Raw genomic sequence first — 55,547 nt, 5'->3', positions numbered from 1 at the left:
CTGTACTCCTGCAGGTCGGTGCGCAACTGCTCGGTCTGGCGCAGCACGCCGCGTGCGTGGTGCAAGAAGGCCTCGCCCGCCGGCGTGGGGCGCATGCCGCGCGCTTCGCGGTACAGCAGCGGCATGCCCGCCTGCTGCTCCAGCGCCTTGATGCGCGCACTGGCGGCCGCCAGCGACAGGTGCCGTGCCGCTGCGGCGCGGGACAGGGCGCCCTGCTCGGCCGTGAGCACGAACAGGCGCAGATCGGTCAGGTCGAATTGCATGGCCGCATGTTACTGCCGCGCGTGCGAGGTTTCGATTCTGGCGAAGGCTTGGTTCTGAAATGCGTGATTGTGCGCGGGCGGCGGGGCGGCGAACATCCGTGCTCATCCGAGAACACGCCAAGGAGACAAACCGCATGAAGTTCGCCGCCCCCCGCGCCATCGCGCGCCGCACCGCCCTCGCTGCCCTGCTCGCCGCACCCCTGTGGGCCGCAGCACAGGCCAGCTACCCCAGCCGCCCCATCGTGATGGTGGTGCCCCAGGCAGCAGGCGGCACCAACGACATCGTGGGCCGCCTGGTGAGCCAGAAACTCGGCGAGGTGCTGGGCGGCGCCACCGTGGTGGAGAACCGGCCCGGTGCGGGTGGCAACATCGGCACGCAGTTCGTGGCCAAGGCGCCCAAGGACGGCTACACCCTGCTCATGACCATCAGCAGCAGCCAGGCCATCAACCCGGCCCTCTTCAAGAACCCTGGGTTTGATCCGGTCAAGGACTTCAAGCCCGTGGGCCTGATCGGTTCCGTGCCCAACGTGCTGCTGGTGAACCCCGACTTCCCGGCGCGCAACATGGCCGAGCTGGTGGCTTTGGCCAAGGCCAAGCCGGGCCACTACCAGTACGCATCGGCCGGCAATGGCACGCTCAACCACCTGCTCGGTGAAATGCTCAACAGCATGGCCGGCATCCAGCTGCAGCATGTGCCCTACAAGGGCGTGGCCCCGGCCATCAACGACGTGCTGGGCGGGCAGTTGCCGATGGTGTTCGCGAGCATGCCCTCAGCGCTGTCGCATATCAAGGCCGGCAAGCTGCGCGCGCTGGCCGTGAGCGGCGCCACGCGCTCCCCCGTGTTGCCCGACGTGCCCACCATCGCCGAAACGGTGGCCGGCTACAACGGCACGCTGTGGATCGGACTGTTCGCGCCCGCGGGCCTGCCGGCTGACATCCAGACCAAGCTGCAGGACGGCATGGCCACGGGCATGGCCGCCAAGGACCTGCGCGAGCGCCTGGAGGCGCAGGGCGTGGAGATCGCGCCCAAGACCACGCCGGAGCAATTCGCCGCGCTGTTGCAGGAGGACCTGGCCAAGTGGGCCAAGGTGGTCAAGACCTCCGGCGCGACAGTCGACTGAGCACGGGAGCCAGCCAATGACCCGCCCCCTGGACCACATCACCGTGGTGTCGCTCGAGCATGCGATCGCCGCCCCGTTCTGCACCCGCCAGCTGGCCGATCTGGGCGCCCGTGTGATCAAGGTCGAGCGCCCTGGCGGCGGCGACTTTGCGCGCGATTACGACACAAGGGCAGAGGGCATGGCCTCGCACTTCGTCTGGGTCAACCGCTCCAAGGAAAGCCTCACGCTGGACCTCAAGCAGCCCGAGGCCCTGGCCGTGTTGTGGGAGCTGCTGGCCAGCGCCGATGTGCTGGTGCAGAACCTCGCCCCCGGTGCCACCGCGCGCATGGGCCTGTCGTGGGAGGCCCTGAGCGCCCACAACCCGCGCCTCATCGTCTGCGACATCTCGGGCTATGGAAGCGATGGCCCCTACCGCGACAAGAAGGCGTATGACCTGCTGATCCAGAGCGAGGCGGGCTACCTGTCGGTGACCGGTACGCCCGAGGAGCCCTGCAAGTCGGGCAACTCCATTGCCGACATCGCGGCGGGCATGTATGCCTACACCAGTGTGCTTGCCGCGCTGATGCAGCGCGAGAAGACGGGGCAGGGTTCGCGCATCGATGTTTCCATGCTCGAATCGCTGGCCGAGTGGATGGGTTTTCCGATGTACTACGCCTACGGTGGCGCCACGCCGCCGCCGCGCAATGCCGCATCGCATGCCACCATCTACCCCTACGGCCCCTTTCTGGCCGGCGACGGTGGCACGGTGATGCTGGGCCTGCAGAACGAGCGCGAGTGGAAGCTGTTCTGCGAACATGTGCTGCTGCAGCCGCAGTTGGCCGCCGACCCGCGCTTTGACAGCAATGCCCGGCGCAACGCGCACCGGGCCGAACTCCGGGCCCTGATCCTCGCCGTGTTCGGCACGCTCACGGCCGCGCAGGTCATCGAGCGGCTGGAAGCGGCGCGCATTGCCAACGCGCGCATGAACACCATGGCCGAGGTCTGGGCGCACCCGCAGTTGCAGGCGCGCGGCCGCGTGCAGCAGGTGGACACGCCCGAAGGGCCGCTCGACGCTTTGCTGCCGCCCGGCGCGCACAGCAGCTTCGACTACCGCATGGACCCGATACCCGCCGTGGGTGAGCACACCGAGGCCATCCTGCGCTCGCTGGGGCGTGGGGAGGGGCACCTGGCGGCGCTGCGCGCCAGCAAGGCCATCTGATGGCAGTGCCGTCCACCCACCAGGCAATGGCCCGCGCGACGGCCTTCCTCTTCGTGCCCGCCACCCGGCCCGAGCGCATCGCCAAGGCCCTGGCCAGCGGCGCAGGTGCGGTGGTCGTGGACCTGGAAGACGCGGTGGCGCCCGATGAAAAGGCGGCCGCGCGCATAGCCTTGGTGGCCGCCGTGAAGGCTTTGGAGCCAGCGCAGCGCGCGCGCCTGCTGGTGCGCACCAATGCCGCCGGCACGCCCTGGCACAGCGACGATGTGGCGGCCGTGGCCGCCTGCGTGGCCCTGGGCCTGGCCGGTGCCATGCTGGCCAAGGCCGAGTCGTCAGTGGCGCTGGCCGCCGTGGCCCAGGCGCTGGGCCCGCAAGGACTGCTGGTGCCGCTGGTCGAATCGAATGCGGGGCTAGATGCGCTGGATGCACTGGCGCAGGCACCGCAGGTGGTGCGCCTGGCGTTTGGCCACCTCGACTTGCAGGTGGATCTGGGCATGGAATGCGCTGCCGACGAGGCCGAGCTGCTGCCCGTGCGCCTGGCGCTGGTGCGCGCCTCGCGCCGCGCAGGGCTGGCCGCGCCGGTGGATGGCGTGACCACGGCCACCGACGACCTGGCGCGCCTGGCCGAGGACACGGCGCGCAGCCGGCGCATGGGCTTTGGCGGCAAGCTGTGCATCCACCCCGCGCAGGTGGTGCCGGTGCAGGCCGCCTTTGCGCCCCAGCCGCAGGAACTGGCGTGGGCGAGAAGGGTGCTGGCGGCAGCACCCGCACACGGCGGGGCCGTATTTCGGCTGGAAGGCCGCATGGTCGATGCGCCGGTATTGGCGCTGGCTGCCCGCCTGCTGGCGCGCTCGGTAGATCAGCCTACAGCCGTCTGATTGCGCCCCTGCGCCTTGGCCTGGTACAGCGCGGCATCGGCGCGTGCGAGCATGGCGTCCAGCGTGTCGCCGGGGCCGTTCCATTGGGTCAGGCCGATGCTGACCCGGCAATCGAGCGGGTGGCCCACGGCCAGCGTGGCGTGGATGCGCCGGGCCACGTTGAGCGCTGCGACGGCATCGGTGCCGGGCAGCACCACCATGAACTCTTCGCCGCCATAGCGGCCCATGCGGTCGGGCGTGCGCAGCACGGCCAGGGTGCGTTGCACGAAGTGCACCAGCACCGCATCGCCATGCTGGTGGCCGCAGCTGTCGTTCACGGCCTTGAAATGGTCCAGGTCCAGCATCATCAGCGAGGGGCCGCCGCCGTAGCGGCGCGCGCGCTCCAGTTCCTCTTCGCAGCGCTGCAGCAGCGCGCGCCGGTTGAGGGCCGGGGTCAGCGAGTCGTGCGTGGCCAGGTGTTCAAGCTCGGTGCGCAGCCGGTCGGTGGCCATGAGCAGCGCGCCGATGGAGAGCATGAGCACCGTGAGCGCATAGGCGCCGATGTACAGGTTCTGGTAGACCGATGGCTCCATGAGGTTGTCGCCCGCAAACCCCGCGAAGATGGAGCCAAGCCGCACCAGAAGCACCGTGAGGTGCAGCACCAGCACCACCTCCACCAGTCGCACCGGGAAGTTGCTGCCCCCATGGCGCAGCAGAAAGCGCAACTGGGCGCCGTAGATGCAAGACATCACCAGCGTGAAGAAGCTCAGCCGCACGCTGTAGTTGGGCCAGCCATAGGACAGCCAGGTGAATACGCCCAGGCACACGGTCAGCACCGCGCCCCAGATGCGCCAGGTGTGGGCGTGCCCCAGAAAGGCGCGGGTACCCATGTAGTAGGTCATGGTGCCCAGCACGAGCAGCATGTTGGCGCCTACCAAGCTCATCCAGTCGGGCACCAGGCTGCGCGCGCTGAAGAGTGCGGTGGATGCCAGCCAGAACACCGGTGCCGCTGCCCAGGAGCTGATGCCCCGGATGTGGGCCGGGTAGTAGCGCCGCATGCAAGCCAGCACGATGGCCATCAGGGCGGACATGAATCCCGCCAGGGCGATCATGGAGCGAGGGTCGAGATTCGTCATCCTGCAGTACTGCGGTGGGACGGGGGGCGCCTCGTAAGGAAATGTTTCTGCGACTTGCCAGTATAGCCAGTGACCGGGCTGCACTGGCACCTGTCCGTGTGCGCAGATGGTGCCGAATGGCTTATGTGGTAGTAGCGCGACGTCGTTTTTGGTGCCGCGCGGCCCAAGGCGGGAGCGGTTGCGCACGATATCGGTGCATTTTGTATACAAACTGCGCGAAACATTGTGCGCAAAGGCTGGCACGCAGATTGCGTAGATCATGGCATGCAAGACACCACGCCTGCCCAGCCCCCGACCGCCATCGAGATCGTGGCGCTTACCAAGCGCTACGCCAGCGGCAAGCCCGCCGTGGACGCCATCGACCTGCGCATCGCTAGCGGCAGCTACTGTTGCCTGCTGGGCCCTTCGGGCTGCGGCAAGAGCACCACGCTGCGCATGATCGCCGGGCACGAGTCGGTGACCAGCGGCGACATATTGCTCGAAAACCGCAACATCACCGACCTGCCCGCCGCCGCGCGCGGCACGGCCATGATGTTCCAGAGCTTCGCGCTGTTCCCGCACCTTTCGGCGCTGGACAACGTGGCCTTCAGCCTCAAGATGAAGGGCATGGCCAAGGCCGAGCGGCAGGCCAAGGCGCGTGATCTGCTGGAGCGCGTGGCCATGGGCCACCTGGCCGAGCGCAAGCCGGCCGAGCTCTCGGGTGGGCAGCAGCAGCGCGTGGCGCTGGCGCGTGCGCTGATCACCCAGCCGCGCGTGCTGCTGTTGGACGAACCCCTGTCGGCGCTCGACCCGTTCTTGCGCATCCAGATGCGTGCCGAGCTGCGCCGCTGGCAGAAGGAGCTGGGCCTGACCTTCATCCATGTGACCCACTCGCAGGAAGAGGCCATGGCCCTGGCCGACACCATGGTGGTGATGAACCACGGCGTGATCGAGCAGGTGGGCTCGCCGCACGAGGTCTACAACCGGCCCGCCAGCGAATTCGTGGCGCGCTTCATGGGCGGTCACAACGTGATCGATACACCCGACGGCAAGGTCGGCGTGCGCACCGACCATCTGCAGGTGCTGCCGCAGGGCACGCCGCTGCCCTCCAGGGCCCTGCACATGCAGGCCGTGGTCACCGACGTGGAATACCAGGGCACCTACGTGCTGCTGGGCCTGCAAAAGCAGGGCGTGGCCCTGTCGGCGAACTCCACGGCCGCCTACGCAGTGATGGTCTCCGAAGCCGCCTTTGCTGCGCAGCCCTACACGGTGGGGCAGGCGGTGCAGCTGCATTGGACCCCCGAGCAGGCCCATTCTCTCTCCCCGCAGGCGGTACCTGTGTCCGCGCCCGTGGCGACGGCCACTGCCCAGGCCGTGCCGGCCTGAGTTTTCCTCTTTCTTTCGTTGTCCGCTGTCTGTTTCCACCCCTCCACTTTGCAAACCAAGGAGCTCTCCCATGTCCGACGACTCTCGTGCCGATTCCCCCGCTGTTGCCTCTGACACCACCGGCGTGCAGCGCCGCTCGCTGCTCAAGGGCACGGCGGGCATCCTGGCCGCAGGCGTGTTCCCGGCCGTCCATTCGCAGGAAAAGATCGTGCTGCGCTACCTGGGCACGGCCGTGAACCAGGACAAGGCCATCGCCGAGAAGTTCAAGGCCGACACCGGCATCGAGATCCAGTACGTGGCCGTGACCACCGACGACGTGACCAAGCGCGCCGTGACCGCACCCAACAGCTTCGACCTGATCGACACCGAATACTTCTCGCTGAAAAAGATCGTGCCCACGGGCAACTTGAAGGGCATCGACACCAAGCGCATCAAGAACGCCGACAAGATCACCACGCTGTTCACCAACGGCATGGTGGCCGGCAAGGCCGTGGGCGACCAGGGCACGGCGCCCAAGAAGGTGATCTACCTGGAAGGCGAGAAGTCCAAGAAGTTCGCGACGGCGCCCACGCAGTTCATGTCGCTGATCCCCACCGTGTACAACGCCGACACGCTGGGCATCCGCCCCGATTTGATCAAGCGCCCCATCAACTCCTGGGCCGAGCTGCTCAACCCCGAGTTCAAGGGCAAGACCGCGATCCTGAACATTCCCTCGATCGGCATCATGGACGCCGCCATGGTGGTCGAGGCCATGGGTATCTACAAGTACCCCGACAAGGGCAACATGACGAAGAAGGAGATCGATCTCACGATCAAGACCCTGATCGAGGCCAAGAAGCAGGGCCAGTTCCGCGCGCTGTGGAAGGACTTCAACGAGTCGGTGAACCTGATGGCATCGGGCGAAGTAGTGATCCAGTCGATGTGGAGCCCGGCCGTCACCGCCGTGCGCACCAAGGGCATCGCCTGCAACTTCCAGCCGCTCAAGGAAGGTTACCGCGCCTGGGCCGCCGGCTTCGGCCTGCCGGCCACCCTGTCGGGTCGCAAGCTCGACGGCGCCTACGAGTTCATCAACTGGTTCCTCGATGGCTGGGCCGGTGCCTACCTGAACCGCCAGGGCTACTACAGCGCCGTGCTGGAGACCGCCAAGTCCAAGATGGAAGCCTACGAGTGGGCCTACTGGATGGAAGGCAAGCCCGCCACGCAGGACATCAAGAGCCCGGGCGGCGACGTGCTGGCCAAGACCGGCGCGGTGCGCGACGGCGGCAGCTACGAAGCGCGCATGGGCGGCATTGCCTGCTGGAACGCCTTGATGGACGAAAACAACTACATGGTCCAGAAATGGAATGAATTTGTAGCTGCATAAGAGGGGCCGTCACGCCCGCCAGGGCGTGCCCCGCTGCCCCGAGCGGGGGCGGCATGCCCTGCGCGCGGCGCAGGGCTTTCACAGGTTATTCCAAGACACCATGAGCACCACCACCACACCGTCTCTGCCATCGAGCGCCGCCCCCGGGCGCGGCATTGCCGCCTGGTGGCAGGCCGCGCCGTTCACGCTGGTGTTCGCGCTGTTCTTCCTTATTCCGCTGGCGCTGATCGTGATGGTCAGCTTCTGGGACTTCAACGAGTACGAGCTCTTGCCCGGCTTCACGTTCAAGAACTACATCTCGATCTTTGCGGGCTGTGGCGATGCGTCGGAGGGCCTGTGCGTCACGCTCAAGACGTATTACTCCACACTCAAGTTCAGTTTTCTCGTGTGGCTGATCACGCTGGTGATCGGCTTCACCGTGGCCTATTTCCTGGCCTTCCACGTGCGCTCGTCGGGCATGCAGACGCTGCTGTTCGTGCTGTGCACCATCCCGTTCTGGACCTCCAACGTGATCCGCATGATCTCGTGGGTGCCGCTGCTGGGGCGCAATGGCCTGGTGAACCAGAGCCTGATCAGCATGGGCATGGTCGATCAGCCCATCGAGTGGCTGCTGTTCTCGGACTTCTCGGTGGTGCTGGCCTTCGTGCACCTGTACACCATGTTCATGATCGTGCCCATCTTCAACAGCATGATGCGCATCGACCGCAGCCTCATCGAGGCGGCCAGCGACAGCGGCGCCAGCGGCTGGCAGACGCTGTGGAACGTGATCGTCCCGCTCTCGCGCACCGGCATCATCATCGGCTCGATCTTCGTGATCACCATCATCATGGGCGACTTCGTCACCATCGGCGTGATGGGTGGCCAGCAGATCGCCTCCATCGGCAAGATCATCCAGGTGCAGACCTCGTACCTGCAGTTCCCGCTGGCCGCGGCCAATGCCGTGATTTTGCTGGCGGTGGTGCTGATGATCATCTGGGGGCTCACGCGCCTGGTCGACATCCGCAAAGAGCTTTGAGCACCACCTGCGCCGCCGACAACCTCCACAGGACATCCGCATGAAAGCCCGCATCCGCGAATCCCGCCCCGCCAGCTTCTGGCTGCTGGCCATCGTGTTCAGCCTGTTCGTGCTGTTCATGTACGGGCCCATGTTCGTCATCTTCATCCTGAGCTTCCAGGGCCCCGAGGGCGGGCTCACCTTCCCCATGCGCGGCGTCTCGCTGCACTGGTTCTACAAGCTGGCCGAGGGGCTGGGCGTGGTCGACATCGGCGCGGCGCTGTGGCGCTCGCTCGGCCTGGGCGTGGCGGTGATGCTGTGCACGGTGGTGCTGTCGGTGCTGGCGGGCCTGGCCTTTCGCAAGCGGCTGGCGGGGGGCAACACGCTGTTCTTCATCGTCGTGGCCAGCCTGATCATGCCGTCCATCATCGTCTCGCTGGGCATCGGGCTGGAGTTCCGGCTCATCGACAACGGCATCAAGGCCGCCCTCGAATGGCTGGGCATGGAGAGCACGCTGGAGGGCTACGGCACCTCGCTGGGTCTGTTCACCTCGGCCCTGGGCGCACACCTGACCTGGACCTTGCCGTTTGGCCTGCTCATCATGTTCGCGGTGTTCAACCGCTTCAACCCGGCCTACGAAGAGGCGGCGCGCGACCTGGGTGCCACCCCCTGGCAGGGCTTTGCCCACGTGGTGCTGCCGCTGATAGCGCCCTCGGTCGTGGGCATCGGCATGTTCGGCTTCACCCTGAGCTGGGACGAGATCGCCCGCACCTCGCAGGCCATTGGCGACGTGAACACGCTGCCGCTGGAGCTGCAGGGCCTGACCAGCACGGTGACCACGCCGTCCATCTACGCGCTGGGCACGCTGACCACGGTTGTGTCATTCGTGGTCATGGGCATCACGCTGGCGCTGGTCTGGGCGTTGGGCCAGCGCAAGAAAGGGCGGGCCGGCTGAGCCGCACGCCATGAGACTTCCATGCGCATCCGTGCCGACGATTCCATCATGACCGCCGCCCCGAAGCCCCGGCGCCGTGCTGTTGCGGCCAAATCCTCCGAGCCGGCCGACCTGCCTGCCGACAGTGCTGCAGCCACGGGCGGCCTGTTCAGCGACAACGATATGTACGAGCGCATGGTCTCGGCCATCCTCGACCACCGGCTGCCTCCGGGCACCAAGCTGGTGGAGGACAAGCTGGCGGCGGCCTTCGGAGTGTCGCGCACGCGCGTGCGGCCGGTGCTGGTGCGCCTGGCCAACGAGCAGGTGGTCACGCTCACGCCCAACCGCGGCGCGTCCATCGCCCAGCCCACCCCCGAAGAGGCGCTCGAAGTCTTCGAGGCCCGCCGCCTGCTGGAGCCGCGCCTGGTGGAGCTGTTCATCGCCAACGCCACCGACGAGCACATCGCCGCGCTGCGCGCCTGCATTGACGACGAAGAGGCCGCCCGCGCCAGCGGCGACATGCGCCGCGCCATCCGCCTGTCGGGCGACTTCCACCTGCACATCGCGCAGGCTGCCGGGCACCAGACGCTGGGGCGCATCCTGCGCGAGCTGGTGTCGCGCACCTCGCTGATCCTCATGACCTACAGCCCCAGCCATGCGCGCGAGCGCGAGGAGGCCACCGCCTGCGGTTGCCGCGAACACCGCGCGCTGATCGACGCCATCCGCCTGCGCGACGCCAAGGAGGCCGCGCGCCGCATGCTCGACCACTTGGCGCGCATCGAGTCGCAGCTGGAGTTCACCCCGCCCGCGAGCGAGGCGCCGGATCTCATGAGCCTGCTGGGAATGGCGGGCTGAGCAGCATGCGCCACCTGCTGGTCATCAATCCGAACACTTCGCCCAAGGTCAGCGCGCTGCTGCAGCAGCATGTGCAGGCCGCTGCGGGCTCGCATGTGGTGGTGCGCACGGCCACCGCACGCTTTGGCGCGCCCTACATCGCCTGCGAGGCCAGCTACGCCGTGGCCGCGCATGCCGCGCTCGATGCCTGGGCGCTCGACTTGTCTACCCAGTCCTCGGCACCCAGCGCTGTGCTGATCGGCTGCTTCGGCGACCCCGGCCTCATGGCCTTGCGCGAAAGCAGCCCCGTGCCCGTCACCGGCCTGGCCGAAGCCTCTTTCATCGAGGCCGCGCGCCACGGCCGCTATGCCATCGTCACCGGCGGTGAGCGCTGGGGCCCCATGCTGCAGCGCCTGGCCCAGGCCCTGGGCCATGCCCATTCGCTGGCCGGCATCCACACCGTGGCGCCCACTGGCGCCCAACTGGCGGCCGACCCCGTGGCCGCCCGTGCGCTGCTGGCCCAGGCCTGCCGCGACGTGGTGCGCCAGATGGGCGTGCAGTCCGTCATCCTGGGCGGCGCGGGCCTGGCCGGCATGGCGGCGGCCGTGCAGTCCCAGGTAGGGGTGCCCGTGATCGACAGCGTGGTGGCGGGCGCCCATTGGGCTTTGCGGGCCAATGCCGTGCCGCCGGAGCGCAGTGTGCCGGCGTTCGATGTGGCGTGGGAGGGGGTGTCTGCGGAGATGGCTGCGCTGGGGCTGCGCCAAGCCGGGTGAGCGAATTTGACAGAGGCTGGGCCACGGGATAGTGTGCGGCCATGGCACCTGCAAAATACTATGCACTCTCGCTGGTCGAAGCGGAAGACTCTTTAGCCGCGATCTTTCCTGATGAACTGCTGTCCCATATGCAACTCAGGCTTGGCGACGAGCTGTATGTGACAGAAGGCAAAGACGGTAGCCTGTTCATCAGCGCGAAGAAGCCAGACCCTGCGACACACCATGCGCCCCAGAACCTGGCTGGTTAGTCAAGCCGTCGTAGCCACCCTCTCCATGCGCGTCAGCGGCAATGCCTCGTCGTCGCTGGCGGCCCTGGGCAGCACGAAGTTGAACACCGAACGCGTGAACGGCGCGGTGATACCCAGCGATTCGTAACCTGCTGGCGCCACATTGCGCTCCAGCTCCACGATCAGCCCGTCGCGCGTGGCAAACGCGAAGTCATCGTCGATGTAGCTGTCACCCGGAATGTTCACTTGTGTGGTCAGCGTGCGCATGCCGGGGGCCGCCACCAGGAAGTGGATGTGCGCGGGACGCTGGCCGTGGCGGCCAAGCGCCGCAAACAGGTCTGCGACGGGACCGGTTGGAGGAATCGCATAGCCTGGCGGCAAAAAGCTGCGAAAGCGGTAAAAGCCCTTGGCATCGGTCTCGATGCGCCTGCGCAGCTCGTAGGGCTGCATGCCTGGGAAGAAATGCGAGTAGCCGCCTTTCTCGTTGGCATGCCACACGTCCACCATCGCATGGGGCACGGGCTGGCCATCGAGGTCCAGCACCTGGCCTTCCATGATGAAGATCTCGCCCTTGGGCTCGCCTTCGTCGACCCGCACTTCCACCTGGAAGGTAGGGGCGCCCGCCACGAATAAGGGGCCCTCGATCGCACGGGGCGTTCCGCCCTCGCGTCCAGCCTTCTGGTCGGCCTCGTCGGCGCGGATGTCGAGCAGGCGGTCGAATCCCAGGCCGGCCGTGATCAGGCCCGTCTGGCCCGCGGCACCCAGGCGCGTGAGCCAGGCGGTGGCAGCCCAGAATTCGTCGGGGGTCACGTCGAGCTCGTCGATGGCCTTGAACAGGTCGGTGACGATGCGCTCGGTCAACTGGCGCACGCGCGGGTTGCCAGGGGCGATCTTCTTCGTGTTGACCAGTTCGAGCAACTGGGCCTGGGTGAGTTCTGCCATGTTTTTGTCTCCTCTGTGGGGTGGTTCGTGGGAAGGAATTGCCGGGGTGTTGCTCAATCGAGCTTGATGTTGCGCTCCGTGATCAGCTTGGCCCAGCGCTCGGATTCGCGCGTCAAGTGCCTGGCGAGTTCGGCGGGCGTGGAGCCCACGGGCTCGGCACCGATGGTCTCGAAGCGGGCCACGACGTCGGGCTGCTTCATGGCATCGCGCAGGGCGGCGTTGAGCTTGTTGACGATGGGCGCGGGCGTGCCCGCAGGCATGAACACCGCGAACCAGGGCGAGACCTCGTAGCCTGGCAGGCCGGCCTCGGCCAGCGTGGGCACGTTGGGCAGGGTGGCCGAGCGCTTGGCCGTGGTCACGCCCAGCGCGCGCAGCTTGCCCGACTGGAGGTGCGGCCGCGCCGAGGTGATGCTGTCGAACATGTAGTTGATCTGCCCGCCCAGCAGGTCGGCCACGGCCGGGCCGCTGCCCTTGTAGGGGATGTGGAGCATGTCGATCTGCGCCAGCGAGTTGAACACCTCGCCCCCCAGGTGGATCGATGTGCCGTTGCCGGCCGAGCCATAGGTGAGCTTGCCCGGCGCCTTGCGCGCGGCGGCGATCACGTCGGTGGCGGTCTTCACATCGGGCTGGGTGGCATTGGTCACCAGCACGTTGGGCACCACGGCCAGCAGGCTCACGGGGGCGAAGTCCTTGAGGGGGTCGTACGACAGCTTGCCGTACAGCGGCTTGTTGGTGGCCATGCCGATGGAGGTGATCATCAGCGTGTAGCCGTCGGCCGGCTGCCTGGCCACGAACTCGGCACCGATGTTGCCGCCCGCGCCGGCCTTGTTCTCGATCACGAAGGGCTGGCCCAGCGCCTGGCCGGCCTTCTCGCCCAGAGTGCGGGCAATCGCGTCCATGGCGCCACCAGGCGGGAACGGCACGACCCAGCGGATGGGCTTGTTCGGCCAGTTGGCGGCCGGTGCCTGGGCGTGTACGGCGGGCCAGGCAGCCATTGCCATTGCGGCGCCCAGCAGGCCGAGCACCTGTTGTCGTTTCATCATCATCTTCATTTCTTGTCTCCGGGTCTTGTCTTTGTAGCGGTTGTCAGATCGCAGAGGGGTGCCTTGCCAGTGGCGTCACCGAGATCTTCATGAACGGGAACAGCGGCAGGCCCTGCAGCAACTGGTGCAGCTCGTCGTTGGAGGCCACGTCGAAGACGCTGTAGTTGGCGTACTCGCCCACCACGCGCCAGATGTGCGGCCAGCGGCCATCGCGCTGCAGCTCCTGCGAATAGGCCTTTTCGCGGGCCTTGATGTCATTGGCCTGGTCGGCGGGCAGGTCGTGGGGGATGTGTACATCCATGCGGACGAGGAACAGCATTGCGGAGTTCTCCTTTTTTCTTAAACGGTGGTGGCCTGGCGGCCCAGGTCGATGTGGACGGGCGCCTTGCCTTCGCGGGCGCGGTCGAAGCGGTCGAGCTGCGCCAGCGAGACTTCCACGCCAAAGCCCGGGCCGTTGGGCAGCTGCAAGGCAAAGTCGGCAATCGGCATCTGGGTTTCCACGATGTCGTCCACCAGCAGTTGCGGGCCGAACAGCTCGCAGCCATGGTGCTGGCTGCCCAGGGTGCAGAACACGTGGGCCGACGCGGCGCTGCCCAGCGAGGTCTCGAGCATGGTGCCGCCGTACCAGCCGATGTCCGCCGCCTCGGCCACCGCTGCCACCTTGCGCGTGCGCAGCAGGCCGCCGTGCTTGGCCACCTTGAGCGAGAACACGTGGCAGGCCTGGCCGCGCGCCAGGGCCATCGCGTCCTGCGGGGTGCACACGGTTTCGTCGGCCATGATCAGGGCGTCGCGTCCCAGCGCAGCGGTCAGGCCCTTCAGGGCCTCGATGTTCCAGTGGGCCACCGGCTGCTCGATCAGCGTCACGCCGGCTTCCACCAGCTGCGGCAGGTAGCGGCGCGCGGTGTTGCCGTCCCAGGCCTGGTTCACATCCACCGTCAGCGTGGCGCGGCCTTGCAGGCCGCGTGCGATCTGCGTGACATGGGCCACGTCGTCGGCCGGGGCGTTGGCGCCGATCTTCATCTTGAAGATGTGGTGGCGCCGCTGCTCCAGGCGCAGCTGGGCTTCCTCCAGGTCGCGCTCCACGTTGCCGCTGGCCAGGGTCCAGGCCAGGGGCAGGCTCGCGTGCACCTTGCCGCCCAGCAGTTGCCAGGCTGGCAAGCCCAGGGTGCGTGCCACGGCGTCGATGAGTGCCATTTCGACGGCGCTCTTGGCAAAGGCATTGCCCTTGCAGGCCTTGTCCATGCGCGCCAGCGCCGCCTCGAAGCCGCCCGCACCCTGGCCCAGCAACGCAGGGGCCAGGTACTGGGTGATGGCGTGGTGGATGCTCTCGGGCGACTCTTCGTTCCACGAAGGACCGCCGATGGTGGCCGCCTCGCCGAAGCCGCAGGCGCCGTCGGCCAGCCACAGCTGCACGATGACCGGGCTCTGGCGGCTGATGGAGCCGAACGAGAGCTTGTGCGGGCGGATGGTGGGGATGTCCAGGATGCGCGCTTCGATGCGCTCGATGGTGAAACCACCGGGGTTGTTCATGGGGGAGGCCTTCGGTCGATGAGCGGGAAACGGTTCAAGGCGAAGGTTAATTTTTGTGCGCCTGCAAATCCAATGATTCATTTGCAATGCATCGTTCGATATCATCGATGGATTAAAGGCTGCCAACTGAAGGGACCGCCCCATGGAGATCCGCCAGCTTCGCTATTTCCTCGACATCGCGCGCACCGAGCACCTGACGCAGTCGGCGCAGAACCTGTTCGTCACGCAGTCCACGCTGTCGCACGGCCTGCGCCAGCTGGAGCAGGAACTGGGCGTGGCGCTGTTCGACCGGCTGGGCCGGGGGCTCAAGCTGTCGCAGGCGGGGGTGGCCTTTCGCACCTATGCGGCACGCGCGCTGCAGGAGATAGAGGCCGGCCGAATGGCCCTGGCCGATATGGGGGCGCTGCAGTCAGGCTCACTCACCGTGGGGGTGATCCCGACCTTCTTGCACACCCTGGTGCCGGCGGCGGTGGCGGCCTTCAGCAGCGCGTACCCGGGTGTCAACGTGGTCGTGCGCGATCTGCGTGCCGGGCCCATCGAGGAGCAACTGGTGCAGGGGCAGCTTGATGTGGGCATCGCCTTTTATCCCACCGAGCGCGAGGAGATCGAGACGGAGCCGTTGTTCGAGGAGCGGCTGCAGTTGGTGGTGAACCGGGCGCATCCGCTAGCGCGACGGCGTACCCTGGCTTTGAGGGACCTGGCGGGCGTGCCCTTGGCCATGTTGCCGCGCGCGTTCACTACACGGCGCCTGATTGATGAGAGCCTGCGGGCCGCCGGGGTGGTGCCTTTGGTTCGGGTGGAGATGGAGTCGGTGGAGGGCTTGCTCGATGTGTGCCGGTGGGGGGATCTGGCGAGCATTGCGCCGGAGCGGGCTGCTCTGCAGGCGGCAGACCTGCACTCGATCAATCTCCATTCGCCGGGGATGGTGCGGCATGCGGGGATTTTGTGGCGCAAGGGGGCTTCTCGGAGTCGGGCGGCGTTGGAGTTTGCTGGTTTGTTGAGGCCTTGAATTTTTGGCTGTGGTTGCTGTGTGCTTTTGCTGAGGGCGGGAGCCGGGCGCACACCCCGGCCTCCGCCCTCAAAAAAGGCATGAATCAACCAGCGTCAACGGCCACGGATAAGAGCCAAGAGCCAAGAGTTCAAGGCGCCGCCGTCTTCGGCTCGTAATCACAATACCGCGGCACCACACACTCCCAACACCGCGGCCTGCGCGCCACGCACACATACCGCCCCAGCAAGATCAGCCAGTGGTGCGAATCCACCGCATACGCATCCGGCACCCGCTTCACCAACTGCAACTCCACCGCCAACGGGTTCTTGCCCTGCGCCAGCCCCGTGCGGTTGCTCACTCGAAAGATGTGCGTATCCACCGCCATCGTGGGCTGGCCGAAGGCCACGTTGAGGACCACATTGGCCGTCTTGCGGCCCACGCCGGGCAGGGCCTCCAGTTCCTCGCGCGTGCGCGGCACCACGCTGCCGTGCTGCTCCACGAGGATGCGGCAGGTAGCCATCAGGTTCTTCGCCTTCGTGCGGTACAGGCCGATGGTCTTGATGTAGCCCTCCAGCCCTTCGAGCCCCAGGTCCAGGATGGCCTGCGGCGTGCCCGCCACCGGAAACAGCTTGCGCGTGGCCTTGTTCACGCCCACATCGGTGGCCTGGGCCGAGAGCAGCACGGCGGCCAGCAGCTCGAACGGGGTGGTGTACTCCAGCTCCGTGTTGGGCATGGGGTTGGCGGCCTTGAGGGCGGCGAAGAAGGGTTCGATCTGCTCGGTTTTCATGGTGGGGAGGGGCTGTTGTTCTTGTCGGGTGCTGCATTGTCCCGCAGTGGATTCTTCACGGCGATTTGACGGCCGCAGCGCGTTTCTTTACAACGAATTTATACCGTGCTGCCTAGACTGCAATGCATGTCCAACCCACTGCCTGCCGCCAGCTCCGAAGCCGCCTGGCTCCCTGGCGCAGGCCCCCGCATGCTGCACCCTAGCCCTTCCCTGGTTTCGCTCCACCGCGTGGCGCTCGGCGCTGCTGCCCAAGACAGTCCCGATGACCTCGTGGTCCTTCCGCTGCGGTTGTCCGGCGCCGAAGTGCCTGCCGTGCGGCGCGCCCTGCACCGCATCCTGGGCCCCCGCCTGGCCTGCTACCGCATCGGGATGGATGTCGCGCGCCACGGCATCTGCGCCCACATCCACCTGCGCCGCAGCGAGCTGGCCACCTGCATGGGCCTGCTCACGGCCGGCATGCCACAGGCCGAGTTCGGCCGCATTGAGCGGCAGACAGGCGCAAGCACAAACACAAGCACAGGCATCCCATGCGTGGTGCATTGAGGGGGCTGCCTTCTGCACCACCCGCCAACGGCCCCATTGGCCTGGGCACGCTGGAGGATGCGCCTGCACTCGATGCCCTGGAGCGCGCTGCGTTCACCGGCGACCGCATTGCCCTGGCCAGCTGGCGGCGCCTGCTGCGGAGCCCTTCGGCCCGGGTGCTGGTGGCCCGCGATGGCGCAGGCGAGTGCGCAGCGGTGCCCGGCGCCTGCGTGGTGCTGCTGCGCCGGGGCACCTTCGTCGCGCGCTTGTACTCGCTGGCCGTCGCACCGCAGGCTCGCAACAGTGGGCTGGCCAGCGCCTTGGTCACCGAGGCCCTGGCCCATGCACGCCGCGCAGGCTGTGCGCTGCTGCGGCTGGAGAGCCGGGCCGACAATGCCGGCGCCCACCGCCTGTTCCGGCGCTTCGGCTTCGTGCCCTCGGGCCGCAAGAGCGCCTACTACGAAGACGGCGTGGATGCCCTCTGTTTCCAGAAGGACCTGTTCGACGACAAGGGCCAGGGCGCGCACCCGGTGCTGCGCAGCGCGCGGCACTATGGTCAGACGCTGGACTTCACCTGCGGCCCCTGCGCGCTGCTGATCGCCATGTCGGCGCTGGACCCGGCCACCGTGATGGACCAGGCGGCCGAGATACGCCTGTGGCGCGAGGCCACCACGGTGTTCATGGCTGCGGGCCACGGCGGCTGCGGGCCCTTCGGCCTGGCGTGCGCCGCGCTGCACCGCGGCTTCGAGGTGTCGGTCTATGCCGCTGCGGGCTCCTCGCTGTTCATGGACAGTGTGCGCGAGCCGCACAAGAAGCGCGTCATCCAGCGCGTGGAAGACGACTTCCAGGCCGAGCTGGTGGCGCGCGGCGTGCCCATCTTTGCGCTGCCGGTGTCTGCCGAGGGGGTGATCGAGCAACTGCGCCTGGGCCATATCCCCATCGTGCTGATCAGCCTCTGGCGGCTGCACCGCGAGAAGTCGCCGCACTGGGTGGCGATCGTGGGGTTCGACGGCGCGGTGTTCCGCGTGCTCGACCCTATGGCCCGCTCAGGCGAGAGCGACGGCGGCATGTCGGTGAGCCTGGCCGAGTTCAAGAAGATCGCCCGCTACGGGCGCCGCCGCCAGACGGCGGCCGTCATCATTGCAAGCAAGAAAGAAGTTCCCCCGTGTCCTCAGAACATGTGATCGTGGTCGAAAAGCGCTCCGATTTCCGCTGGAGCGACCCCGGCGTGAAGATCGTCACCGCCGAGGAGTTCATTGCCGAAGGGCCCCAGGCACGCAGCCGGGTGCGCAAGGTCACCAACCTGTGCCGCAGCTACAGCTACCTGGGCATCGGCTACTACTGCTCGCTGCTGGCCGAGGCGCGCGGCGACCGGGTGACACCGGGCGTGGAGGCCATCCTGGGCCTGGCGCGCGGCAAGGCGCGGGCGGCTTCCATCGCCGTGCTCGACCGCCTGGTCGGCCCGCTGCCGGGCATACCGCGCTCGGTCAGCACGCTCACGCTGCAGGTGTTCTTCGGGCGAACGGAAGACGCCGAGTTTGCCGCGCTGGCACGCAAGGGCTTTGAGCTGTTTCGCTGCCCGCTGCTGGAGATCGTCGTCGAGCGCTGCGATGCCCCGCAGGGCTGGCATGTGGCAGCCCTGCAGGCCCTGGACCCGCGCGACGTGGACACGCACCGCGACGAGGTCTTCACCGAGGCGCTGGGCCACTTCACGCGGCGCAGCTGGCGCCCGGTGGCGGCCGTGGCCGCGCCGCGCATGGACCTGGCCATATTGCATGACCCCACCGATCCGCTGCCGCCTTCGAGCGCGGCCACGCTGGGCAAGCTCATCGCCGTGGGGGACAGCATGGGCATTGCGACCGAGCTGATCGAGAAGAAGGATTTTTCGCGCCTGGCGCAGTTCGACGCCCTGTTCATCCGTGAAACCACGGCCGTCAACCACCATACCTTCCAGTTTGCCAAGCGGGCGGTGGCCGAAGGCATGCCCGTCATCGACGACCCGGTCTCCATCCTGCGCTGCACCAACAAGGCCTATCTGGCCGAACTGCTGCGCGGCCACGGCATTGCCACACCGCGCACGCACATGCTCAGCCGCCGCACGCTGGCGGATTTCCAGCATGGGCTGGCCTACCCGGTGGTGGTCAAGGTGCCCGACGGCTCGTTCAGCCGCAGCGTGAAGAAGGCCGACCACTTTGCACAACTGCAGGAGATCGCGCGAGAGATGCTCAAGGAGTCGGAAATCATCCTGGTGCAGGAGTACATGTACACCGATTTCGACTGGCGCATCGGCATCCTCGCGGGCCAGCCGCTGTTTGCCGCCAAATATTTCATGTGCGACGGGCACTGGCAGATACTGCAGCACGGCGACAACGGCCAGTACACCGAGGGCCGCACCCTGGCCGTGGCCCTGCCCGATGTGCCACCCCATGTGCTGGCCGTCGCCACCGCCGCAGCGCGCCTGGTGGGCGATGGCTTCTACGGCGTGGACCTCAAGTGCAACGCCAGCGGCGCCCATGTGATCGAGATCAACGACAACCCCAACCTGGATACCGGGGTGGAGGACGCCATAACCGGGGATGCCGTGTACCGCAGCCTGCTGGGCCACCTGCTCACCCGCATGGAGCAGCGCCTGCACAGGGGGCAGGGCGGTGCGGGCAGCCTGGCTGTGCCGGGGCTGCAGGCGGGAGATGGCGCAGCCGTGCAGATCACCCCGCCTTTGTCGTCGTCTGTCGCCGTCTCGGAACTGAGGTCCGCGACACGCATGGCACGTTGCGCCTGATCAGGCAGGCGCCTGCGCCCTTTTGCCAAGAGGCAGCCTGCGGCCCCCACCGGGCCAGGCAGGTTGATGCCCAGGACCCAAGAAAACAATACGCGGGCGAAAAAATCGCTGGTGTGACCTATGAACGAGTTAGAGACATCCTTTGCGCCTGAAGTCGGGGAGCTTCAGCACATATCCAAAGCAGTCATCGCCCATGACCGTGCAGCCGTCGGCGCCGGACATCCCCAACCCCTGGCCTGCCTGGCACGCGACAACGGCCATCTGATCGGAGGCGCGGCAGGCCGGATTGAACTGGACCGGCTCTATGTGGAATACCTCTGGGTGGATGCAGCGCATCGGCGCAAAGGCCTGGGCCAGAGGCTGCTTGCCGGCATCGAGGTGGCAGCCAAAAGCGCAGGGTGCAACGAATGCCTCATTGAATCGCTGTCGCCAAAGACGGCGCTGATGTATGAGCGCGCTGGATACCGGGGCTACGCCCAGATTGACAATTACATCCCGGGCCTCACCTTGTTCGTGCTGCTCAAGCCGTTGGTCTGATGGTGCATCACGCCGTTCACGATGTGTTTTTTGTCGGCATCGCCATTGCAGCGTTCCTGCTGGTGTTTCACATGGGGCAAAAACTTGCTGCCTGGCTGGAGGCTGCCCACGGCAAGTGGAAGACCAAAAATCAGGACACCCCAGTTCCATAGGCGTCTTCAGCCCGCTTCGCGCGCGACCAACTGTCCGCGCAGGAATTCGAGGAACATGCGCACCCCTGCCGGCAGGGTGCGACCGCCCAGCGTCTGCAGCTCCACGGCGCGGGCGCTCATGCCGGGCTCTCGGATCTGGGCGGCGTGCAGTTCGCCGCGCTGCACGCGGTCGCGCACCGTCACCTCGCCCGATATCGACAGGCCGCCGCCGTGTAACACGAAGTGCGTCAGCGTCTCGAAGTGATTGCACACCAGCACCGGCTCGAACACCAGGCCGCGCTGGCTGCAGCCGATGTCGAACAGCTGGCGCACGGTGTTGTCGCGCTCGGGCAGCGCGATGGGATGCGGGTGCATCTGCGCCAGGGTGATCGATTTGAAGCGCGCCAGGGCATGGTCGGGCCGCATGATGGCGATGACCGGCGAGGCCTCGCGGTGCTGCACGCTGATGTCGCGCTCGGCCGCGCGGCTGTAGGTCAGGCCGATGTCCGCGTCGCCGTGCAGCACCGCCGTGGTCACCGCCGCCGGGCTGGCCACGCGCACGTGGAACTGGATGCCCGGGTACTGCGTGCGGAACTGCGCCATCACGCGCGGCAAAAACTCGATGGCAAAGCCGGCCGAGCTGCACAGCCGCACCAGCCCGGTGTGCAGGCCCTGCAGCGCCTTGATGTCGGCCACCACGCGGTCGGCCTCCAGCGCGCCGCGCCGTGCATGGGCGGCCAGCATCTCGCCTGCGGCGCTGGGTGCCATGCCGCGCGGGCGCCGGTCGAACAGGGGCACGCCCAGCAGGTCCTCGAGCGCCGCGACCTGGCGGCTCACGGCCGAGGGCGACACATTGAGCCGCGTGGCCGCCTCGCTCACCGAGCCGCTGCGCACCACCTCCAGAAAGTAGCGCAGGGCCGTGTCCTGCAGGCGGCTGGAGAGCATGGATGACCTCTTGTGGTTTGCGTAAAACGCAAGGGTAACCTCAGAAATCGTCGATTGCAGAAAAGCAGCAGCCTGCCTATGCTGACTTCGAAATGACTTATTCGAACGCCGCCGCTACCATGCCCGACATCTCCAGCCTGCCCGCCACGGGCATCGCCCCCAGCGGCATCGTCGCCCTCACGGCTGTAGGCCTGTCGCGCGCCATCCATGCCCGCGAGGTCTCGTGCGTGGAGGTGCTTGATGCCTACCTGGCGCAGGTGGACCGCCTGAACCCCGTGGTCAACGCCCTGGTGGCCATGGCCGACCGCGGTGTGCTGCATGGCCTGGCGGCCGAGCGCGATGCGCAACTGGCGCGTTGCCAGAGCCTGGGACCGCTGCACGGCATGCCCCAGGCGCCCAAGGACATTGCACCTGCTGCGGGCATGGTCACCACGCGCGGCTCCCCCCTCTTCGCCGGCCAGGTCACCGCCAGCGATGCGGTGGTGTTCGAGCGCATGCGCGCCAGCGGCGCGCTCTTCATCGGCCGTACCAATTCGCCCGAGTTCGGCCTGGGCGGGCACACCTACAACCCGGTGTACGGCACCACGCGCAACGCCTTCGACCCGGCGCGATCGGCTGGCGGCAGCAGCGGCGGGGCAGGGGTGGCCGTGGCCTTGCACATGCTGCCCGTGGCCGATGGCTCGGACATGATGGGTTCGCTGCGCACGCCGGCCGCGTTCAACAATGTGTTTGGCCTGCGCACCTCACCGGGCCTGGTGCCGCACGGGCCGTCGGAAGAAGTGTTCTTCCAGCAGTTCAGCGTGACCGGGCCCATGGCGCGCAACATCCCCGACCTGGCGCTGCTGCTGTCGGTGCAGGCCGGTTTTGACGAGCGCCTGCCGCTCACGCGCCGCAGCGACGACGTGGCCGCCTTCGGCCAGCCGCTGGAGCGCGACTTCAAGGGCACGCGCATCGGCTGGCTGGGCGACTTGGGCGGCTACCTGCCCACCGACGCCGGGTTGTACTCCACCTGCGAGAAGGCGCTGGGCCATTTCCGCACCGTGGGCTGCACGGTGGAGAAGGCCGTGGTCGATTTCGACCTGGAACAACTGTGGAAGGCCTGGCTCGATCTGCGCAGCTTCAGCGTGGCGGGTGCCAATGCGGCGCTGTACCACGACAGTGCCAAGCGCGCCCAGCTCAAGCCCGAGGCGGTGTGGGAGATACAGCGCGGCCTGGCGTTGACTGCCATGCAGGTCTACGACGCAGCCCGCGTGCGCACGGCCTGGTACCAGGTGCTGCGCGGGCTGTTCACGCGCTTCGACTTCCTGGTGCTGCCCGCGGCCCAGGTGTTCCCCTTCGATGCCAGCCTGGACTGGCCGCACGAAGTGGCCGGGCGCCGCATGGACACCTACCACCGCTGGATGGAGACCGTGGTGCCCGCCACCATGGCCGGCCTGCCCGCACTGGCGGCACCCGCAGGCTTTGGTCCCGAGGGCCTGCCGGCCGGCCTGCAGATCATGGGCCCCGCGCAGTCCGACGCGGCGGTGCTGCAGATCGGCCATGCGTACGACCTGGCCAGTGGTTACTCGCGTGTGCGCAGTCCGCTGCTGCGCTGATCGGTTGCCGTCGTTCTTCACCCCCCCATCCCTTCGTCCTGTTGCTCCTGGAGATGTTCCCCATGCCGATGCCGCGTTCCCGTTTCCTGTCGTGTCTTGTGGCCGGTGCAGCCGTGCTGGCGGTGCCCGCCGTAGCGTTGGCGCAGCAGGGCTACCCTGATCGCCCCATCAAGCTCATCGTGCCCTTTGCTCCCGGCGGCGCCACCGACATCCTGGGGCGCCTGCTGGCCACCTCGATGGGCGAGCGCCTGGGCCAGCCCATGGTGGTGGAAAACCGGGCCGGTGCCGGCACCGTGGTGGGGGCCTCCATCGTGGCCAAGGCCCCGGCCGATGGCTACACGCTTCTGCTGGGCGCCAACACCACCTTCACGCTGAACCCCGCCATCCGCAGCAACCTGCCGTACGACCCCGTGCGCAGCTTCACGCAACTGGGCCTGGTGGCCGACATGGGCCTGCTGCTGGTGGCCCACAACGACACGCCCGGCAGCACGCTCAAGGAGGTCATCGCGCAGACCAAGGCCGCGCCCGAGAGGTTCTCTTACGGCTCCTACGGCACCGGCTCGTCGGTGCACTTCGGTGGCGAGGTGCTCAAGTCCACCACCGGCGCGAAGATGCTGCATGTGCCCTTCAACGGCAGCGCGCCCAACCTCACCGCGCTGATGGGCGGGCAGGTGCAGTTCGCGGTCGATACGGTGGTGGCATCCACCCCGCTGATCAAGGCCGGCAAGATCAAACCCATCGTCGCCTTGGGCGCGCAGCGCCTGGCCCTGCTGCCCAACGTGCCCACGGTGGCAGAAAGCGGCTACCCTGGCTTCGACATGGGCTCGTGGTTCGCTTTCGTCGGCCCGGCCGGCCTGCCCGCGCCCGTGCAGGCCAAGCTGGAGAAGGCCCTGGCCGACACCATGGCGTCGGCCGAATTCAAGAAGAAGCTGGTGGACATCGGGCTCACGCCCTCCTGGTCCAACGGCGACGGCCTGCGTGCCCGCATCGAGCGTGAGTTGCCGGCGATGCGCGCGGTGGCGGCCAGGGCGGATATCCGCAGCGACTGATTGCGCAACCGGGGCGGGAAGGGCGGTCGCCGCTCACTCCCCGGGTGCGGTGTTTGGCGACGGCTTGCTGCATTTCGTCGCAACGCGGTTTGCTGGGCCCTCCCGCCTGCCTACAGTGCCATCAAACCGCCGCCGTGGCGGTCCTTGAAGGCACACCATGATCAAGACACTGTTCCAGACCCTTGCCGCCGCCGCCCTGGTGGGCCTCGCTGGCCAGGCCGGCGCGCAACAAGCGGGTTACCGCACGCTCACCGTCCCGGGTGACGCGCCCATCAGCGTCGCGCTGTTCTACCCCACGGCCGCAACCGCCCGCGCCCTGCCCATGGGCCCCTGGCAGCCCGTGGTGGCGCCGGGCGCTCCGGCGGGGCAGGCGCCGCTCAAGGGGCTGGTGCTGATTTCGCACGGCACGGGTGGCTCGGAGGTGGGGCACCACCACCTGGCCACCCGCCTGGCCAAGGACGGCTACCTGGTCGCGGCCCTGCGCCACCCCGGCGACAACTGGCAAGACCGTTCCATGATCTCATCGGGTCACTACTTCGGCGAGCGCCCGCGCCAGGTCAGCCGGGTGCTCGATGCGCTGCTGGCCAGTCCGGAGTGGGGCGCCCGCATTCCCGTCGAGCGCATCGGCGCGGTCGGGCATTCGGCCGGTGGCTACACCGTGCTCGCGCTGGCGGGTGCACAGGCCGAACCCGAACGCGCGGCCCAGCACTGCCGCAGCGTGCAGGACGATCCCGTCTTCTGCTCCCTGGCCAAAGGGCCGGCCAGTGGCCCGGACGCCAAGGGCCGCGTCGCGCCCCCGGCTGACGCCCTGCGCGTCTCGGTGCCCGACCGCCGCATCCGCGCCGTGGTCGCCCTGGCCCCAATGGCCGTGGTGTTCACCCCCGAGAGCCTGGCGGCCATCACCGTGCCGGTGCGCGTCATCGTGGCCGAGCGCGATGTGGTGCTGGTCGGCAAATACCACGGCGGCCATGTGGTCGCCCACCTGCCCAGGGCCCAGGCCAGCACGGCAGCGGGGGCAGGGCACTTCGCCTTCATGGCGCAGCCGTCCATGCCGCTGCCCTCCGATGCGGGCGATGCCGCCGCCAACCCGCCGGGCTTTGACCGCGTGGCCTACCAGCCGCAGCTGGAGAACCAGGTGGCGGAGTTCTTTGCGCAGCAGTGGCGGTGAGAGTCTGCTCCGAGAGCCGCCAACAGCGCCCACTACGCCCTGCAAGTAGGACTTACATTGCGAGGCGTTATAAACCAGGGAGCACCAGACCACCTACACCACTTCATGCTGCCGCCCACTGCGCCTCCGTCTACCGTCTTTTCCACGGATGCCCTCGCCGAGGACATCCGCTTCGATGCCTGGCGGGACAGCATCTCCGTGCTGTTCGACGTGGTGCCGCACACGCGATCGCGCCCCACGGACTTTCGGGCCTCGGTGGCCGCCACGCACCTGGGCGAGCTTCTGGTCGGACAACTGCATTTCAGTGGTCAGCAGTTCTCCCGCTCTCGCGCCCGCATGGCGCGCGACGGGCTGGACCACTACCTCGTACAGTGGTATCGCAGCGGTGGCTTTGTGGGCCAGCTCGACGATGGCAGGACCGATATCCATGTTCAGGCTGGAGACATCGTGGTCTTCGACCTGCAGCGCAGCCAGCACACCCACGCCCAGGCCTCCGATGTGGTGACGCTGGTACTGCCGCGCGAGCGCATGGACGAGTACCTGGGTGCGTCCACCAGGCCACTCCATGGTACGGTGCTCCCTACCGGAGCCGGTCTGGGTGGGCTGCTGTCCGACCACATGGATTCGCTCCTGCACCGCCTGCCCACCCTGAGCGCCCAGGACGCATCGACCGTCACCAGCATCACCTCGCAAATGCTCGCTGCATGCCTGGGGCCTGCGTTGAAGAAATCGACTGGCAGCACATCGGTGGGCTTCGCGCTGCAAGCGTCGCCGGAAGCCCTGCTGGAATGCATACAGCGGTACATCGGTCACCACCTGGGCCGCCCGCTCAGTGCCGAAAGCCTTTGCGAGGCCTTTGATCTCTCGCGCGGCAGTCTGTACCGGCTTTTCGAGCCCTTCGAGGGCGTATCCCGCTACATTCAAAGCCGGCGACTGCAGCGTGCCTTCCACCTGCTGCTGAGCCCCGCCAATCTTCGTCTGGGCATTGCGGAGATCGCTGCACGCGTGGGCTTCGCGAGCGAAGCCCATTTCAGCCGTGCATTCCGGGCAGCGTTTGGCCAGCGACCCAGCGACGTCCGGGCCCTGTCCCGGCACGGCGGCCCCTCAAGTGCAGCACACGCGCAGGTGTCCACCGAGTACGCCCAGTGGGTGCGCTACCTGGCAGTCTGAGATCGTTTTTCAACCTCGAGTAAGACGCCTCAACCGCTTTGCCCGGTGGCGTGCGCCGCTTCGATGTCGCCCCGGGGGCTGGAACGCCTGGACAAGTCGGCGCGAACGCCGAGTCAAGTGGGACCTGAATGCCCGCCATAGCATCTTGAGGTAGCAAGTCCCTTTGTGCTCCCTCCGTGCGAAGGGCTGCGGAGTCTGGATACCGGGGCGCTCCTGCCGTGGCATTTTCGCTCTGCCCCATCGCCCGTCCTGGGTGGGTGCGCGGCAGGACATAGCCGGCGACTGGATCGACAGGGCCGTGGTGATCACTTCGCCACAGGCCACTGCGCGGTGCGGTCCATCTCTCATGGGCAAGCCCCTACCCGCTGAAACAGCTTCAACACAGGCAATCACGACATGATGAACGTCGATCAAACGACCGCGCACGAAGCAAGTGTCCCAGCACGGGAAATCGTCTTTGTAGACAGCCGCGTCCAGGACGCAGGCACCTTGCTCAAGAACTTCGCGCCAGGCGTTGAGGTGGTCTATCTCCGCGCTGGCGAAGATGGCCTGCACCAGATGGCGCTCGCAATGGGTGCGGGTGGCGACGTGGGAGCGGTGCATGTGCTGGCGCACGGTAGCGAAGGACAGCTGTGGCTGGGCGACACCTTCCTGGACTCGGGCACCCTCGCCATGCATGCAGACGCGCTCGCTGCCTTGGGCCAGGCAATGACGGCCGATGCGGACTTGCTGATCTATGCCTGCGATGTGGGGCGCGCAGATGCCGGGGCCCGGTTGGTGTCCGAGATGGCGGCCCTCACGGGCGCCGATGTTGCCGCGAGCGCCAACCGGACAGGCTCGCATGGAGACTGGGAGCTTGAAGTCAGCACGGGCCAGATATCCACGGCAGCGCTTGCAGCGACCTCTGGCGAATACCTCCATGACCTTGCGATCCTCACCGTCACGAGCGGTGCTGACTCCGGGGCCGGGTCGCTTCGCAATGCCATTGACAACGCCACGCAGGGCGACACCATCACCTTTGCCAACTCCGTCACGAACATCTCGCTGAGCTCAGGGCAGTTGGTGCTGGGAACCGGAATCACGATTGATGGCGATCTGGACGACAACGGCACGGCAGATGTCACCATCGACGCCAACCATGGCAGTCGAGTGGTGTATGTGTCGGCGGGAGCGTCGGTCACGCTTGAAGGGCTGGTCATCAAGAACGGGCTGGTTGCGGCCAATGGAGGGAGCAATGCTGGCAACCTGTCGAACTTAGGACGCCCAGGGAGCGATGCACAGGGCGGCGGGATCTACAACGCGGGCGATCTGCTGATACGCAACAGCACCATCACCGAAAACAAGGCGTCCGGCGGTGGCGGTACCGGTGGACCCTTTCCGAAGGCGGGCGGTGGTGGTGGCGGTGGTGGCTTTGGATCCGGTCTGGGTGGTGCCGGAGGCGCGGATCGTACCTCTGAGCCGCCCACCCCCGCCACTGCGGGACATGGGGGCAATGGCGCAGGAACCTCGGGCGGTCAGCGCGGGGGATATGGCGGAGGGTCAACCGGCGGCAATGGAGGCGGGGCCAACATCCAGTTTGTCGGCCAGGCTTACAGCGTGGGCGGCGCGGGCGCCACGGCAAGCAACGGCAGTATTTCCATCGGCGGTGGTGGCGGCGGCGGTGGCGGTATCTATGACGGCGGGGCAGGGGGAAGTGCCGCAGGTGGCATCTACAACACCGGCACCCTGTCGATAGTAGGCAGCGTGGTCAGCAACAACATCGGTGCCGGCGGCGGCGGCGGTGGCGGTGCAGCTGCCAACTATGCCGGCCGTGGCAACGGTGGCGCGGGTGGCGCGGGCATCGGTGCGGTGTGGAACAGTGGTGGCACGTTGCGAATCGATGCCTCTACGCAAGCCAGCATGGCAAACGGCAACAAAGGCGCCGGAGGTTCGGGGGGAGGCGTGAGCGGCTCGGGCAACGCTGCCGGTGCGGCCGGGGCATCTATCGATGCCGTATCGGGCCCCTATCAGAATGACCTGCGGGACGCCCGTATCACCAGCGCCCAGTACGATGCCAGCACCGGGGTTCTTTCGGTGACCGGAACCAATCTGGTGGCTGGCGACAGCATCATTGCATCGAAGCTCACACTCAGCGGCCAAGGCGGCGGTAGCCACACCCTGACCAGCGGCAACGCCACGGCCAGCAGTTCCACGGCGTTCTCGGTCTCGCTCAATGCTGCCGACCAACTCGCGGTCAATGGCCTGCTGAACAAGGACGGCACCACGGCCGTGGATGCGACCAGCTTCAACCTGGCGGCGGCTGCCAACTGGAATGCTACGGCGTCTGCGCCGTCCGACCTGACAAGCAATGCGGTCACCGTCTCCAACGTCACCGCTCCGACCATCACCAGCGCCACCTACGACGGCACCGCCCACGTCCTCACGGTCACCGGCACCGGCCTGGTCAAGACCGTCGGTGCCGCGAATGACATCACCGTCAACAAGCTGACCATCACCGGCGAGGGTGGTGCCACCTATGCCTTGTCCACATCGGGCAATGTGGAGGTGACCTCGGCCACCAGCTTCACAGTCACCCTCACCGGCGCGGACATCGCTGGCGTCGCATCGCTGCTCAACAAGAACGGCACCGCCTCGGCCAGCAGCGCCACCACCTACAACATCGCTGCCGCCGATGACTGGAACAGCGTGGTTACGGGCGGCAACATCGCGGATGCGAGCAACGGTATCACCGTCAGCAACGCGGCGCCCAGCATCGTGGGCGCCACTTACGATGCCGCCACCGGCATCCTCACGGTCTCGGCCGTCAACATCGTCACCGGCGACACCATTGATGTGTCCAAGCTGTCCGTGGTCGGCCAGGGCGGGGGCTCCTACACCCTGACCAGTGGCAACGTCAACGCTGCCAGCGCCACCAGCTTCTCGGTCACCCTGAACGCCGCCGACAAACTGGCCGTGGGCGGCATCCTGAACACCAATGGCACCTCTGCTGCCGACGCCACTGCCTTCAACCTGGCCGCTGCGGCCAGCTGGGATGTGACCACCACCTCAGGTGCAGACCTGACCGGCAATGCGGTGACCGTGTCGAATGTCTCGGCACCCACCATCACTTCGGCCACCTACGACGTCGCCAGCCACGTGCTCACCGTCACCGGCACCAACCTGGTCAGGACCATCGGGGCATCCAATGACGTCACGGTCTCGGCCCTGACCATCACCGGCGAGGCAGGCACCACACGCACCTTGTCCACCACGGGGAATGTCGAAGCGCTGTCGGCCACCAGCTTCACCGTGACCCTGACCGGCGCCGATGTCGCCGCCGTCGAGGCCCTGTTCAACAAGAGCGGCACCACCTCCACAGGCGGCACCGCCTACAACCTCGCTGCGGCCGATGACTGGAACAGCGTGATCACCGGCGGCAACATCGCCGGCCCCACTTCGGCCATCACAGTATCGAACGTGCCCGTGCCGGTCATCACCAGCGCTACCTACAACGCCGCCACCGGGGCGCTGGTCGTAACCGGCACCGGTTTCAGTTCCCTGGTCGGTGCCGCCAACGACATCGTGGTCAACAAATTCACCTTCACCGGTGAAGGCGGAATGGGCCACACGCTGGCCTCCACCACCAGTGTGGAAATCACCAGCGCCACCAGCTTCACCCTGATCCTGGGCGCCGCCGACCGGAGCGCCGTGAACGCCCTGGCCAACCAGAACGGCACCAGCTCCACCGGCGGCACCACCTACAACCTGGCTGCGGCCGAGGACTGGGCCGCCGGTGCGGATGCTGCCGTGGTGCTGGCCGACCTCACGGGCAATGGCGTCACCGTGGCCAACGTGGCCGTGCCCACCGTCACTTCCGCCAACTACAACGTGGGCACCGGCGTGCTGGTGGTCACGGGTGCCAATCTGCTGGGTCTCAGCGGCACGGCCAACGACATCGCGGCCAACAGGCTGACGTTCACGGGCCAGGGCGGCGCCACCTACACGCTGACCGATACCGCCGACGTGGACATCACCAGCGCCACCAGTTTCACCATGACCCTGAGCGCCACCGACAAAGCGGCGCTGGTTCTGCGGATGAACAAGGATGGCCTGAGCGCCACCGACTCCACCACGTACAACCTGGGCATGCTGGAGGACTGGAATGCGGGGGCAGCCACTGCCGTGGTGATTGCAGACCTGAGCGGCAACCCGATCACGGTGGCAGGCAGCAATGTGGCGCCCACGGTGGGCGGTACTGCGGCGGCGCAAGCCGTCAACGACAACGCGACGATCTCGCCGTTCGCCGGCATCGTCATCACCGACCCGGACGTGGGGGCTTCGGAGACAGTGATCATCACGCTGGACATGGCCGCCAAGGGCGCCTTCACTGCAGCCTCGCTCACGGCCTCGGGTTTCTCTACCGCCGATGGCGGGCTCACCTACACCCATGCGGCAGGCACTCCCGCCGCCATCCAGGCAGCGCTTCGCGCCCTGGTGTTCAAACCGGCTGTGGGTCGCGTCGCTCCGGGGGCAACCGAGACCACCACGTTCACGATCAGCGTCAGTGACGGTATTGCGTCGGCGGTGCTGAACAACACCACCACGGTGGTCAGCACTGCCATTGCAGTCGATTCAGGCGGCGGCACCCCACCGGCCACCACCATCGACGGCGTGCCCGTCACCACCGAGCCCGGCCCCGGCGGCTCCTCCATCATCACCGTGCCGGTGGTACTGCCCACCCGGCCCGATACCGCAGGCACACCCACTCCGCTGGCCGACATCCCTATCGTCAAGGCAGCCGATGGCCATTCCATCGTCTCCGTCAGCGTGCCCACCGGTGTGGGGCTGTCGGCCGAAGGCCTGTCCGGTACGTCCACAGGCTCTGCGGCCCTGGCAGAACTGGGGTTCCGCATCGAGCGCGTGACCGGCAACAACCCCGAGCTGACCAATGCCGGCCAGGTGTTCTACGCCACCCTGGGGCCCAATGAGCCACTGTCGGTGCAGATCTTGAAGCCCACGGCAGGGATCGGCTTCAACCCCAACGTGCCGCTCGTCATCAACGGCAGCACCAACCCTGCCGACGGCAAGCAGGCCGTGATCATTGACGCGCGTGGCCTGCCTGCAGGTTCGGTGATCCAGGTGGACAACATCGAGTTCGTGGCGGTCGTGGGCAATGTGCGCGTCATCGGCGGCGCGGGCCAGAACATGGCCAGCGGCGATGGATCGGCCCAGTGGATCGTGCTCGGCCCGGACGACGACATCATCCATGGCGGCGGCGGCAACGATGTCGTGGGCAGCGAAGGGGGCGATGACCAGGTCTTTGGCGATGCGGGCGACGACATTGTCTTCGGCGGCGCGGGCAATGACCTGCTCTCCGGTGGTACGGGCAGTGACCGCCTGAACGGGGGCACGGGCTTTGACGTGGCTGTACAGGAGGGAGCCCGCACCGACTACACGGTCACTCTGGAAGGCGCAGGTATCAAGCTCACGAACACGGCCAGCGGCGTGTCGGATTGGCTGGTGGATGTCGAGCAGGTGCGGTTTGCAACGGGGCCGAGCCTGACGGTGGCGCACAGTGCAGCAGAAGAAGCCGGGGCCTACCTGTTCCAGAAGTGGCTGGGCCGCGATCTGAACCAGGGCGAGGGGGCGATCATCCAGAGCCTGACGGGCAAGACGGCGCTGGAGGTGGCCACGCTGTTCGCGCAGGTCTTCCCCGAGCAGAGTGCGGGCAAGTCGCCCACCCAACTGCTGGAAGGCATGAGTACCGCAGGCGCCATCCGCGTGGATGCCATCCGTGACGTGACCGTGACCGGTGATGCGGGCAACAACACCATCACCCCCACCCTGGGCTTGGCGCGGTATGTGGACGGCGGTGCGGGCATCGACACCGTGGTCATCCCGGCCACCCTCTCACAGACCTATGTGCAGTCCCAGAACAATGGCACTTTCACCCTGCAGCGCCTGACCGATGGGGCGATGCTGGATGTGACGCGGGTGGAGCGGGTCACGTTCAATGACACCAGGCTGGCGCTGGACCTCTCTGGCCATGCGGGCGAAGCCGCCAAGCTGCTCGGTGCCCTGGGGGGGCCGGCCCTGCTCACCAACAAGGGCGTGGTGGGCGAGGTGATCCGGCTGCTGGATGCGGGGGCCACCAGCCAGACCATCGCGGGGCTGGGGCTGCAACTTCTGGGGGTGAGCACGCCCACGCAGATTGCGCAGACGCTGTGGACGAATGTGGTAGGCCGGGCGGGCACGCAGGCCGAGCTCAAGCCGCTGCTGGACCTGATGGCGGGTGGGGTGTCGGGCAGTGAGCTGACGGTGATGGCCGCCCACCTGGAAGCCAATGCCGTGCGGATTGATCTGGTGGGGCTGGCGGCGAAGGGGATCGAGTTCGCCTGACGCGCCAGCGTGGCGGGGATACATGGTCATACGGGATATTGGCTATCCTGCCGCTGCCTGTTGGCCACCAGGGGGTAGCATCACCTCCAAACACTGAGCCTCGACCACCAAGCGCCGGACTGGGATGGAGCGGGCTGGACACCAAGGCCCGGATTGCCCCTCGACCGATGCCCAGCGCGTCTTGGTGCCTGACCGCCGAATCCGCGCCGTGGTCGCCCTGGCCCCCATGGCCGTGGTGCTCACCCCCGAGAGCCTGGCGGCCGTCACCGTGCCCGTGCGCGTCGTCGTGGCCGAGCGCGATGCGTTGCTGGTCGGCAAATACTACGGCGGCCATGTCGCCGCCCACCTGCCCAAGGTCCAGGCCAGAACGGCAGCGGGGGCCGGGCACTTCGCCTTCATGGCGCAATCGTCCATGCCGCTGCCGTCCGATGTGGGCGATGCCGCCGCCAACCCGCCGGGTTTTGACCGCGTGGCCTATCTGCCCGAGCTGGAAAGCCAGGTGGCGGAGTTCTTTGCGCAGCAGTGGCGGTGTGGCCTATGCTACGGATGTCTGCTCAGGCCGCGCGCCGCACCGCCAAGTACAGCCAGCACGCAAATGCCCCCGTCCCGGGGTCCATTGCAAAGTCTTCGTCATATAACTCGACGGCCGGTCGCTCGTCCAGCACCCAGCCCTCGGGGATCTGCCCCGGTGCGCCCATGCCGGCCCAGGCCGCACCGATCTCGGCGCCCGTGCCTTCGAAGCGCTTGCACGCATAGTCGCCGCCCGCAAAATCCTGCACCTGGGCTTCGGTCCCTGTGCGCAGGCCCACGCCCACCTGCACGCAGGCGTCGTAGCGGCATTGCTCGGGGGGCGTGCAGACCGGGTCGTCCAGACTGATTCCGTAGAACTTGGGGCGTGGCTCGCTCAGGCGGTGCTCGGCGCACCACTGGCCAAAGCGCTCCCACAGCTGGCCCAGGGCCGGGCCGTAGGGGCCGGTGTGGCGCATAAAGGCCAGGCGCATCTTTGGTAGCTGGCGGATTTCCAGGGTCATGGTGCCTTGTCTCGGTCGTTTGGAAAGGATGCGCCAGTCTACGCCGCAGGAAACCTGCGCCGCAATTGGCGACAATGGAGGGATTCGCCACTGTCACCGGGATCCCATTCCATGCAATTCGCCGACCGCCTGAACAATGTAGAAACCTCTGCCATCCGCGAGCTCTTCAAGCTCCTGGGCAAGCCCGGCATCATCAGCTTTGCCGGCGGCTTCCCCGACAGCGCCATGTTCGACGTTGAAGGCATCCGCGCAGCCAGCAACCAGGCGCTGACCGATGAACCCGGCGCCGCCCTGCAGTACGGCGCCACCGAGGGCTACCAGCCCCTGCGCGAGCAGCTCGCCGCCTTCATGGCCAGCAAGGGAGCCAAGGACCTCGCGCCCGAGAACCTCATCGTCACCACCGGCAGCCAGCAGGCGCTGGACCTCTTGGGCAAGACCCTCATCAGCCCCGGCGACAAGGTCATCGTGGAAGGCCCGACCTTCCTGGCCACCATCCAGTGCTTTCGCCTGTACGGCGCCGAACTCATCAGCGCCCCCATCGATGAAAACGGCGTGAAGACAGACGAACTCGAAAAGCTCATCGCCGAACACAAGCCGAAATTCGTCTACCTGATCCCCACCTTCGGCAACCCCAGCGGCGTGATGCTGAGCCTGGAGCGGCGCAAGCAGGTGCTGGAGATGGCCGTCAAGCACCAGACCCTGATCGTCGAGGACGACCCCTACGGCGACCTGTACTTCGGCGAAGCCCCGCCGCCCAGCCTGCTCAACCTGTCGGCCAGCGTGCCCGGCAGCCGCGAGTTGCTGGCGCACTGCGGCTCCATGAGCAAGGTGCTCTCGCCCGGCCTGCGCGTGGGCTGGATGATCGGCCCCGCCGAACTGCTGGCCAAGGCCACCATGTGCAAGCAATTCAGCGACGCGCACACCAGCACCTTTGCCCAGGCCACCGCCGCGCAGTACCTCAAGGCCGGCCGCATGCCTGCCACCCTGGCCAAGGTGCGCAAGGTGTATGCCGAACGCGCCCAAGCCATGGGCGATGCGCTGCGCAAGGAGCTGGGCGACGCCATCGAATTCGTGCAGCCCCAGGGCGGCCTGTTCGTGTGGGCGCGCCTCACGGGTGCAGGCGGCAAGGTGGCCGACGGCAACGTGCTGGCCAAGCGCGCGATTGAAAAGGGCGTGGCCTTTGTGCCCGGCACGCCGTTCTTCTGCGCCAACCCCGACAACGCCACCTTGCGCCTGTCGTTTGCGACGGCCGACGTGGAGAAGATCCGCGAAGGCGTGGCGCGCCTGGGTCAGGCCCTCTGATGGAGCCGACCTCGGGCCCTGGTGCTGACCAGCAGCGCATCGTCGAGCGGCTGGAGAGCCTGGAGATCAAGGCCAGCTTCACGGAAGACCTGCTGGACCAGCTCAACCTGACCATCTACCGCCAGCAGGAGCTGATCGACCGGCTCACGCAGGAGGTGATTCAGTTGCGCCAGCAGGCGCCGGATGGCGGTGCGGGCGGGGCGCCGCGCAATCTGCGGGATGAGTTGCCGCCGCATTACTGAGGTTGCTGTGGTGTTAATCTGAGTTGCGTTGCGGAGCGGGGTCAGCGTGCTGGTTGGCTGGTTGGTTGGTTCGGGCTTCTGTTGTTTGCAGAAGGCGGAGGCCGGGTCTCGGCCCGGCGGCCGAGGTACTTGTTCTTTGCTTCGCCAAAGAAAAGTACCCAAAAGAAAGGCGACCCCGCTGCCCGTGTCCCCCTCGCCTGGGGCGAGGGGGCAGCCTGCGATGCTCGGTCCTGGGGTGACGCCGAAGAACTCCCTGCGCTGCCTCTGCGAGGCAGCTCCGGTCAAACAGCTTCGGCGAGCCAGATGACGATGCGCGTGTCCTTCGGCACGCGCTCACCCCAGGCCCTGCGCTTCTCGGCACGGTCAGAAGGGGGTGGGAGCGGGCTCCATACGGGCGATGGCTTCGCTCGGCCAGTGGTCCTTCGCTGCGCTCGGCTCGCCAGGGCGACCGCGCCAGCTGCGTCGGCAGCGCGCATCGCGCGCGTCCCCGACCTCAGGCGTAGCTGCGAAAGCAGCAGCCGTCCCTGACCCCGCTCCCCACCCCTGCTGGCTGCGCCGAGAAGCGCAGGATCTGGGGTGGGCGTGTGTGCCGAAGGACACACACGCTTCGTGCTCTAGCTTGCCGATGCTGTCTGAGCGGAGTTCGAAGAACGCAGCGAGTTCATCGGCACCACCCCAGATCCGAGCATCGCAGGTTGCCCCCTTTCGCCCGACAGGGCGAAAGGGGGACGCAGACTGGGGGCCGCCTTCTCTTTGGTGACTTTCTCTTGGCGGCCAAGAGAAAGTTACTGCGCCGCCGGGCGCACACCCCGGCCTCCGCCCTCGGCAAAAGCACGCAGTAACCACAGATACAGAACGGCACTGGGGCCCACACCCATCACGCCCGCACCGCCCTCCAAGCCGCAGCCGCCAACTCACTGCGGTACACCTCCGGCGAAGGCAACCCACCCTGGCCAGCCCGCTCCGACAACCACGCCCGGCAGTAGCTCTGCACCGGCCCCATCACCAGCGAGGGCATGAGCTCGCACGGCAGGTCGCGCAATGCTCCGCCTTGCCGATGCGGCTCGAACCATGCCACCAGGGCCTGGTTGCGGCCGCGCGCGGCCTCGGCCAGTTCAGTGCTGCGCGGGCCGGCGGCGACCGAGCCGCGTGCCTGGAACAGAAAGCGCGCATGCACCGGCTGCGCCACCACCCAGTCGAGGTAACCGGTCACCAGGGCTTTCACCCCGGCCTCCACGCCGACGGATGTATCGAGCTGCGCCTGGATGCTGCGCGACTGGGTGTGGAAGATGTCGAAGAACAGCGCCGCAACGATGCCCTCCCTGCTGCCGAAGTGGTGATAAATGCTGCCCACGCTGGCGCCGCAGCGCGCGCGCACGCCGTCGATGGAGACCGCCTCGACCCCCGCCTGCGCGGCGCAGGCCAGCGCGGCGTTCAGGATCTCCTGGCGGCGGTCGGTGGTCTCCGCGGATGGGGTGACGGTGGTGGTCTTGGTGGAACTGCGACTTGCCATGGATGTGCATTCTAGAATAAAGTTCTAGAAAATAGTTCTAGACATTGTGTCCGGCGTTCTGGACGCCATCCCACCCTTTCTGCGCCCCACCATGAAATCCATCGCCAGCGAACTGCCGCCCGGCCACGCCCTGTACCCCCACCTGCTCGCCCCGCTGGACCTCGGGTTCACGCAGATCAAGAACCGCGTGCTCATGGGCTCCATGCACACGGGGCTTGAAGACGCGCGCGACCTCACGCGCATGGCGGCCTACTTCCGCGAGCGGGCCGAGGGCGGGGTGGGGTTGATCGTGACGGGTGGCTTTGCGCCCAACATCGCGGGCTGGACCAAGCCGTTTGCGGGCACGCTGTCCACGGCAGGCGCTGCGCGCCGCCACCGGGTGGTGACCGAGGCCGTGCACGGCGCCGGTGGCAAGATCGCGCTGCAGATCCTGCACACGGGCCGCTATGCCTACCACCCGCTGGCGGTGGCGCCCTCGCGGCTGCAGTCGCCGATATCGCCGTTCACGCCGTTCGCGCTGTCGGCCAGCGGGGTCGAGCGGCAGATCCGTGCCTTCGTGAATTGCGCGCAGCGTGCCCGCGAGGCGGGGTACGACGGCGTGGAGGTGATGGGCTCCGAGGGCTATTTGATCAACCAGTTCCTCTCTGCCACCACCAACCGGCGCACCGACGCCTGGGGCGGCGACTACAGCCAGCGCATGCGCTTGCCGGTGGAAATTTTGGCGCGCATGCGCGAGGCCGTGGGGCCGGACTTCATCATCATCTACCGCCTGTCCATGATCGACCTGGTGCCCGGCGGCAGCGCCTGGGACGAGATCGTTACCCTGGGCAAGGCCGTGGCCACGGGCGGGGCCAGCCTGGTGAACACCGGCATCGGCTGGCACGAGGCGCGCATACCCACCATCGCCACCAGCGTGCCGCGCGCCGCGTTCGCCTGGGTCACGCAGAAGATGAAGGCCGAGTTCACGGCGGCCGGCATTGCCACGCCGCTGGTCACCTCCAACCGCATCAACACGCCCGAGGTGGCCGAGCAAGTGCTGGCTGATGGGTGCGCCGACATGGTCTCCATGGCGCGCCCGCTGCTGGCCGATGCGGCCTTCGTGAACAAGGCCATCGAGGGCCGGGCCGATCGCATCAACACCTGCATCGCCTGCAACCAGGCCTGCCTGGACCATGTGTTCAAGAACAAGACCAGCAGTTGCCTGGTGAACCCGCGCGCCTGCCACGAGACGCTGCTGGTCTACACGCCGCTCACGCCGCAGCAAAAGCCCAAGCGCATTGCCGTGGTGGGCGCAGGGCCGGCGGGCCTCACGGCTGCCACCGTGGCCGCCGAGCGCGGGCACGAGGTGCATCTGTTCGACGCTGCCGAGGCCATTGGCGGCCAGCTCAACATGGCCAAGCAGGTGCCGGGCAAGGAAGAGTTCCACGAGATGCTGCGCTACCTGGCCACGCGCGTGCAGGACACGGGCGTGGTGCTGCACCTTTCCACCCGCGTGCAGGCCGCAGACCTTGCGGGCTACGACGAGGTGGTGGTGGCCACAGGCGTGAGCCCGCGCGACCCGAAGATCCCTGGGCAGGACCACCCCAAGGTGCTGAGCTACATCGACGTGCTGCGCCACGGCAAGCCCGTGGGCGAGCGCGTGGCCGTCATCGGTGCCGGGGGCATCGGCTTCGACGTGGCCGAGTTCCTGGTGCACGAAGGCCATTCGACCACGCTCGATCTGACGGCCTGGCAGGCTGAGTGGGGCATCACCGACCCCGCCGAGGCACGCGGCGGCCTGGCGCCCCAGGGCCCGCAGGTGACGCCCCCGGCGCGCCAGGTCACGCTGCTGCAGCGCAAGAAGGGCAAGCTCGGCGAGGGCCTGGGCAAGACCACAGGCTGGATCCACCGAACCACGCTGAAGATGAAGCAGGTGCAGATGGTGGGCGGCGTGAACTACGAGCGCATTGCCGACGAGGGCCTGCTCGTCTCATACGGCGAGCAACGCGAGGACCCTACCTGGATCCCCTGCGACACCGTGGTGCTGTGCGCCGGCCAACTGCCGCTGCGCACGCTGGCCGATGAACTGCTGGCGTTGGGTAAAAAGCCCCATGTGGTGGGCGGTGCGCTGGAGGCGGGCGAGCTCGACGCCAAGCGGGCCATCGATCAGGCTGCGCGCCTGGCCGCTGCGCTCTGAGTGCTTACGCAGCGCCGTTGCGCTCGCGCACCAGGCGAATGTGTGCCATCAGGTTCGGGTAGAACATGCGTGAGCCCGGCGCCTGCGGGTCACTGCCCAGGGCCTCCAGCTCGTCGCACAGTTGCAGGATGCGCGGGTTGCCCGCGGCCTCGGCGGTGGACAGCACGAAGCGGTTGAACGGCTCGGTGTACAGGATCGACTCCGACAGCGGGCGCGTGCAGCGCACGGCATCCAGGCCCTGCACCGTGGCCAGTTGGTCCAGCAGCGGGCCGAGCAAGGTTTCGCAGCGCTGGGCCAGCAGGAGCACGGTCTTTGCCAGGCCCTGGGGCCCGCGCAGCACGAGCGCGGTGTTCCCGTCGTCATCGGCCTCCACCAGAAGGTCCGGGTCGCCGCGCAGCCAGTGTGGCAGGCGCAGGAGGGCGGTGTAGGGCAGGGGGCTCTCGGCCGTGTCGTTGAAATACTCGGGCAGGCCGTGGTTGCGGATGCGCTCGGCCACCGTATCCAGGCGCGATGCCACCGTCAGCGCCAGGGAGATGGCGCCCTGCGGCGTGGACTTCACCACCACCAGCAGCCAGTGCTTGCCACCGGGGAAATCGCTGCAGTACAGGTGCCCAACCCGGCTGGGCGAGGGCGCATCGGTCATGTCGGGTTCGTTGACCGGGTCGTGCACGAAGCCCTTGGTCTGCATGAAGGGCTGTAGTGCGCGCAGCACGGCGGCGTAGACGCCATCCAGGGCGGGCAGTGCCGGCCACGCCACCTGGTCGCTCAGTGCGCGCCAGTCCAGCAGGCGGCGGTTCAGCACCAGGGCCAGGCGGTCGAAGTTGTGCCAGCTGCAGGGGATGCTGCAGGAGTCGTCGAGGTCGTGGCCCGTGCGGCTGAATTGGCCGGCAAAGACGGCGTCGAAGTCGCCGTTGAACTGCGCTGCGTAGTAGTGCTCAGTGAAGGCCAGGCCTTCGTCGTTCACGTCCAGTGCGCCCAACTTGCCGTCGCAGGCGTCGAACAGCAAGTCCGCGCAGGAGATGCGCCGTGCGCGCAGGTCGCCCAGGTAGCCATTGACGCCTTCACCGCCCAATCCGCGCAGGGTGAGCCAGGCGAGGTACATGCCGATGCGCGTGCCTGCGGCCTCCTTGGGCAGGTCGGTCTGGAAATCGATGAAGTAGTAATCCGCAGAGTCGAAGATCATGGACGGTCGCTGCAGTAATGTTGCTGCCGAATTGGTGCGATGCCGAAGCTGCCTCAGGTGCCGGCCGGCAGCCCCAGCGCGTGGTACACGCGCGCCGCCGCATAGGCATCGTTGGCGGCATACACCAGTTGCGACTCGGTGAGGTGGGGGTTGGCCCAGTTGGAGGTGGCGGCCTTCTTGGACTTCATGAAGCGCTGGTTGAACAGCACGGCCACCGCGCCCTTCACGCCCATGTCCTTGCGGTAGCCCTGCTGGCGGAACACGTGGTTGAGTTCCATCACGCCTGCGGGCACCACACCCAGCTTGGCCTCGATGCGCTTCTTGTCGTCGCCCAGGCCAAAGCCGGCCTTGGTGGTGCCGGGCCGGGCTAGCAGCTGTGCCACCAGGGCGCGGCAGCCCTGGTCGTGCAGCTGGAACACCCAGGCCTTGTCGAGGGTGGACAGCTGCACCACGTGCGGCCCATCGGACATTTCGCCCTGCACGAAGGTGGGCTTGGACTCGGTGTCGAAGCCCCAGACCGTGCTCGCGGCCAGTTCGGCGCAGGCCTGCTCGGCCTGGGCGGCGGTGGTCACCAGGGCAATGCGGTCAGGCCCCAGGCGCTCGAAGGGGGGCAGCAGTGCGATCTCTTCCTTGCCGGGCGTGGCGCGTTGGGTGTGTGGGGGGCTCATGGGGTGGCTATTGTGGGGGATGGAGAGGCAACTGAATCAAATTGCAAGCGAGGTTGCGAGGGCCGGCCTGGCCTGCCATGATCCCGCGGCACCCGGGAGCGAGTGGTGGAGCGAGTGGCGTTCAGGCTTTCGCGTCCCTGCACCGTTCAGAAACTTCCCTCTTTGGTGACGTAGGTCACGCCTGACACGCAATTGCGCGTTTGTGGCCGTCGCAGTCAAAACCCCGGTGGATAAGATCGTCTTGCCAGCTGGGATGGTCGCTGTCTAATTTTTCTTTGAAGACTGTCTGCATTGTTTTTGCGCCCTGACCTTTCTGGCTGGCCTCGCTTGACATCCCTCTGGAGGGGGCGAGGCCTTGCTGGACTGCAGCGGCTGCGGATGGCCTGGTTTGCACTGGGTTTTGCCATTGCCTGCGGCATGATGCAGTTGATTCCGGCCTTCCAGTCGCCCGATGAAATCGTGCACCTGCTGCGCGCCGACATGGTGGCCCACGGCCAGCCTTTGCTCAAAGGCCTGGAGCCTGATGTGCGCGGCAAGACCGGCGGCTGGGTGGACATCCATTTCTTCCTGTTTTCGCAGTGGATGCAGAAGATCGTTGGGCCGCACCGCGACAGGAGCCTGTCGCCTGCGTGGCTCATGAGCGAAGCTACGCGGTTCGACTGGATGGACGATGAGGTCTTCGTCGATGCGTCGGCCACCGGGTACTACGCCCCTTTCATCTACCTGCCGCATGCGCTGGGCCTCAAGCTCGCGCGCGCGCTCGACCTGTCTCTGGGCCACAGCTACCAACTGACCCGCATGCTGGTCACCCTGCTGGTGCTGGGCGTGGTCTTCTGGGCCTGGCAGACGGGGCCGCCCTCCGTGCTGTTGCAGGCCCTGCTGCTGATGCCCATGGCGCTGTTCCAGATCATCTCGCCCACCATCGATGGGCTGTGCTTTGCGCTGGCACTGCTGGTGCTGTCGCTGTTTATGCTGCAGTGGCAGGAGGGCAAGGCCACGCGCTGGCAGGCATTCGCGTTTTACTTTTCCATCTTCCTGCTGGTCACCTCGCGCACCAACCTCATTCCCATGGTGTTGCTGCCGCTGGTGCTGCTGCTCAGGCACTGGTCCTGGCAGCGCCTGGCGGCCACGGCCACCCTGCTGGCGGCCAGTGCCGGGTGGACGCTGTACGGCTTGGTCCACACCCAGGACCACCGCGTGGTGCGCGCGCTCTCCACGGGGCAGATCATCGGCACCTATCTGCGCGACCCGCTCGATTTCCTGCGCCTGGTGGGGCGAACCATCGCCGACCCGTTCCAGGGTCATCTGATCGCCTCTTCGTTCGTGGGCAACCTGGGTTGGGCCGATGCGCCGATTCCAGGCGTTGCCCTGGCCGCCATCGGTTGCGGCCTGCTGCTTGCGGCCGGTCTGACCGTCGCGGCGACAAGCTACCAGAAGGCCGATGTTGGCATCCGCGCCACGCTGCTGGTTGCGGCGGTGGGTAGCGCGCTGCTGGCATTCTTCGCGCTCGCCGTGACCTGGAACGACTACCCCACGCGCGTCATCGAGGGCTTGCAGGGGCGCTACTTCATTATCCCCGCCATGCTGCTTGCGGCGGCCCTGGGGCCCGTGCGCCTGACCCCGGCGCACCGCCCCTGGCCAGCCGGCCACCGGGTGTTTGTTCTGCTGTATGCCACGTTCTGCCTGGGTGCCATGGCCACGACGCTGCAAGGGCGCTACGGCATGGGCTTGGCAGTGTTCGATTTCTGATCGGCATCCGCCTCGCGGAGTGTGCCGGCCAAGTCAGTAGCCCTGGCCGTCCAGGTCGGCATCGGCCAGCGCAATCCGGTCGCGCCCTTCGCGCTTGGCCTGGTACAGCGCCTGGTCGGCCCGGTCCAGCAGGTCGCGCAGACTGCGGTCACTGCCCCTGAGCGTACCTAGGCCCATGCTGGCGGTGATGCGGTAGCGGTGGCTGCCAACCGCATCCATGCCCGCCAGCTCCAGCGTGCGCACGCAATTGAGCAGCCGCATGGCCACCTCGTGGCCCTGGGGCAGCGTGGTGCCCTGCAGCAGCACGCCGAACTCCTCGCCGCCCAGGCGGCCCACCGCGTCGCCGGGTCTGAGCCCTTCCATCACCGCGCTTGAAAAGGCCACCAGGGCGCGGTCGCCTTCGAGGTGGCCGAAGCGGTCGTTGATGGATTTGAAATGGTCCACGTCCAGCATCAGCAGCGTGAGCGGCGTGCCTTGCTCGCGTGCGGCGTGGAAGGCCGCCTCGGCGGTTTCCAGAAAGGCGCGGCGGTTGGCCATGCCGGTCAGCATGTCGGTGGTGGCCAGGCGGTGCAGCTCGCGCTCCAGGTTCTTGCGCTGTGTCACGTCGCGGTAGATACCCTCCACCCCGGCGAACTGGCCCAGGTGGTCGTACAGCGCGTGGCTGCTGATGGAGATGTCGATCACCACGCCATCGCGCCGCACCATCTGCCCCGGAAAGTCAGCCACCTCGCCTTTTTCCTGGATGGCCACCTTGAAGGCATCGCGGTCCTTGCTCTGCGGGTAGTAGGACTCTGCCGTGCGGCCCTCGATCTCGTGCGGCTCATAGCCCAGCACCCGGCGCACCCCCGGCCCCACGTGCTGCACCACGCCCTGCGCGTCGGTGCGGTAGTACACGTCCTGCATGTTGTCGAACAGGCGCCTGAAGTTGTGCTCGCTCTCGCGCAGCTGCTCCTGGATTTCGCTCTGGTGCGTCATGTCCATGCCGCACATCAGCAGGGCCGGCTCGCCCTGCCATTCAATCGCCACGCTGGCCACCAGCACCATGCGCAGCTGGCCCTTGTCGGTGCGCACGCGGAACTCGGAGGACTTGTTGGGCCGCCCTGCATGGCCGGGCTCCTTCACACGCTCGATGCGCTGGCTGGAGCGCGCCTTGTCCATGGGGTGCACGAAGTGGCCCAGGATGCGGCCCAGCAGGGCCTGCTCGCTGTCGGCCTCCAGCAAGGCCACTCCGGCCGCATTGGCCCGCAGGATGGCGCCAGCCGGCGTCACCACCAGTGCCGCTGCGGGCAGCAGTTGCAACAGTTCCTGATCGTGGTGCATTCGTTTGTAACAATGCGTAGTGCACCATTGTGGCACCGCGCGCGCAAAACGCCACCAACTGTTTGCCAATGCCTGACAGCGCAGGCCCGTATCAGGTGAACCTTGCGAACGGGTCGACCAGCGAGGCGATGGTCACGGCGCCCGGTGCCAGGGCTGCGCCGTTGCGGCGTGCGGGCTCCGGCTCCACAGGCACGGGCGACACCGCCAGGGGCTGCATGGGCCGCCCATACACGCGCCGCACCCGGTCTTCGAGCGTGGGGTGGGTGTCGAGCCGGCGCTCCAGCCTGCCGCCGCCCTCCACGTCCACCAGCAGCATGTGCTGCACCGAAGGCAGTGCCAGGCCGGTGTGGCGGTGGTCCTGGGCGTAGCCCGCCGGTGTGTCGCGGCGCTGGCCCATCACCTTGCGCAGCACGCCGCCCAGGCCCTCTTTGCTGCGCGTCCATTGCACTGAGCGGGCGTCTGCCAGGTACTCGCGCTGGCGTGAGACGGCGGCCTTGAGCATGCGCCCCGTGAGCCAGCCGGCAAAGCCCGCGAGCATGATGGCCGAGCCGAACCACCAGGCCAGGCCACGCCGCTCGCGCAGCGTGTCGCCAAAGTTGTAGACCAGCTCAAGCCCGTAGACCATGCCGGCCAGCTGCATCTTCAGGCGCGTGTCGCCCTCGTGCAGATGGCTCAGCTCATGGGCGACCAGGCCCTGCATCTCGTCGCGGTTGAGGTAGTCGAGCGCGCCCTGCGTCACGGCCACCACCGCATCCTTGTCGTCCCAGCCGGCGGCAAAGGCGTTGATCGCGTCGACGCGCGGCACCACCATCACCTGCGGGCGGCGCATGTTGGCGGCAATGCACAGCTCGTCGACGATGTTGGCCAGGCGCTGCTCGGCGTGCGAGATCGAGGGCCGCAGCTCGCGCGCACCGGCGCGCGTGGCCAGCTTCACGCCGCCCGCGCGCAGGTTCGACGTCTCCACCCACCAGCCGCCCAGCACCAGCATCAGCGACACGCCCACGTTGACGGCCAGAAAGCCGGCAGGGTAGGGCAGGTTGCCGGGCAGCACGGCCGCCATCAGCAGCCAGGCCACCACCAGCGCCCCGTGCACGGCAGCGACCAGCAGCGCCACGGCAATGGCAAAGCCTAGCAGCAGGCGGCGCGTTTCGCTGCGCGCGTTTTCTTGATGGTTCCAGAATTTCATGACTCAGTCCCTCGCGGTGACGCGGGCTGCTCAGAACTGGACTTTGGGTGCGGTGCGTTCTTCTGCGTTCTGCGTCGATTCGAGCATCGGCGAGCTGACGAAGCCCAGCAGGCGCGCCACGATCAGGTCGGGGAACTGCTGTGCCTTGTCGTTGAACTCCAGCACCTGGTCGTTGTAGGCCTGGCGGGCGAAGCCCAGGCGGTTCTCGGTGCTGGTGAGCTCTTCGCTCAGCGATTTCATGGAGGCATCGGCCTTGAGGTCAGGATACGCCTCGGCCAGCGCCATCAGCCGGCCCAGGCTGCCGCCGAGCACGCCCTCGGCCGTGGCCAGGGCGCCCAGCGCGCTGGCACTGGCCGGCGCCGCCCGCGCTGCGGTGGCAGCGGTCTGCGCATTGCCGCGCGCCTTGATCACCGCTTCGAGCGTGGACGCCTCATGCGCCATGTAGCCGCGCGCCACCTCGATCAGGTTGGGGATCAGGTCGTAGCGCCGCTTGAGCTGCACGTCGATCTGGGCGAACGCATTGGCAATGCGGTTGCGCAGCTGCACCAGGCGGTTGTAGACCGCCACGGCCCATACCAGCAACACCACTACCACGCCGTAGAAAATCCATCCTGCTGTCGACATAGTCCACCTCCTCTGTTGTAAATTTTGATTGAGGTCAATAGTACAGAACGGGTTTTCCGGGGAAGGGGAAAGCTGAAATTTGGTGGGGATTTGGATCGCAGGGCCGCTGTGGCCGCTGGTCAGAGGCTGGTCAGCGTGCCGCAATGTCGTGCCAGGCCAGCAGGCTCTCGGCCAGCCGGGCCACGGCTGACGGGGCATCGGCGGCCGCTGCTGCACGGCGCAGCATGCCCAGTGGCGGCATGGCCATGTGCGGCACGGCCAGGTGGGTCAGCAGCCGTGCTTCGAGCAGCGGGCGGGCAAAGTGGTGGGGGCTGAGCGCCAGCAGGTCGCCGCTGTCCAGCATGGCCTGCGTGAGCAGGGCCGAGCGGCTGGAGACCTGGCAGGTGCGCGGCGTACCGCCCAGGCGCACGCACAGCGCGTTGAACTCCGCCGGCGCAATGCCGGTGAGCGGCGGCACCAGCCAGGTGTGTGCGCGCAGGTCGTCGTCGGACACATGGGCCTGCCCTGCCAGCGGGTGGCCGTTGCGGCACAGCACCACGTAGTGGTCGGCCCGCACGGGGGTGAACAGGTGGCCCTCGGGCAAGGGCTGGGGCTCGCGGCACAGCACGATGTCCACCCGGTTGGCCTCGATCATCTGCAGCAACTGGTCGGCCGGCACTTCATGCACCTCCACCGCCACGTCCGGGTGGGTGCGGCTGAACACCGGGAGCGCCTGCGTCAGCCACCCCGCCACGGCCGCGTGGATGGCGCCGATGCGCACCAGACCGGTGGCGCCATGCTGCATGGAGGCTGCCGTTTCCGCGCAGGCGTGCAGCAGCTTGAGCGCATTGCGCACCAGGGGCAGCAGGGCCAGTCCGGCAGCCGAGGGCCGCATGCCGCGCGCGTGCCGCTCGAACAGCGGGGTGCCCAGCAGGGTCTCGAACTCGGCCAGCGCGTGCGTGGCCGCAGGCTGGCTCAGGCCGATGGCCGAGGCAGCCTTCTGCAGGCTTTGCAACTCGGCAATGTGCACGGCCAGTTGCAGGTGCTTCAGGCGCGCACGGCCCAGCAGTCGCGCAAACAACAGATCTGGGGTGGTGGGCGTCATGGCGGTCTTGTATTCATTATTTGAATATCTTAGAGCGCCTTTGAATTTGACGGAGAGGGCTGCATGACCAGAATGGCCGCTGAGCCGCTCCAGTAATCCATTCAATTCTTGGATGCTGGAGGCAAAAGCCTCACAGAACAAGAATCTGACGGAGACACCCCACGCACCTGTACGCACCTGTATGCGCGCCCGATCCCCTGAACACGCGCCTGGAGACAACCAGTGGACGCCGCATGCCCTTTTCCCTTTTTCCTCTTTGAGACGCCCATGAACCGCCATAAAACCAAAATCGCCTTGTGCGTTGCCGCCTTGCTGGCCGCCACCGCTGCTGCGCACGCAGCGGACACGCTCGACACCGCCTGCCGCACCACCGAAGAATGCCGCGCCCAGGTCGCCAAGATCCAGGGCACCTTCAGCGGCGATGCCACCAGCGCCCAGGCCAAGGCGCAGGATGTCTTCTACTGGTTTGGCCGCATCAACATGGCATCCACCGTGATGAACGTGGAAGAAGGCATCATCCCCGCCCCGCTGGCGGGCCCCATCGCACGGGGCGTGGCCCATTCCATCGACCAGGCCACGCAGCCCGGCGGCCGCCGGCCCACCGACGTGCTGCAGGTTGAAAAGATCATCACCGATGCCGCCGGCCCGGACGCCACGCTGATCCATTCGGGCCGCAGCCGCCAGGACATCCACTCCACCCTGAACGCCGCCCAGCTGCGCACCGAGGTGCTGGACTTTGCCACCGCCCTGAGCAGCGCCCGCTCCCGCCTGCTGGAGCTGGCCGCCCAGAACGTGGAGACGCTGGTGCCCGCCTACACCAACGGCGTGCAGGCTATGCCCGTGAGCTACGCGCACTACCTGCTGGCGTTTGCCGACTCGTTCGAGCGCGATGCCACGCGCATCCGCGAGGCCTATGCCCGCATCAACCGCAGCGCGCTGGGCACGGCCGTGCTGGCCAACTCCAGCTGGCCGCTCAAGCGCGAGCGGCTGGCCGACCTGCTGGGGTTCGACGGGCTCATCGTCAACTCGCTGGACGCCGGGCAGGTCAGCACCTACGACATCCCCATCGAGGCTGTCGGCATCGCCAGCTCCACCGCCATCCGCGTGGGCGCCTTCATGCAGGACGTGCACGTGCAGTACCACCAGACGCGCCCCTGGCTGCTGCTGTCGGCCGGCAAGACCTACACCAGCAGCGCCATGCCGCAAAAGGCCAACCCCGGCATCATCCAGAACACGCGCCTGAAGGCATCGGACGTGGTGGCCTCGGCCCAGGCCGTCACGCTGCGTGCCCACAACGTCACGCCCGGCATGATCGACTACAAGAACGCCTGGAGCGCGCAGGGCGGCGCCCGGACCTTTGTGCTGGGTGTGGAGATGGTCCAGCAGTTCAAGGAGGTGCTCGACGCGCTGCAGGTGGACCCCGTGCGCTCGCTCGAAGAGCTGGAGTCGGAATGGACCACCTCCATGGAGCTGGCCGAAACCCTGCAGCGCACCAGCCGCGTGCAGTTTCGCGTGGGGCACCACTTCGCCTCCGAGGTGGTGGTGTACGCACGCAGCAAGAACCTGCGCCCCAGCGAGTTCCCCTACCAGGAGGCTGTGCGCATCTATGCCGAGGCCGGCAAGAAATACAGCCTGACCGACCTGCGCCTGCCGCTGGACGAAGCCACCTTCCGCAAGACGCTATCGCCCGAGAACATGGTCAGAACCCGCGTCGGAGTGGGCGGCCCCCAGCCAGCCGAGGTGCGCCGCATGCTGGCCAGCGCCCGCGAGTCCCTGGCCAAAGACGACGCCTGGCTGGCCAGTCGCCGCACGAAGCTGACCGAGGCGGATGCCAGGCTCAACCGCGCCTTCCTGGAGATTGCGCGCAGGCCCTGAGCCTGTTTTCCGGGGCTTGCAAGCCCCGGTTCATGACCCCTTGGTACGGCCCTGGGTCCGCAAGCGGTACCATCGCCCATGAGAAAAATTTTCCAACTACATGTCGAAGGCAAGAATCCGGACCGGGTTCTGGAGTCCGTCAAGCACGATATCCGCAAGTACATCAAGCGCGAACGGCGCCGTGACATCCCCGAAGGCGCGGACTTCTGGGACTTCGATTGCCAGTTCGGCGCCACCAAGGAGGCCGCCACGGTGGTGCACCTGTCGGCCCTCACCGGCCTGATCAACGGCGTGGTGGCCGAGGGCGGCAAGCAGTTCTACGTCGAGATCCTGGCCAAGCCCGGCAAGCGCACGGCGCGGCCTGCAGGTTCGCGTGACGAGGATGCTGCCAACGACGGCATGGGTGCCGAAGACGACGACAGCGAAGACTGACAACCTGGCGGATACGGGCTTGTGCCCGTCCCACCGACACACCGGCTTGCCTTTCACGGGGCACGCCGGTTTTTTTTGTCTAACGGCCGGGGTTATTCCGGCTTGGGTGGCTTCTTGCCCACGGGGCGGGCGGCTTCGGCAGCCGCCTCGGCCTCTGCCTCGGCTGCCGCAGCGCGCAGCTTGTCCTTCTTGCTCGGGCGGCGGCCCTTGATGCCGCCAGTGCCGGGCTCGCCGGGCGCTGCCGGGGCGGGGGGCGGGGCCGCCTCGGTGGGCTCGAAGCCGGCAATCACCTCCAGCGGCAGCGCCAGGCCCTGGCGCTTTTCGATCAGCCGGAAATGCGCCGTGGCGTCGGGCGTGACGAAGGTCACGGCCACGCCGCTCTCGCCCGCGCGGCCGGTGCGGCCGATGCGGTGCACGTAGTCGTCGGCCGAGCGCGGCAGGTCGTAGTTCACCACCGCAGGCAGCTGGGCGATGTCGATGCCGCGCGCAGCCAGGTCGGTGGTCACCACCACCTGCCAGCGCTCGTCCTTGAACTCCTGCAGCACCTGCTTGCGCGCCCCCTGGCTCAGGCCGCCGTGGAAGGGGCTGGCGAAGATGCCGGCCTTGTACAGCTTTTCGGCCACATGCTCGGCCGCGTACTGCGTGGCCACGAAGACCAGCACGCGCGTCCAGCCGTGCTCCTTGAGCAGGTGGCGCAGCAGTTGCGTGCGGCGCTTGTCGTCCACCGCTATGGCGCGCTGCGCGATATCGGGGGTGTGGTCTGGCGTGGGCGCAATCTCCACCCGCAGCGGCTGGTGCAGCAGGCCATCGGCCAGCGCCTGCACCGGGGCGGCGAAGGTGGCCGAGAAGAACAGGTTCTGCCGCTTGGCCGGCAGCAGGGCCAGCACGCGCTGCAGCTCCTCGGCAAAGCCCAGGTCCAGAAGGCGGTCGGCCTCGTCCAGCACCAGGTGGGCCACCTTGCCGAGCTGGATGGCGTTGTGCTCCACCAGGTCGAGCAGCCGGCCCGGCGTGGCCACGACGATGTCGGCTCCGCCGCGCAGGCCCATCATCTGCGGGTTGATCGAGACACCGCCAAACACCACCGCCACCTTGGGCGGCTGCTGCAAATGGCCCGCCAGGTCGCGCAGCACCTCGCCCACCTGGGCCGCCAGCTCGCGCGTGGGTACCAGCACCAGGGCGGTGGCGTGGCGTGACGCCTGGCCGGTGGCGCCCAGCTGCACCGCCTGCAGCAGCGGCAGCCCGAACGCCGCCGTCTTGCCCGAGCCGGTCTGCGCAATGCCCAGCAGGTCCTGCCCGTTCAGGATGGCGGGGATCGCCTCGGTCTGGATAGGCGTGGGCACCGTGAAGCCCACGGCCTGGGCGGAATGGGCGAGGGCAGGGGAGAGACCGAGGGCAGCAAAGGGCATGGGCAAGGCGGCCTGTGCATGGGCACGGCCACAAAAGAAAAACAGAAAAATGGGTGGGCGCAGCCCGCGCGCGGGCTGTCTGTATTCCCCCGATTGTCCTGCATTGGGGTTCTGGCACCGGTCAATGGCTGGTTTGCCGTGCCGCCAGCCCGCACTGTGCGCCGATAATCGGGCGGCCCGCATACACGCTACTCCCGCTTATGGCCATCCCCACCGATCCCTCCGTCATCACCCACGGCATCCAGCTCGCGGTGGCGCCCGTGTTCTTGCTCACCGCCGTCTCCGGCATGATCGGCGCCGTGGCCGGCCGGCTGGCGCGCATCATCGACCGCGCCCGCGTGGTGGAAGACCGCGCCCGCGCCAACAACGACCCCGAGTACACCGCGCGCGCCTACGCCGAGCTCGGTGACCTGCGCCTGCGCGGACGCCTGGCCAACGGCTGCATTGCACTGCTGACCTTCTGCGCCTTTCTCATCGGCATCACCATCATCCTGCTGTTCCTGGGCGAAACCTTCGACTACCAGGCCAACCGCCTGGCCATCGCAGGCTTTCTCGCCGGCGTGGCCTCGTTCCTGCTGGCGCTGGTGTGCTTTCTGGCAGAGACGGTGATGGCCACGCGCTTGCTCAACTTCCGCATGCTGCAAAAGGAAATCGGCGCCAACCCCGCCGATACCCCCCTCATCGTGCGGGAGCCGAAGTAAATGGCCCCCGCCCCCAAGAAGTCGCTGGCCGACCTGGGCAGTCTGGGCGGCCTGGTCTATTCCACCGACACCGGCCGCATGTGCCCCGACTGCCGCCAGCCCGTCGCCCAGTGCGTTTGCAAGGCGCTGGCCAAGGCGGCCGCCGTGCCTGCCGGCGACGGCATTGTGCGCGTATCGCGCGAGACCAAGGGCCGCGGCGGCAAGGCCGTCACCCTGGTCAAGGGCGTGCCGGTGGATGCCGCCGCGCTCGACCAGTTGGGCAAGCAGCTCAAGGCCGCCTGCGGCAGCGGCGGCACGGTGAAGGACGGCGTGATAGAAATCCAGGGCGACCACGTGGACCGCGTGATGGCCGCGCTGCAAAAGCTCGGCCACAAGGTCAAGCACGCGGGCGGTTGAGGGAGCGCACGCGATGGATGCGGAAAAGTTGCAGCGCCTGGTCACCACCGAGATGCCCTATGGCAAGCACAAGGGCACCTTGCTCGCCGACCTGCCTGCCAACTACCTCGGCTGGTTTGCGCGCGAGGGATTCCCGAAAGGGGAGCTGGGGCAGTTGCTGGCGCTGATGTATGAGATCGACCACAACGGGTTGGCGGATCTGCTGAGGCCCTTGCGGGGCGGCAGTGCGGGCGGCAAGGCAAGCCGTCCCTGAACGTCGGTATCCATTGGGGGGATATGCGTGGAATTCTTTGTCTTTGTAGTGTCCCTGTTGGCCGCCGTTGCCCTTGCTCCCTGGGTGCTGAAGAGCAGCGTCCCCAAACGGGAGAAGAAGGCGCAGAAGATTGAACAGGTGCAGGTCGACGGATTTCCTCCTACCCAAGAGGTCATGGGGATCGACAAGATGACCGGCATTGCCATTGACGAGGTACACAGGAAGCTGTGCCTTGTGCGCTGCCCCCGTCCCGGCGCCGGGGCAGTTGGGCAAGACGGGGTTTATACCCCTGTCTGGGAGCCGGCTTCCAGCACCGTGGTTCGCTATGGGGACATCCTGTCGGTCGACGTCTTTGAGGACACGGCACCGAGCCAGAGCTACAGCACCAACATCATCTTGCGCGTGGAATTGCACGTCATCGTCAAGAACACGGCTGCGCCCACCCACACCGTTCTTTTTCTGGACAGCAGAGTCTTTGCGAACAGTGCCGAGCACAGAGCGGCGATGAAGCAGGCACGCCATTGGCATGGCGTGTTGGAGGCCGCGATCCATGCAAGTGAAATGCGCGCAGCCCGCGAGCTCGCAGCCGAGGCTGCTGCAGCAGCGCCTGCACTACCGGTAGCCGATCAACTGCAGCAGCTTGTGGCACTGCGCGACGAAGGCGTGCTGACCGAGCTGGAGTTTCAGCGGCAGAAGGCCCGCCTGCTGGCGTAGTCTCACCCCGCTGCGGGCATCACGCGCCCGCAGCCCACAGCACCGGAAACAGCGCATGCTCCATCGGCGCCCCCGCTGGCAAAGCGTCTACCAGCCCCGGAAAATCCGGCGAGGTCTTCCAGCGCCGTGGTGCATGGGTGATGTCGTCGCCGATCATGCGCACCGAGAACACGCGGCGCCGGCGCCCGGGTTCCAGGCCGGCCGAGGCGTGCAGGGTCAGCATGTTGAAGGCAATCGCGTCGCCGGGCTCCACGGCCCAGCCGCGGATGTCGTAGGCAGCGCGGTCGGCCTCGATGTCGGGCAGGTCGGCCAGAGCGCCCTCGGGGAACCATTTCGCCTCGTTGCTCATGAAGGTGCGCGGCATCAGCCAGGGGCCGCGGTGCGAGCCCGCCACCAGTTCCAGGGTGGAGGCGCGTGAGACCGGATCGACGGGGATCCAGAAGCTCACGTTCTGGCTACCTTCGATGTTGTAGTAGGGCTGGTCCTGGTGCCAGGGCGTGCGCTGGCGCGTACCCGACTCCTTGGTGAGCATATGGTCGTGGTAGAGCCGTATTTGGCTGCTGCCCGTGAGCTTGGCCGCGATCTCGGGCAGGGCGGATTGGGAGATCACGTCCCAGTACGCGGGTATCTCCTGCCAGTTGCAGAAGTCCTCGATGAAGAAGCCCGGGTCGTCGGCGCGGCTGGCCACCTTGGCGCGCGGGCTGGGCGCGGCCAGGTTGGCGTCGATGCCCTCGCGCAGCCGCTCGACCTCGGCGGGGCGCAGTACCCCGCGCAGGCAGACCACGCCGTCGCGGGCGAACTTCTCGGCCATGGCGCTGGCAGGGGACTGTGCGTCGAATTCGGTGGGGTGGTTGGTGAGCATGGCTTTCGTCCTGGACTGTTGCGGGCAGAATCAGTCTAAATTGACCAGATTCAATCAAATACGCCTGTTCGGACAAGCGATCAAGGAAGCCAGACAAGATGCACAACCCCAAGGCCGCTCGCAAACCTGCAGTGCAGGCAGCAGCCGTGCTGCCACCGATGCTGTTCAAGGTCGTGCACCTGCAGCCCGGTGGTGCCGACCCGGCCGATAGCCATGCGGCAGGGCAGTTCGTGCATGCGCTGTCCGGCGTGATCGAGGTGGGCATGGGCGGGCAGGTGTTTCTTGCGCCGCCGCAGTACGGCGTGTGGATACCGCCGCACCTGGAGCATGTGTCGAGCAACCGCCATGAGGCGAGCTACGCCACAGTCTATGTGGCTGAGGCGCTGTGCGCCGCACTGCCGCGCCAGCCCTGCACCATGGTCATCAGCCCGCTGATTCACGCCGTGCTCGATACCTTGCACAGCCGTGGCATCGACGTGCCGCGCAGCGCCCCCGACCAGCGCCTGTTCGAGGTGCTGCTGGACGAATTGCGCGTCGCCCCCAGCCATGACAGCTACCTGCCCACCTCGCAAGACCCCTTGCTGGGCCGGGTGCTCGACGCGCTGCAGGCCAGCCCCTGGGACGGCCGCTCGCTGGCCCAATGGGCGGCCCTGGTGCACACCACTGAGCGCACCCTCGCGCGGCGCTGCGAGCGCGACCTGCACATGCCGTTTGGCGAATGGCGCCAGCGCCTGAAGGTGGTGCGCGGCATTGCGCTGCTGGAGGCCGGTCGCGCGGTCAAGGACGTGGCGCTGGAGCTGGGCTACAGCGCGCCCTCGGCCTTCATCGCGATGTTCCACAAGCAACTGGGCATGACGCCGCAGGTGTACCTCAGGCAACGCTGAACCAGCCGGCTCAGGTTTTCGCCGTGCTGTCGCTGGCGGCGCGCTTTGACTTCGGCGCAATGAACCCGGTGGACAGCCCCACGCCGCAGACGATGACGGCCGCGCAGACCAGCATCCACTGCGTGATGCTTTCGTCGAGAAAGACCACCCCGTAGAAGGTGGCGAACACCGGCAGCAAAAACGTGACCGTGAGCGCGCGCGCAGGGCCCGCGCGCTCGATCAAACGGAAGAACAGGAAGTACGCCACGCCTGTGCACAGCACACCCAGCGCCAGGATGGCCAGCCAGGCCCGCAGCGTGGGCATGTGCTGGGGCCAGTAGGCGATGGCGGGCACGGCCAGCAGCAGCGATGCGCCGATCTGGCTGCCAGTGGCCGTGGCCAGGGGTGGCACGCCGGTCAGGTAGCGGCGTGTGGCGCTGGCGGCGATGCCGTAGCACAGACAGGCCAGCAGACAGGCCCCGATGGCCCAGAGTGCTGCGTTGTTGGTATTGCCCGCGCCATCGCCGTCGCGCAGCCCGGCATTGCCGCTGGCCAGCATGACCACGCCCGTGAAGCCGATGGCCAGCCCCACCAGCCTCCAGTTGTCCGGCCGCTCGCGGAACCAGACCCACGCCACCAGGGCCCCGAACATCGGCGCCGTGGCATTGAGCACCGCCGCCAGGCTGCTGTTGATGGTGAGCAGCGCAAAGCTGAACAGCGCAAATGGCAGGCCCGAGTTGAAGACACCGATGCCCATGGTGGCGCGCCAGTGCTGTACCAGCGCCGCCCCTTGGCCGCGCAGCATCATCAGGGGGAACAGAAAGACGGCACCGATGCCGACCCGGGCCGCCGCCGTGGGCAGCGCCCCGAATTCGGCGGCGCCCATGCGCATGAACAGGAAGGACGCACCCCACAGCGCTGCCAGGAGCACGAGGTCGATCACCCAGGCCTTGGTGTTGCTGCTGTTGTTGTTTGTCTGTTGCGGGGCCGGGGTCGTTGTGGTGGTCATGGGGATCGCTCGTTGCGCAGGCTTTGTCTGGAGGGCCTGCATGCGATTGGGCGCCAGATCGGTGGTGTCATTGATGCTGTTTTTTCACCAATGGCGGATGGTTTGTTCATCAATCACGAAGGCGTGAAGTGTGAAATACCTCACACGCATTTTTTGGGGGCTGGGGCTATGATTTATTCGTCGACCCGCTGTGGTCGGCTCCTCCCCCTTGTGCAAGCAAGTTGCCCGCCTTCGTGCGGGCTTTTTTTTGTTCCTTTGCTGTGGGGTGGATGTTGTACGGCTTTTTGGTTCTGGTTGCTGCGTGCATTTGTTGAGGGCGGAGGCCGGGG

At 67.2% G+C, this 55,547-nt stretch carries 51 protein-coding genes (1 of these 51 running past the window's edge); 32 read left to right on the top strand and 19 right to left on the bottom strand.

Going from position 1 to position 55,547, the window contains the following annotated elements:
* A protein-coding gene (locus tag QYL93_RS26495) for a LysR family transcriptional regulator (protein WP_305746480.1) crosses the window boundary here: on the bottom strand, window positions 1-263 show its 5' end (the start). It extends 670 nt beyond the left edge of the window; the window shows 263 of its 933 coding nt (coding positions 1-263); its start codon is at window positions 261-263; the stop codon falls past the left edge of the window.
* Between the two features lie 134 nt (window positions 264-397).
* Here QYL93_RS26495 and QYL93_RS26490 point away from each other — a divergent pair, with 134 nt between their 5' ends.
* The 3 genes from QYL93_RS26490 to QYL93_RS26480 are packed head-to-tail and all read left to right on the top strand — an operon-like array spanning window position 398 to window position 3,457.
* Window positions 398-1,384 (top strand): tripartite tricarboxylate transporter substrate binding protein, encoded by a 987-nt coding sequence (locus QYL93_RS26490; RefSeq protein WP_305746479.1) that lies wholly within the window; start codon window positions 398-400, stop codon window positions 1,382-1,384.
* A 16-nt stretch (window positions 1,385-1,400) separates the two neighbouring features.
* A complete protein-coding gene (locus QYL93_RS26485) occupies window positions 1,401-2,582 on the top strand; it encodes a CaiB/BaiF CoA-transferase family protein (protein WP_305746478.1) in 1,182 nt (393 codons plus the stop codon).
* Window positions 2,582-3,457 carry a CoA ester lyase gene (locus QYL93_RS26480; RefSeq protein WP_305746477.1) on the top strand — a complete coding sequence of 292 codons (876 nt, stop codon included), beginning with the start codon at window positions 2,582-2,584 and terminating at the stop codon, window positions 3,455-3,457. Before QYL93_RS26485 ends, QYL93_RS26480 begins: the two co-directional genes overlap by 1 nt.
* On the opposite strand, the gene QYL93_RS26475 is transcribed toward QYL93_RS26480, so the two are convergent.
* On the bottom strand, window positions 3,439-4,572 hold the full coding sequence (locus tag QYL93_RS26475) for a GGDEF domain-containing protein (protein ID WP_235514797.1): 1,134 nt from the start codon (window positions 4,570-4,572) through the stop codon (window positions 3,439-3,441). The two genes, QYL93_RS26480 and QYL93_RS26475, sit on opposite strands and share 19 nt — an antisense overlap.
* A gap of 264 nt (window positions 4,573-4,836) precedes the next feature.
* On the opposite strand from QYL93_RS26475, the gene QYL93_RS26470 reads away from it, so the two are divergent.
* The 7 genes from QYL93_RS26470 to QYL93_RS26440 all read left to right on the top strand — a co-directional run bounded on the left by QYL93_RS26470 (window position 4,837) and on the right by QYL93_RS26440 (window position 11,083).
* A complete protein-coding gene (locus QYL93_RS26470) occupies window positions 4,837-5,937 on the top strand; it encodes an ABC transporter ATP-binding protein (RefSeq protein ID WP_305746476.1) in 1,101 nt (366 codons plus the stop codon).
* A gap of 70 nt (window positions 5,938-6,007) precedes the next feature.
* Window positions 6,008-7,300 (top strand): PotD/PotF family extracellular solute-binding protein, encoded by a 1,293-nt coding sequence (locus QYL93_RS26465; protein ID WP_305746475.1) that lies wholly within the window; start codon window positions 6,008-6,010, stop codon window positions 7,298-7,300.
* Window positions 7,301-7,400: 100 nt separating this feature from the next.
* Complete coding sequence (locus QYL93_RS26460; protein ID WP_057206278.1) at window positions 7,401-8,315, top strand: ABC transporter permease; 915 nt, start codon at window positions 7,401-7,403, stop codon at window positions 8,313-8,315.
* Window positions 8,316-8,355: 40 nt separating this feature from the next.
* Window positions 8,356-9,249, top strand: a complete 894-nt coding sequence (locus tag QYL93_RS26455; RefSeq protein WP_057263804.1) for an ABC transporter permease — start codon at window positions 8,356-8,358, stop codon at window positions 9,247-9,249.
* A 21-nt stretch (window positions 9,250-9,270) separates the two neighbouring features.
* Window positions 9,271-10,083, top strand: a complete 813-nt coding sequence (locus tag QYL93_RS26450; protein WP_305746474.1) for a GntR family transcriptional regulator — start codon at window positions 9,271-9,273, stop codon at window positions 10,081-10,083.
* Window positions 10,084-10,088: 5 nt separating this feature from the next.
* A complete protein-coding gene (locus QYL93_RS26445; protein ID WP_305746473.1) occupies window positions 10,089-10,835 on the top strand; it encodes an aspartate/glutamate racemase family protein in 747 nt (248 codons plus the stop codon).
* A gap of 41 nt (window positions 10,836-10,876) precedes the next feature.
* Window positions 10,877-11,083: a hypothetical protein gene (locus QYL93_RS26440; RefSeq protein ID WP_305746472.1), complete on the top strand. Its 207-nt coding sequence runs from the start codon at window positions 10,877-10,879 to the stop codon at window positions 11,081-11,083.
* Here the strand turns inward: QYL93_RS26440 and QYL93_RS26435 are convergent, their stop codons facing one another.
* Genes QYL93_RS26435 through QYL93_RS26420 form a run of 4 tightly spaced genes read right to left on the bottom strand, consistent with a single transcriptional unit; the run spans window position 11,084 to window position 14,577 of the window.
* Complete coding sequence (locus QYL93_RS26435) at window positions 11,084-12,004, bottom strand: dioxygenase (protein ID WP_305746471.1); 921 nt, start codon at window positions 12,002-12,004, stop codon at window positions 11,084-11,086.
* 53 nt (window positions 12,005-12,057) lie between these two features.
* The gene (locus QYL93_RS26430) at window positions 12,058-13,044 is read right to left on the bottom strand and encodes a tripartite tricarboxylate transporter substrate binding protein (RefSeq protein WP_305746526.1); all 987 of its coding nucleotides are present in this window, start codon (window positions 13,042-13,044) and stop codon (window positions 12,058-12,060) included.
* 46 nt (window positions 13,045-13,090) lie between these two features.
* On the bottom strand, window positions 13,091-13,366 hold the full coding sequence (catC, locus tag QYL93_RS26425) for a muconolactone Delta-isomerase (RefSeq protein WP_305746470.1): 276 nt from the start codon (window positions 13,364-13,366) through the stop codon (window positions 13,091-13,093).
* Window positions 13,367-13,386: 20 nt separating this feature from the next.
* Window positions 13,387-14,577, bottom strand: coding sequence for a muconate cycloisomerase family protein (locus tag QYL93_RS26420; protein WP_305746469.1), 1,191 nt, complete (start codon window positions 14,575-14,577; stop codon window positions 13,387-13,389).
* A gap of 142 nt (window positions 14,578-14,719) precedes the next feature.
* On the opposite strand from QYL93_RS26420, the gene cynR reads away from it, so the two are divergent.
* The gene (gene cynR / locus QYL93_RS26415; RefSeq protein WP_305746468.1) at window positions 14,720-15,586 is read left to right on the top strand and encodes a transcriptional regulator CynR; all 867 of its coding nucleotides are present in this window, start codon (window positions 14,720-14,722) and stop codon (window positions 15,584-15,586) included.
* Between the two features lie 130 nt (window positions 15,587-15,716).
* On the opposite strand, the gene nth is transcribed toward cynR, so the two are convergent.
* On the bottom strand, window positions 15,717-16,355 hold the full coding sequence (nth, locus tag QYL93_RS26410) for an endonuclease III (protein WP_305746467.1): 639 nt from the start codon (window positions 16,353-16,355) through the stop codon (window positions 15,717-15,719).
* Between the two features lie 126 nt (window positions 16,356-16,481).
* On the opposite strand from nth, the gene QYL93_RS26405 reads away from it, so the two are divergent.
* From QYL93_RS26405 to QYL93_RS26385, 5 genes are all read left to right on the top strand, one after another.
* Entirely contained in the window at window positions 16,482-16,898 is a 417-nt protein-coding gene (locus QYL93_RS26405) for a hypothetical protein (RefSeq protein ID WP_305746466.1), read from the top strand.
* Complete coding sequence (locus QYL93_RS26400) at window positions 16,883-18,061, top strand: GNAT family N-acetyltransferase/peptidase C39 family protein (protein WP_305746465.1); 1,179 nt, start codon at window positions 16,883-16,885, stop codon at window positions 18,059-18,061. Before QYL93_RS26405 ends, QYL93_RS26400 begins: the two co-directional genes overlap by 16 nt.
* Window positions 18,043-19,656, top strand: a complete 1,614-nt coding sequence (locus tag QYL93_RS26395; protein WP_305746464.1) for a RimK family protein — start codon at window positions 18,043-18,045, stop codon at window positions 19,654-19,656. The genes QYL93_RS26400 and QYL93_RS26395 overlap by 19 nt, the downstream gene beginning before the upstream one ends.
* A gap of 120 nt (window positions 19,657-19,776) precedes the next feature.
* Window positions 19,777-20,193, top strand: a complete 417-nt coding sequence (locus QYL93_RS26390; RefSeq protein WP_305746463.1) for a GNAT family N-acetyltransferase — start codon at window positions 19,777-19,779, stop codon at window positions 20,191-20,193.
* Entirely contained in the window at window positions 20,193-20,345 is a 153-nt protein-coding gene (locus tag QYL93_RS26385) for a hypothetical protein (protein WP_305746462.1), read from the top strand. The genes QYL93_RS26390 and QYL93_RS26385 overlap by 1 nt, the downstream gene beginning before the upstream one ends.
* Window positions 20,346-20,351: 6 nt before the next feature.
* Here the strand turns inward: QYL93_RS26385 and QYL93_RS26380 are convergent, their stop codons facing one another.
* Window positions 20,352-21,269, bottom strand: a complete 918-nt coding sequence (locus tag QYL93_RS26380; protein ID WP_305746461.1) for a LysR family transcriptional regulator — start codon at window positions 21,267-21,269, stop codon at window positions 20,352-20,354.
* A 119-nt stretch (window positions 21,270-21,388) separates the two neighbouring features.
* Here QYL93_RS26380 and QYL93_RS26375 point away from each other — a divergent pair, with 119 nt between their 5' ends.
* The 5 genes from QYL93_RS26375 to QYL93_RS26355 all read left to right on the top strand — a co-directional run bounded on the left by QYL93_RS26375 (window position 21,389) and on the right by QYL93_RS26355 (window position 32,629).
* A complete protein-coding gene (locus tag QYL93_RS26375; RefSeq protein WP_305746525.1) occupies window positions 21,389-22,864 on the top strand; it encodes an amidase in 1,476 nt (491 codons plus the stop codon).
* Window positions 22,865-22,926: 62 nt separating this feature from the next.
* The gene (locus QYL93_RS26370) at window positions 22,927-23,913 is read left to right on the top strand and encodes a tripartite tricarboxylate transporter substrate binding protein (RefSeq protein WP_305746460.1); all 987 of its coding nucleotides are present in this window, start codon (window positions 22,927-22,929) and stop codon (window positions 23,911-23,913) included.
* A gap of 157 nt (window positions 23,914-24,070) precedes the next feature.
* Complete coding sequence (locus tag QYL93_RS26365) at window positions 24,071-25,081, top strand: hypothetical protein (protein ID WP_305746459.1); 1,011 nt, start codon at window positions 24,071-24,073, stop codon at window positions 25,079-25,081.
* A 105-nt stretch (window positions 25,082-25,186) separates the two neighbouring features.
* Window positions 25,187-26,251, top strand: a complete 1,065-nt coding sequence (locus tag QYL93_RS26360) for a helix-turn-helix domain-containing protein (protein WP_305746458.1) — start codon at window positions 25,187-25,189, stop codon at window positions 26,249-26,251.
* Window positions 26,252-26,647: 396 nt separating this feature from the next.
* Entirely contained in the window at window positions 26,648-32,629 is a 5,982-nt protein-coding gene (locus QYL93_RS26355; RefSeq protein WP_305746457.1) for a DUF4347 domain-containing protein, read from the top strand.
* Window positions 32,630-33,183: 554 nt separating this feature from the next.
* Here the strand turns inward: QYL93_RS26355 and QYL93_RS26350 are convergent.
* Entirely contained in the window at window positions 33,184-33,660 is a 477-nt protein-coding gene (locus QYL93_RS26350; RefSeq protein WP_305746456.1) for a GyrI-like domain-containing protein, read from the bottom strand.
* Between the two features lie 111 nt (window positions 33,661-33,771).
* Here QYL93_RS26350 and QYL93_RS26345 point away from each other — a divergent pair, with 111 nt between their 5' ends.
* Together QYL93_RS26345 and QYL93_RS26340 are read left to right on the top strand one after the other, a co-directional pair.
* The gene (locus QYL93_RS26345; RefSeq protein ID WP_305746455.1) at window positions 33,772-34,962 is read left to right on the top strand and encodes a PLP-dependent aminotransferase family protein; all 1,191 of its coding nucleotides are present in this window, start codon (window positions 33,772-33,774) and stop codon (window positions 34,960-34,962) included.
* On the top strand, window positions 34,962-35,204 hold the full coding sequence (locus tag QYL93_RS26340) for a SlyX family protein (RefSeq protein WP_305746454.1): 243 nt from the start codon (window positions 34,962-34,964) through the stop codon (window positions 35,202-35,204). Before QYL93_RS26345 ends, QYL93_RS26340 begins: the two co-directional genes overlap by 1 nt.
* An 877-nt stretch (window positions 35,205-36,081) precedes the next feature.
* Here the strand turns inward: QYL93_RS26340 and QYL93_RS26335 are convergent.
* Window positions 36,082-36,717 (bottom strand): TetR/AcrR family transcriptional regulator, encoded by a 636-nt coding sequence (locus QYL93_RS26335; RefSeq protein WP_305746453.1) that lies wholly within the window; start codon window positions 36,715-36,717, stop codon window positions 36,082-36,084.
* Between the two features lie 91 nt (window positions 36,718-36,808).
* Here QYL93_RS26335 and QYL93_RS26330 point away from each other — a divergent pair, with 91 nt between their 5' ends.
* Entirely contained in the window at window positions 36,809-38,893 is a 2,085-nt protein-coding gene (locus QYL93_RS26330; RefSeq protein WP_305746452.1) for an NADPH-dependent 2,4-dienoyl-CoA reductase, read from the top strand.
* A 4-nt stretch (window positions 38,894-38,897) separates the two neighbouring features.
* On the opposite strand, the gene QYL93_RS26325 is transcribed toward QYL93_RS26330, so the two are convergent.
* Together QYL93_RS26325 and QYL93_RS26320 are read right to left on the bottom strand one after the other, a co-directional pair.
* Window positions 38,898-40,076: a hypothetical protein gene (locus QYL93_RS26325; RefSeq protein ID WP_305746451.1), complete on the bottom strand. Its 1,179-nt coding sequence runs from the start codon at window positions 40,074-40,076 to the stop codon at window positions 38,898-38,900.
* Window positions 40,077-40,129: 53 nt separating this feature from the next.
* A complete protein-coding gene (locus QYL93_RS26320) occupies window positions 40,130-40,744 on the bottom strand; it encodes a 3'-5' exonuclease (protein WP_305746450.1) in 615 nt (204 codons plus the stop codon).
* Window positions 40,745-41,122: 378 nt separating this feature from the next.
* Here QYL93_RS26320 and QYL93_RS26315 point away from each other — a divergent pair, with 378 nt between their 5' ends.
* Window positions 41,123-42,493 carry a DUF2142 domain-containing protein gene (locus tag QYL93_RS26315; RefSeq protein WP_305746449.1) on the top strand — a complete coding sequence of 457 codons (1,371 nt, stop codon included), beginning with the start codon at window positions 41,123-41,125 and terminating at the stop codon, window positions 42,491-42,493.
* A 33-nt stretch (window positions 42,494-42,526) separates the two neighbouring features.
* On the opposite strand, the gene QYL93_RS26310 is transcribed toward QYL93_RS26315, so the two are convergent.
* The 4 genes from QYL93_RS26310 to QYL93_RS26295 form a co-directional block, all read right to left on the bottom strand.
* On the bottom strand, window positions 42,527-43,813 hold the full coding sequence (locus tag QYL93_RS26310) for a sensor domain-containing diguanylate cyclase (protein ID WP_305746448.1): 1,287 nt from the start codon (window positions 43,811-43,813) through the stop codon (window positions 42,527-42,529).
* 91 nt (window positions 43,814-43,904) lie between these two features.
* Window positions 43,905-44,999, bottom strand: a complete 1,095-nt coding sequence (locus QYL93_RS26305) for a M48 family metalloprotease (protein ID WP_305746447.1) — start codon at window positions 44,997-44,999, stop codon at window positions 43,905-43,907.
* Window positions 45,000-45,029: 30 nt separating this feature from the next.
* Window positions 45,030-45,623 (bottom strand): LemA family protein, encoded by a 594-nt coding sequence (locus tag QYL93_RS26300; protein ID WP_305746446.1) that lies wholly within the window; start codon window positions 45,621-45,623, stop codon window positions 45,030-45,032.
* 130 nt (window positions 45,624-45,753) lie between these two features.
* Complete coding sequence (locus QYL93_RS26295) at window positions 45,754-46,707, bottom strand: LysR family transcriptional regulator (protein ID WP_305746445.1); 954 nt, start codon at window positions 46,705-46,707, stop codon at window positions 45,754-45,756.
* Window positions 46,708-46,974: 267 nt separating this feature from the next.
* Here QYL93_RS26295 and QYL93_RS26290 point away from each other — a divergent pair, with 267 nt between their 5' ends.
* On the top strand, window positions 46,975-48,582 hold the full coding sequence (locus QYL93_RS26290; RefSeq protein ID WP_305746444.1) for a lyase family protein: 1,608 nt from the start codon (window positions 46,975-46,977) through the stop codon (window positions 48,580-48,582).
* A 78-nt stretch (window positions 48,583-48,660) separates the two neighbouring features.
* Window positions 48,661-49,014, top strand: coding sequence for a DUF6172 family protein (locus QYL93_RS26285; protein WP_057201096.1), 354 nt, complete (start codon window positions 48,661-48,663; stop codon window positions 49,012-49,014).
* Between the two features lie 92 nt (window positions 49,015-49,106).
* Here the strand turns inward: QYL93_RS26285 and QYL93_RS26280 are convergent, their stop codons facing one another.
* On the bottom strand, window positions 49,107-50,420 hold the full coding sequence (locus QYL93_RS26280; protein ID WP_305746443.1) for a DEAD/DEAH box helicase: 1,314 nt from the start codon (window positions 50,418-50,420) through the stop codon (window positions 49,107-49,109).
* Between the two features lie 200 nt (window positions 50,421-50,620).
* On the opposite strand from QYL93_RS26280, the gene QYL93_RS26275 reads away from it, so the two are divergent.
* Genes QYL93_RS26275 through QYL93_RS26260 form a run of 4 tightly spaced genes read left to right on the top strand, consistent with a single transcriptional unit; the run spans window position 50,621 to window position 52,484 of the window.
* Window positions 50,621-51,121, top strand: coding sequence for a DUF2721 domain-containing protein (locus QYL93_RS26275; protein WP_305746442.1), 501 nt, complete (start codon window positions 50,621-50,623; stop codon window positions 51,119-51,121).
* A complete protein-coding gene (locus QYL93_RS26270; protein ID WP_305746441.1) occupies window positions 51,122-51,517 on the top strand; it encodes a translation initiation factor Sui1 in 396 nt (131 codons plus the stop codon).
* A gap of 13 nt (window positions 51,518-51,530) precedes the next feature.
* Window positions 51,531-51,770 (top strand): DUF3820 family protein, encoded by a 240-nt coding sequence (locus tag QYL93_RS26265; protein ID WP_305746440.1) that lies wholly within the window; start codon window positions 51,531-51,533, stop codon window positions 51,768-51,770.
* A 27-nt stretch (window positions 51,771-51,797) separates the two neighbouring features.
* Window positions 51,798-52,484, top strand: a complete 687-nt coding sequence (locus tag QYL93_RS26260) for an SHOCT domain-containing protein (RefSeq protein ID WP_305746439.1) — start codon at window positions 51,798-51,800, stop codon at window positions 52,482-52,484.
* A 19-nt stretch (window positions 52,485-52,503) separates the two neighbouring features.
* Here the strand turns inward: QYL93_RS26260 and QYL93_RS26255 are convergent, their stop codons facing one another.
* A complete protein-coding gene (locus QYL93_RS26255; RefSeq protein ID WP_370877041.1) occupies window positions 52,504-53,346 on the bottom strand; it encodes a phytanoyl-CoA dioxygenase family protein in 843 nt (280 codons plus the stop codon).
* A 98-nt stretch (window positions 53,347-53,444) separates the two neighbouring features.
* Here QYL93_RS26255 and QYL93_RS26250 point away from each other — a divergent pair, with 98 nt between their 5' ends.
* Entirely contained in the window at window positions 53,445-54,230 is a 786-nt protein-coding gene (locus QYL93_RS26250) for a helix-turn-helix domain-containing protein (RefSeq protein ID WP_305746438.1), read from the top strand.
* 10 nt (window positions 54,231-54,240) lie between these two features.
* Here QYL93_RS26250 and QYL93_RS26245 read toward each other — a convergent pair whose 3' ends face one another.
* Entirely contained in the window at window positions 54,241-55,218 is a 978-nt protein-coding gene (locus QYL93_RS26245; protein ID WP_305746437.1) for a DMT family transporter, read from the bottom strand.
* Window positions 55,219-55,547: the final 329 nt, after the last annotated feature.

This window comes from Acidovorax sp. A1169 (assembly GCF_030704685.1).
GTDB lineage: Bacteria > Pseudomonadota > Gammaproteobacteria > Burkholderiales > Burkholderiaceae_C > Acidovorax.
Note: the sequence above shows the minus strand (reverse complement) of the source record. Positions and strands in the feature narration are given on the sequence as shown.

Coding starts and splice junctions, on each gene's coding strand:
- QYL93_RS26490 (WP_305746479.1), top strand. CDS start 398: ATGAAGTTCGCCGCCCCCCGCGCCATCGCGCGCCGCACCGCCCTCGCT.
- QYL93_RS26485 (WP_305746478.1), top strand. CDS start 1,401: ATGACCCGCCCCCTGGACCACATCACCGTGGTGTCGCTCGAGCATGCG.
- QYL93_RS26480 (WP_305746477.1), top strand. CDS start 2,582: ATGGCAGTGCCGTCCACCCACCAGGCAATGGCCCGCGCGACGGCCTTC.
- QYL93_RS26475 (WP_235514797.1), bottom strand. CDS start 4,572: ATGACGAATCTCGACCCTCGCTCCATGATCGCCCTGGCGGGATTCATG.
- QYL93_RS26470 (WP_305746476.1), top strand. CDS start 4,837: ATGCAAGACACCACGCCTGCCCAGCCCCCGACCGCCATCGAGATCGTG.
- QYL93_RS26465 (WP_305746475.1), top strand. CDS start 6,008: ATGTCCGACGACTCTCGTGCCGATTCCCCCGCTGTTGCCTCTGACACC.
- QYL93_RS26460 (WP_057206278.1), top strand. CDS start 7,401: ATGAGCACCACCACCACACCGTCTCTGCCATCGAGCGCCGCCCCCGGG.
- QYL93_RS26455 (WP_057263804.1), top strand. CDS start 8,356: ATGAAAGCCCGCATCCGCGAATCCCGCCCCGCCAGCTTCTGGCTGCTG.
- QYL93_RS26450 (WP_305746474.1), top strand. CDS start 9,271: ATGCGCATCCGTGCCGACGATTCCATCATGACCGCCGCCCCGAAGCCC.
- QYL93_RS26445 (WP_305746473.1), top strand. CDS start 10,089: ATGCGCCACCTGCTGGTCATCAATCCGAACACTTCGCCCAAGGTCAGC.
- QYL93_RS26440 (WP_305746472.1), top strand. CDS start 10,877: ATGGCACCTGCAAAATACTATGCACTCTCGCTGGTCGAAGCGGAAGAC.
- QYL93_RS26435 (WP_305746471.1), bottom strand. CDS start 12,004: ATGGCAGAACTCACCCAGGCCCAGTTGCTCGAACTGGTCAACACGAAG.
- QYL93_RS26430 (WP_305746526.1), bottom strand. CDS start 13,044: ATGAAACGACAACAGGTGCTCGGCCTGCTGGGCGCCGCAATGGCAATG.
- catC (WP_305746470.1), bottom strand. CDS start 13,366: ATGCTGTTCCTCGTCCGCATGGATGTACACATCCCCCACGACCTGCCC.
- QYL93_RS26420 (WP_305746469.1), bottom strand. CDS start 14,577: ATGAACAACCCCGGTGGTTTCACCATCGAGCGCATCGAAGCGCGCATC.
- cynR (WP_305746468.1), top strand. CDS start 14,720: ATGGAGATCCGCCAGCTTCGCTATTTCCTCGACATCGCGCGCACCGAG.
- nth (WP_305746467.1), bottom strand. CDS start 16,355: ATGAAAACCGAGCAGATCGAACCCTTCTTCGCCGCCCTCAAGGCCGCC.
- QYL93_RS26405 (WP_305746466.1), top strand. CDS start 16,482: ATGTCCAACCCACTGCCTGCCGCCAGCTCCGAAGCCGCCTGGCTCCCT.
- QYL93_RS26400 (WP_305746465.1), top strand. CDS start 16,883: ATGCGTGGTGCATTGAGGGGGCTGCCTTCTGCACCACCCGCCAACGGC.
- QYL93_RS26390 (WP_305746463.1), top strand. CDS start 19,777: ATGAACGAGTTAGAGACATCCTTTGCGCCTGAAGTCGGGGAGCTTCAG.
- QYL93_RS26385 (WP_305746462.1), top strand. CDS start 20,193: ATGGTGCATCACGCCGTTCACGATGTGTTTTTTGTCGGCATCGCCATT.
- QYL93_RS26380 (WP_305746461.1), bottom strand. CDS start 21,269: ATGCTCTCCAGCCGCCTGCAGGACACGGCCCTGCGCTACTTTCTGGAG.
- QYL93_RS26375 (WP_305746525.1), top strand. CDS start 21,389: ATGCCCGACATCTCCAGCCTGCCCGCCACGGGCATCGCCCCCAGCGGC.
- QYL93_RS26370 (WP_305746460.1), top strand. CDS start 22,927: ATGCCGATGCCGCGTTCCCGTTTCCTGTCGTGTCTTGTGGCCGGTGCA.
- QYL93_RS26365 (WP_305746459.1), top strand. CDS start 24,071: ATGATCAAGACACTGTTCCAGACCCTTGCCGCCGCCGCCCTGGTGGGC.
- QYL93_RS26360 (WP_305746458.1), top strand. CDS start 25,187: ATGCTGCCGCCCACTGCGCCTCCGTCTACCGTCTTTTCCACGGATGCC.
- QYL93_RS26355 (WP_305746457.1), top strand. CDS start 26,648: ATGATGAACGTCGATCAAACGACCGCGCACGAAGCAAGTGTCCCAGCA.
- QYL93_RS26350 (WP_305746456.1), bottom strand. CDS start 33,660: ATGACCCTGGAAATCCGCCAGCTACCAAAGATGCGCCTGGCCTTTATG.
- QYL93_RS26345 (WP_305746455.1), top strand. CDS start 33,772: ATGCAATTCGCCGACCGCCTGAACAATGTAGAAACCTCTGCCATCCGC.
- QYL93_RS26340 (WP_305746454.1), top strand. CDS start 34,962: ATGGAGCCGACCTCGGGCCCTGGTGCTGACCAGCAGCGCATCGTCGAG.
- QYL93_RS26335 (WP_305746453.1), bottom strand. CDS start 36,717: ATGGCAAGTCGCAGTTCCACCAAGACCACCACCGTCACCCCATCCGCG.
- QYL93_RS26330 (WP_305746452.1), top strand. CDS start 36,809: ATGAAATCCATCGCCAGCGAACTGCCGCCCGGCCACGCCCTGTACCCC.
- QYL93_RS26325 (WP_305746451.1), bottom strand. CDS start 40,076: ATGATCTTCGACTCTGCGGATTACTACTTCATCGATTTCCAGACCGAC.
- QYL93_RS26320 (WP_305746450.1), bottom strand. CDS start 40,744: ATGAGCCCCCCACACACCCAACGCGCCACGCCCGGCAAGGAAGAGATC.
- QYL93_RS26315 (WP_305746449.1), top strand. CDS start 41,123: ATGGCCTGGTTTGCACTGGGTTTTGCCATTGCCTGCGGCATGATGCAG.
- QYL93_RS26310 (WP_305746448.1), bottom strand. CDS start 43,813: ATGCACCACGATCAGGAACTGTTGCAACTGCTGCCCGCAGCGGCACTG.
- QYL93_RS26305 (WP_305746447.1), bottom strand. CDS start 44,999: ATGAAATTCTGGAACCATCAAGAAAACGCGCGCAGCGAAACGCGCCGC.
- QYL93_RS26300 (WP_305746446.1), bottom strand. CDS start 45,623: ATGTCGACAGCAGGATGGATTTTCTACGGCGTGGTAGTGGTGTTGCTG.
- QYL93_RS26295 (WP_305746445.1), bottom strand. CDS start 46,707: ATGACGCCCACCACCCCAGATCTGTTGTTTGCGCGACTGCTGGGCCGT.
- QYL93_RS26290 (WP_305746444.1), top strand. CDS start 46,975: ATGAACCGCCATAAAACCAAAATCGCCTTGTGCGTTGCCGCCTTGCTG.
- QYL93_RS26285 (WP_057201096.1), top strand. CDS start 48,661: ATGAGAAAAATTTTCCAACTACATGTCGAAGGCAAGAATCCGGACCGG.
- QYL93_RS26280 (WP_305746443.1), bottom strand. CDS start 50,420: ATGCCCTTTGCTGCCCTCGGTCTCTCCCCTGCCCTCGCCCATTCCGCC.
- QYL93_RS26275 (WP_305746442.1), top strand. CDS start 50,621: ATGGCCATCCCCACCGATCCCTCCGTCATCACCCACGGCATCCAGCTC.
- QYL93_RS26270 (WP_305746441.1), top strand. CDS start 51,122: ATGGCCCCCGCCCCCAAGAAGTCGCTGGCCGACCTGGGCAGTCTGGGC.
- QYL93_RS26265 (WP_305746440.1), top strand. CDS start 51,531: ATGGATGCGGAAAAGTTGCAGCGCCTGGTCACCACCGAGATGCCCTAT.
- QYL93_RS26255 (WP_370877041.1), bottom strand. CDS start 53,346: ATGCTCACCAACCACCCCACCGAATTCGACGCACAGTCCCCTGCCAGC.
- QYL93_RS26250 (WP_305746438.1), top strand. CDS start 53,445: ATGCACAACCCCAAGGCCGCTCGCAAACCTGCAGTGCAGGCAGCAGCC.
- QYL93_RS26245 (WP_305746437.1), bottom strand. CDS start 55,218: ATGACCACCACAACGACCCCGGCCCCGCAACAGACAAACAACAACAGC.